This is a genomic window from Micromonospora sp. NPDC005707 (assembly GCF_040631005.1).
Classification (GTDB): domain Bacteria; phylum Actinomycetota; class Actinomycetes; order Mycobacteriales; family Micromonosporaceae; genus Micromonospora.
The window spans coordinates 392,043-441,108 of sequence record NZ_JBEXYR010000008.1 but is presented as its reverse complement, the minus strand read 5'-3'; the positions used below and the strand labels follow the sequence as shown (position 1 = coordinate 441,108).

Genomic DNA, 49,066 nt, shown 5'->3' with positions numbered 1-49,066 from the left:
CGTTCGTCCTGAGCCAGGATCAAACTCTCCAACAAAAATCTTTGTTGAACAATCATCCTGACAACAAAAGTGTTGCCAAAGGAATCCCAACCAGCAAACCCTCCCAAAGAAGAGCTGCCAGTCCGGGGTATAAATCAATTTGGCACTGGCTTATCAAGCACCCTGTTGAGTTCTCAAAGAACAACCACACACCATCCGGAAACCCCACACCGTGGAGCCCCCGTCCGGGGCATTTCGTTTACCACACCCGCCGCTCTCGCGCCGGGCACTTTTACTACGTTACCTCACCGTCTCTGCCGTGTCAAACCGTGTGTCCCGGTCTGTCACGCTTCGTACGGGTCGGCGCCGCTGAACACGCGCAGCGGCGGACCGCTGTGCTTGGTCATCGGATTTGGCAGGCCGGCCACTTGCGGTGTCCCGCCAGCTCGCCCGGTGCCCTGCCGGTCGTCAACCTTACCCGGTCGGTTCCGCTGCGCCAAATCCGCCCTGCGGCGTTTTCGGCGAGCCCCACCCGGGTCCAGCTCCGTGGAGGTAGAACCTCGTCGGTGCCGGCGCCAGTCCCGGTTCCGGGCCCCAGGACCTTCGTCCCGTTTGCCCCGTTCCGCGCTGGCAGAGAGAAAGTTACGCGGATTCGGGTTTGATCGTCAAATCCAGGGGTAGCGTCCCGCGTCACATCATCACCGCAGGGCTATCTTCCCTGCTCAACGGCGCTGCGGCGAGGGTTCCCCCGCTCCCGGCCAGGGCCGGGCGGCCCGCGTACAGGGGACACAGCGCTCCTGGGCGCCGCTCCATTCCCGAGGAGCCGCGGAAATCCCGCCCGGGACCGGCGGCGTCGGGAGGCGACGCTCAGGCGGTCGGCCGGCGGCGGGCCGCGAGCCAGCCCCGGATGCCGAGCACTCCGACGGTCGTACCGATGGCCAGCGACGCCGCGATGAGCAGCGCGTGCACCCAGAGGAAGCTGGTCGGGCTGCCCTCGCCGACCGTGCCGGCCGACCACGCCCGCGGGTCGTTCCAGATGGCGACCGCGAACCGCGGCCAGATCACCCAGGTCCAGACCCCGACCCCGACCAGGAACAGCGACCAGCCGCGCGACAGCACCATGGCTGGCCAGTATGCCAGCGGGAGGTCGCCGCAGGTCAGGTCAGGAGCCCGAGGACCGGAGCATGCGGAAGGTCAACGAGTACCGCAGCGCCGGCACCGGCGGGATGCTGTGCTGCCACGCGGTCCGGGCCGCCCCGGTGAGCGCGTACCCGGAGCGGGGCCCGAGCTCCAGCTCGTACACCCGGCGGTCCTCTCCGGTGCCGCGCTGGAACCGCAGCAGGCACGCGGAGCCCAGCGAGAGGCCGACGACGGTCGGCCCGAAGGCGGGTGCGTCGCGGTGCCAGCCGATGACGGAGCCCGGTGGATAGCGGGTGACGAGCGTCTGGGCGAGCGCCTCGGGCTCGACCCCGGCGAGCGCCGCGCACCGCTCGCGCACCCAGCGCAGCGCCACCGGAAGCGCCTCGGTGGCCGTGAGCTGGAAGGAGCCGTAGTCGTAGTCGTAGCCGAAGTGCCGGACGGTGCGCCGGGCGATCTGCCCGTGCATGCGGACCTCGCGGAAGTCGAGCGAGTCGAGTGTGGCGACCAACGAGCGTTCCTCGTCGTCGTCGACCAGGTCCGGCTGGTAGGTGAGCCCCGCCGGCCGCTCGTGGATTCCCCGCATCCTGCCCACCCGGCGACCGTAACGGCGGGCCGGCCCACGCGCCGCGCGAATCCGGCCCGCCCTCGGTGCTCAGAAGCAGGTGACCGCCCCGCCGATCGCCGGGTTCGCCCGGTCGTGGCGGTGGACGACACCCGCCGGGTCGGTCATCGAGCCGCCCCAGATCGCACAGCCGGCGCCGACGTAGAGGTGGACCGGGCCGGCGGCGTAGCGGCGGTTGCCCTCGTCCGCCCGGTGGGTCGTCCACTCCGGGTCCAGGTAGACGCTGGTCCCGGTGAGCGTGCCGACGTACGCGGATTTCAGGGTGACCGTGCAGCCGTACCCGGTGAGGGGATTGCGGAGGAGGTGGACGGTGCCGAGCCGCGCGCCGGTGGCGGTGTCGTGGATCGGGTCCTGGTCCACGGCGGTGAAGCCGAGCCCGCAGAGCGCCTGCGGGGTGTACGGGTTGACCACCGCGGCCGCCGCGCCGGTGCCCGCCACCGCCACCAGCACGGCCGCCCCGGCCGCCACCATCCCGATTCGTCCAATGGCTCGCTGCATGTGAATTCCCTTTCCTGGTGCCGACCGGATGCGGGATCAGAATGGTGTGGACGGCGGCCCCACCGAATGTGCGCGCTGGACACTCCGGTCCGCGCTCCGGTGTGCCGGACGACCGCAACACGGCCTCCCACCTGCGCGGGAGTGGTCTGGTTGATCGGTGGAAGTCGATTATGAGGTATCTCGCAGAACCGATCCCACATGAATTCGGAATTGCATTCGTGTTTCCCCGATTCGCCGGCCGGGCACTGTTCCGGGTGGCGACACGAACGACACCCGGAGGTGGCACCATGCAGCCGTTCAATCCGTGGCTCTGGCGGGACCCGTCGGCCCTAGCGGGCGGCTACGAGCAGAGCCGCCCGGACGACGTGCCGCGGCAGCGGCCCGAGGGCACCGCCGACGACGGCCCCGACGCGCCCGGCCCGGGCACTCCGATCGACCTCACGGGCTACCGGGTGGAGGCGACCGACGGCCGGATCGGCGCGGTCGACCGGGCGAGCGAGGACGCCGGCGCGGGCTATCTGGTGGTGGACACCGGGCCGTGGATCTTCGGCCGGAAGGTGTTGCTGCCGGTCGGCACGGTGGCCCGGGTCGACCACCTGGAGCGCGTCGTGCAGGTGGACCGGACCCGGGACCAGGTCAAGGAGTCACCGGCCTTCGACCCCGACGACTTCGGCCGCGCCGAGTATCGCGAGCAGGTCGGCGACTACTACGCCCAGAGCTACCGGCGGGACTGAGCAGGCCGTTCCGGTCTGCGCGGTGGGCCGGGGACCGGCTACCGTGTCAGGCATGGTCCGGCCGAGCACCTGCGCCCCGAAGACCCTCGACGGTCTCCCGGCGGCTGCCGCTCCGGTTCTCCCGGCCCGCGTCGACGACGGTCGGGAGCAGATCCTCGACGTCCTCCGTGCCGGTGGGCTGCGGTTCCGCGCCGGCGGGCGATGGCGGCGCTCGCACTGACGAGCCAACCCCACTGATCCGGGCACACCCCGGGTCTCTTCCGCGCGCCCGCGCGTCCTTCACCGCACAGCCACGAGAGGCGTACGACCATGTCCTCAGCACGGATGCTCACCGGTGACCGCCCGACCGGGCGGCTGCACCTGGGCCACTACGTCGGCAGCATCGCCAACCGGGTGAAGCTGCACCAGCGCTACGAGAGCTTCTTCATCATCGCCGACCTGCACATGCTCACCACGCGGAACAGCCGCGAGGACATCGAGCAGGTCTCCCGCAACGCCCGCGAGATGGTCACCGACATCCTCGCCGCCGGTGTCGAGCCGGACCGGGCCACCTTCTACCTCCAGTCGGCGATCCCCGAGGTCGGCGACCTGAACACCCTGTTCCAGAACCTGATCACCGTGCCCCGGCTGGAACGGGTCCCGTCGCTCAAGGAGATGAGCCGCGACGCCGGCAAGGAGGAGATGCCGTACGGGCTGCTCGGGTATCCGGTCCTCCAGGCCGCCGACATCCTCTGCGTGAAGGGGCAGGTCGTGCCGGTGGGCAAGGACAACGCCGCGCACGTGGAGGTGACCCGGGAGATCGCTCGGCGCTTCAACCACCTCTACGGCGAGGTCTTCCCCGTACCCGAAATGATCATGTCGGAGACGCCCAACCTGGTCGGCACCGACGGCGCCGGGAAGATGAGCAAGAGCAAGGGGAACGCCATCGCGCTCTCCGACGACCCGGCCACGGTGCGGCGCAAGGTGCTGGGCATGTACACCGACCCGAACCGGATCCGCGCCGACGTGCCGGGCACGGTCGAGGGGAACCCGGTCTTCGCGTACCTCGACGTGTTCCACCCGGACCGGGCGACCGTCGAGGAGTTGAAGACGCGCTACCGGGCCGGCCGGGTCGGTGACGTCGAGGTCAAGGAGGAACTGGCGGGCGCGCTCAACCGGTTCCTCGACCCGGTCCGCGAGCGGCGGGCCCGGTTCGAGGGGCAACCCGGCCTGGTCGATGAGCTGATCGTCGCGGGCACCGAGCGGACCCGCGCCGAGGTGCGCCGCACCCTTGTCGAGGTCCGCCGGGCGATGGGTCTGACCAGCGCGTACACCCAGGTGCGGCGGCGGGCCGAGCGCTACCGCAAGACCGCCGGCACGCCGGCCTGAGTTCCCGGGTACGCCGGCCGGCCGGCCCGGGAACGGCCTTGCGCCGCCCCCGGGCCGACCGGCTAGGCTGCCGGCATGACCAGCTCGCACGCGTACCCGACGGCGTCTTCCGACGTCCTGTTCGGCGCGCTGCGACGCCGGCGGTCCCGCGACCGCCTGCGCTGAGCATTCCTCACTGCGACCGGCGGATCGAGCCGCCGGTCATCGCCGATCGTCCTCGGTCCGCCCGCATCCCCGTCCGGTGATCCGCCTGGGGCGGATCCGAGCGAGATCGGCGTACCCATGGATCTGGAGAAACTGCTGACCGACCGGCTGGCGCCGGCGTTCGCGACGGTGGCCGGCGTGCCGGTCGACCCGGTCGTGCGGCGCTCCCAGCGGGCGGACTTCCAGTCCGACGCGGCGCTGGCGCTGGCCCGGCGGATCGGCCGGCCGCCGCGGGCCGTCGCCACCGAGGTGCTGGAGCGCGCGGAACTGGCCGACCTGTGCAGCGTGGCGGAGGTGTCCGGTCCGGGTTTCCTCAACCTGACCGTGGCCGACGAGGCCCTGGCCGGGCTGGTCTCCGCCCTGGCCACCGACCCGCGGCTCGGGGTGCCGGCGACCACCACCCCGGAGACCGTGGTGATCGACTACTCGGCGCCCAACGTGGCGAAGGAGATGCACGTCGGGCACCTGCGCTCGACCGTGATCGGCGACGCCGCGGCCCGGCTGCTGGAGTGGCTGGGGCACCGGGTGCTGCGGGCCAACCACCTGGGCGACTGGGGCACCCCCTTCGGCATGCTGATCGAGCACCTGGCCGACCTGGGCGAGACCGAGGCGGCGCGGGAGCTGTCGATGGGCGACCTGGACTCGTTCTACAAGGCGGCCCGGGCCAAGTTCGACGCGGACGAGGCGTTCCGCGAGCGGTCCCGGCTGCGCGTGGTGGCGTTGCAGGGCGGGGATCCGTCGACGCTGCGGCTGTGGCGGCTGCTCGTGGAGCAGTCCGAGCGCTACTTCCTCACCGTCTACGACCTGCTCGACGTCACCCTCACCGAGCGGGACTTCCACGGCGAGAGCAGCTACAACGACCTGCTCGGCCCGGTGGTCGATGAACTGGACCGGCTCGGGCTGCTGCGGTCCAGCGACGGCGCGGCCTGCGTGTTCCCGCCCGGCTCGGTGGGCCGGGACGGCGAGCCGCTGCCGCTCATCGTGCGCAAGTCCGACGGCGGGTACGGCTATCCGGCGACCGACCTCGCGGCGATCCGGCACCGGACCGGCACGCTGGGCGCGACCCGACTGCTCTATGTGGTCGGGCTGCCGCAGCGGCGGCACTTCGAGATGGTCTACGCCGCCGCCGCGCAGGCCGGTTGGGTGGCCCCGCCCGCCCGGGCCGAGCATGTCGGGTTCGGCTCGATCCTCGGGCCGGACGGGCGGATGCTGCGCAGCCGGGCCGGCGGGTCGGTGAAGCTGGTCGGGCTCCTGGAGGAGGCGGTGGCCCGCGCCACCGCGCTGGCCAGGGAGCGGAATCCGGAGCTGAGCGACGCGGAGTCGGCCGAGGTGGGCCGGGCGGTCGGCATCGGCGCGATCAAGTACGCCGACCTGTCCAGCGACCGGCACAAGGACTACGTGCTCGACTGGGAGCGGATGTTGTCGCTGGACGGCAACACGGCCCCCTACCTCCAGTACGCGTACTCCCGGATCCGGTCGATCTTCCGGCGGGCCGGGGTGGCGGCGCGGCCGGAGGCGGGGATCTCGCTGGCCGAGCCGGCCGAGCGGGCGCTCGCCTTCGAGCTGGTCGGCTTCGGCGCGGTGGTCGGCGAGGTGGCGGAGAACCTGGAGTTCCACCACCTGACCGGCTATCTGTCCCGGCTCGCCGCCGCCTTCAGCGCCTTCTACGAGCGTTGCCCCGTGCTGCGGGCCGACGAGCCGGTCCGGGAGAGCCGGCTCGTGCTCTGCGACCTGACCGCGCGGGTGCTCCGGCAGGGCCTCCACCTGCTCGGCATCCGCACCCCGGAGCGGCTGTAAGGGCGAGTGTCCGGGGCGGCGCCCGCGGGCCGTCAGGCCTCCTGCTCCAGCACCGTGAGCATGGAGCGCACCACCGAGGAACGCCAGCCGCTGCCCATGGTGCGGTGGGCGACCGCCTGGAACGGGCTGTCGAGGTCGAAGCCGGAGTGCTCCATCAGCATCCGGGTGCCCCGGCCCTCGGGCTCCAGGCGCCAGGTGACGACCGAGTCGAGGCCACTGCCGCCGCGGTCCGCCCAGGTGATCTGGAGCAGGCGTTCCGGCTCGACGGCGAGGACCTCGCAGTGGATGGTGCCGGCGAAGCGCAGCGCCGGCATGGGCCTGCCCTGGAAGGTGAACCGGTGGCCGACCACCGGCTTGAAGTCGTTGGGCATCAGCCAGCGGGCCATCAGATCGGGGTCGACCAGGATCCGCCACACCTGCGCCGGCGGATACGGCAGGAACTGGTCGACCTCGATCTTGTCCGGTGCGGTCACTCCGGCTCCCCCTCGGTTGCGGACTCCTCGGCCACCAGCGCGGCGAAGTCGCTCATCCGCTCGCGCCAGAACCGTTCGTAGGGGGTGAGCCAGTCGCGCAGGTCCATGAGGGGCTCCGGCTCCAGCCGGTAGAGCCGCTTGCGGCCACTGCGGCGCTCGGTCACCAGGCCGGCGTCGCGGAGCACCTTGAGGTGCTCGGAGACGCTGGGCCGGCGCATGTCGAACGAGGCGGCCAGATCCTGCACCGACTGCGGGCCGCCGTCGCGCAGCAGCCGGATGAGGTCGCGGCGGACCGGGCTGGCCAGCGCCGCGAAGACGTCCACTCCCGTGGCGGAGGACACCGCACCCCCTGGAGGTCACCTGGCCCGGAACCGGTGCGATCCGGCACCGGAACGATAGCCGCCGGTCAGCGGCTCCGGTAGCGAGCGATGGCCAGGCCCGCGAAGACCACGGTCAGCACGATGATCCAGATCAACGCCCGGGTGACGTAGTAGCCGGTGCCGTGGCCGAGCAGCGCCTCGGCGGGCGCGCCCTGGGTGAGGGTGCGGACCGCGTCGACCACCACCGTCACCGGCTGGTGCTCGGTGAACGCCTGGAGCCAGCCCGGCATGCTGGACGTGGGCACGAAGGCGCTGGACGCGAAGCTGATCGGCATCACGATGAACGAGATGCCCTGCGCCGCCTGGACGCTGCCGGCCAGCAGCCCGACCGCCACGAAGACCCAGACGAAGGCGAACCCGAACAGCACCAGGAGGCCCAGCGCGCCGAGCGCGGACGCCCAGCCGGTGTGCACCCGCATCCCCACCGCGAACGCGATCACGATGGTCGGGACGAGCACCGCGACGGTCATGGCGAGGTCCGCCAGCACGCGGCCGGTGAGCACCGCGCTGCGCGGCATGGGCAGCGACCGCAGCCGGTCGAAGAGGCCCCCGACGTGGTCCTCGGCCACCCCGAGCGCGGTGCCGATGGTGGCGAACATGATGCCCACCGTGAGCAGCCCGGGCGCCATGAAGTCGACGTAGCGCATCGTGCCGGTGCCGATCGCGCCGCCGAAGACGTACCGGAAGATCAGCAGGAACGCCACCGACTGCACGATCCGCAGGAACAGCAGCTGGGGCGTACGCCGGTAGATGCGCAGGGCGCGCCCGGTGAGGACACCGACGCTGGGCAGCATGCGGGCGCTGTTGGCCGGGTGCGGCGCGGTCACGGCGGTCATCGGGCACTCCTCGACACGGTCTCGGGCTCGGGCTCGGTGCCCGCGGAGGACCCGGGCGGCCCCGGCTCGCCGCCACGGGGCTCGACCGGCCCGGTCAGCGACAGGAACACCTCGTCGAGCGTGGGCCGGCGCAGGGCCACATCCTCGACGTGCACGCCCAGCTCACCGACCTCCCGCAACGCCTCGCGGAGCCGCTCCGGGCCGGCGTCGACCGCCACCGAGGCCATCAGCGAGCCGTGGTCGACCACCGGCGTCTCGGCGCCGATCCGGGCCAGCGCCCGCACGGCCGGATCGAGATCGGCACGGTCGCGGACGTGGATCTCCACGATGTCGCGGCCGGCCCGGCTCTTGAGCTCCTTGGCCGTGCCGGAGGCGACCACCTGCCCATGGTCGATGATCAGGATGGTGTCGGCGAGGCGGTCCGCCTCCTCCAGGTACTGCGTGGTGAGCAGGACGTCGGTGCCGTCGGTGGTGAGCGTGCGAATGGTGTCCCACAGCTCGATCCGGCTCCGCGGGTCGAGCCCGCTGGTGGGCTCGTCGAGCAGCAGGACCTGCGGACGGCCGACCAGGCTGGCGCCCAGGTCGAGGCGCCGCCGCATGCCGCCGGAGTAGGTGCGGACCAGCCGGTCGCCGGCCTCGCCGAGGCGCAGCCGCTCCAGCATCTCCTCGGCGTTGGCCCGGGCGCTGCGCCGGTCCTGCCCGAACAGCCGGGCGATCAGCTGAAGGTTCTCCCGCCCGGTCAGCGCGGGCTCGACCGTGGCGTGCTGCCCGGCGAGGCCGATCAGCTGGCGGACCCGGGCCGGCTCGGCGGTCACGTCGACGCCACAGACCCGCAGCGTGCCGGCGTCCGGCCGGACGAGCGTGGAGATCATGCGCAGGAAGGTGGTCTTGCCGGCGCCGTTGGGGCCGAGGATCGCGGCGACCTGGCCGGACTCCAGGCGCACGTCGAGCCCGTTGAGGGCGGCGACCTTTCCGAAGGACCTGCTGAGGCCCACGGCCTCGATCATCAGTGGCATCGGCGCTCTCCCATGGCGACGACAATAGGTAGGGAAATTCCTACCGGTCAAGTCCGGCGCTCAGCTCGGGCGGCGCTGGAGCCGCCAGAACCCGAAGCCGGCCAGCAGCCCCGCGAGCAGCAGGTAGAACGCCGACTCCAGCCACTGGAAGGACCAGTACCGGCTGTCCGGCTGGTACGCGATCGTCACGTGCAGGTCGTGCTCCGCCAGGCACACCGCGGTGTCCCCGTACGGGCCCTCGGCCGTGCCGGTCGCCGGCGCGTCGGTGAAGCACCCGTCGAAGATCCCCTCGTCCAGCGGCTCGCCGGTCCGCGTGAGCAGCTCGCTGACGTCGGTGACCCAGGCGTCCGGCACGGTCAGGCCCTTCACCACCGGAGCACCGGTGATGCTGCCCAGGCTGCGGGCCTGGTTGATGGCCTGCGCGGTCATCGGCACGGTGCGATGCTCCGCCGGCAGGAAGTGCGGCCGGACCACGTTGGGCACCAGGAACTGGACGACGACGAAGGTCAGGATGGTCAGCGCCATGGCCGGCACCGTCCGGCGCACCAGCAGCCCGATGATCGTCCCGAGCACGAGGGCGAAGGCCGCGTACGCGATCGGCGCGACGTTCCGGGAGCCGAACAGGATGGTGCTGAACCGGTTGTCGGCCACCTGGTCGACCGGGCCGGCCGCCCAGGTCAGCAGCAGACTGGCCGCGCCGGTCAGCACCATGCCGGCCAGCCCCACCACGGCCAGCTTGACCGCCAGCCAGTGCCGCCGGGTCACGCTCTGGCTCCAGACCAGCCGTTGGGTCCCGGCCTCCACCTCCCGGGCGACCAGCGGCGCGCCCCAGAACATGCCGACCAGCCCCGGGATGAGCCCGAGCACCGCGGCCAGGTAGAGCAGGGTGTTCTCGTGGTCGGCGCTGAACCGGCTCAGCTGCGGACCGCAGTCGGCCAGGCCGGCGCACTGTGCCCGGTGGTTGTCGTAGGACTCCCGGATGTCGAACCCGAGATGGAGAAGGCACGCGGTGAGCAGGGCCAGGGCGACGACGCCGGCCAGGGCCGGCCCGCGGAACTGCCGCCAGGTCAACCAGATCACCGCACGACCTCCCCCACCGGGGCGCCGGCCGGGCCGGCGGGAACCCCGGCCGCCCGGGTCATGTAGGCGAGGACCAGGTCCTCCAGCGAGACCGGCTCGACGCTCCAGGGCGTACGCGGCAGCGTCCCGGCCACCCCCACCACCGCCTCGCTGCGCTCGTCGGTGTGCCGCACCCGGATGACCTCCACCCCGGCCGGCAGCCGGTCCAGCTCGCCGCGCGGGGCGACCAGCCGGTGGTGCCGGGCCAGCAGGTCCGTCACCTCGCCGGCGACCTGCACCCGGGAGGCGCAGAGCACGATCAGGTAGTCGCAGACCCGCTCCACGTCACCGAGCAGATGCGAGGAGAGGATCGCGCTGGCGCCGAGTTCGGCGACGAACTCCATGAGGTTCTGCATGAACCCGTCCCGCGCCAGCGGGTCCAGCGCGGCGGCCGGCTCGTCGAGGATCAGCAGCTCGGGGCGCTTCGCGGCGGCGATGGTCAGCGCCAGCTGGGCGCGCTGGCCGCCGGAGAGCCGGCCCGCCTTCTGCTTGGGGTTGAGCCCGACCTGCGCGATGCGCCGGTCCGCCAGGGACCGGTCCCAGGACGGGTTCAGCTTCGCACCCATCCGCAGGTGGTCCGCCACGGTGAACGCGCCGTAGACCGGGGTGTCCTGGGCGACGAACCCGACCCTGGCCAGGTGTGCGGCGTCCGCCGCCGGGGGCGAACCGAGCACCCGCAGGGTCCCGGCGGTCGGCGTGATCAGGCCGCAGGCGAGGTTCAGCAACGTGGACTTGCCGGCGCCGTTCGGCCCGACCAGGCCGACGACCCGTCCGCGGGGGACGTCGAGGTCGCAGTCGGCCAGCGCCGGCCGCTTGCCGTACTGCTTCGTCAGGCCCTCGGCCTGGAGTGCGGGAAAGGGACTCTCCGGTGGCATGGCATCGATCCTGCGGATCGGGGTGTGCCGCTGCATCGGTCCAAAGTCGGGTCGGGCGCTTCCGGTCACCGTACTTTTGACCGGTTTTCCTGACGGCGCGCGGCGGCCGCGGTTCCCCGGCACCGCCCCGGCGGGCGGCGATCAGCAGACCTGCCGTTGGATCCGCCACAGGCCGAAGCCCGCCAGCAGCCCCGCGAGCGCGAGACAGCCCGCCGACTCGATCCACTGGAACGACCAGTAGCGGCTGTCGGGCTGGTAGACGACCGTGACGTGCAGGTTCAACGCGCCGAGGCAGTCCGCCGTGTCGCCGGCGCCCCGCGGCGGCCGGGTCAGGCAGGTGTCCATCGTCCTGGCGTCGACCGGCCGTCCGCCGGCCGTGAGCAGCTTGCTGGTGCCGGTGACCCAGGCGTCGGGGACGCTCAGACCCTTCACCGTGGCATCGGCGCCTACCCCGCGCAGCTCGCGGAGCGCGCCGGCGGTCATCGGCCTGGTCACGGTGACCGGCGCCAGCAGGTGCGGCCGCACCAGGTTCGGCATCAGGAGCTGGAGCAGCGTGAAGGCGAGGACGGTCAACGCCATGGCCGGCACCGTCCGCCGCACCAGCAGCCCGGCGACCGCGCCGAGCACGAAGGCCAACGCCGCGTACGCGACCGGCGTCAGGTTGCGGGCGCCGAACGCCAGCGCGCCGAACCGCTCCCCCGACACCTCGTCGTAAGGGCTCGCCGCCCAGGTCAGCAGCAGGCTGGCCAGGGCCGCGACCAGCACGCTGCCCAACCCGACGACGAGCAGCTTGACCGCCAGCCAGCGGCGCCGCGTGACGCTCTGGTTCCAGACCAGCCGCTGGGTGCCCGTCTCCAACTCCCGGGCGATCAGCGGCGCGCCCCAGAACACGCCCAGCACGGCCGGGAGGACCGCCAGCAGCAGGGCGAGAAGGAGCAGCCGGGTCCGGTAGTCGTCCTGGAACTGGCTCATCGCGTCCAGGCACCGGTCGGCGACCCCGCACCGCGACCGGTAACGGTCGTAGGCCCGCCGGATGTCCAGACCGGTGAACAGGAGAAGGGCCGCCAGCGGCGCGAGCGCGACGACGCCGACGAGGGCCTGGGTGCGGAACTGCCGCCAACTCAACCAGAGCATCGCGGCACCTCTTCGGTAGGCATGAGCCCATCCTGGGGAGGCGGTCCCCCGGCAACATCGGCCCAAAGCACGGCTCGACGCGCCCGGACCGTACTTTTGACCGGTTCGGCGACCCCGGCGACTACCTAGCGTCCGTCGCATGGACACTTCGGACCGGTCGGCCCGCGGGGCCGCAATGGCCTTCGACGTCGCCTTCGCCGTGGCGGCCCTACTCGGCACCGCCTTCACCGCGTACATGATCAGCGACAGCTGGGGCGGCGGCTACGCGGTCCCCGACACCGCCGTGGCCGCGGTGGTGTCCCTGCTCGCGCTGGGTCGCCGGACCAACCGGACCTGGACGGCCGTCGCCGGCCTGGCCGTGGTCGCGATGGCGGTCCTCGGCTCGCAGGTCGCCGACCTGCCGCAGGAGCCCAGCCCCATCGCCTCGTTGGCGCTGGCCGTGCTCATCGGCTCGGCGCTGCGACACCTGCCCGCCACACCGGGCCGGGGCATCGCGGCCGGCGGGCTCGCCGTCATCCTCGCCTGCTGGGTGACCGGCGGCTTCCGGGCCGTCGCGGTGCTGGGCACCCTTGCCTGGCTCGCCGCCGTGACGGTCGGCGCGTCGATGCGCGGACTCGACGCGGGCAGGCGTGTCGCCGCCGAGCGCCGACGGGCGGCGGAGGAGGCCAACCGGCAGTGGGACCCGAGCCGGGGTTTAGTGGACGGGCACTCGGGCAAGCGGCGTGGATCGCAGCAGGGCTGACATGCGAAGCATCCGTGGGAGGCAGCGATGCGCCACTCACCACCGCGCCGCGACCACCCGGCCGAGGCGAGAGTGACCATAGAGCGCCGGGTGGCGGACGTCTTCGACTTCTACCGCGACTTCCGGAACCTGCCCCGCTTCCTGGGCGACGTCATGGCCAGTGAACAGATCGGGCCGGCAACGTTCCGATGGGCAATTCGGGGACCCCTCGGCGTGAGACTCCGCTCCACGGTAAGGCTCACCGAGGAGCGCACGAACACATTGCTCCGGTACGAGACCACTGCCGCGCCCGGGATGAGAAGTCGCTGGACGGTGCGGTTCGCCCCCGGGTCCGACCCGGGCCGGACCGAGGTTCACGAGGTGCTGGAGACACCCTTCGGGAGACTGGGCCGCATCGCGCTGACCCTGGCCGGGAAGCCACCCGCCGCGGAGGTCGCGGCGAACCTGCGCCGGCTGAAGCAACTCCTGGAGACAGGGGAGGTCACCGACACCGCGCACGCGGTCGCCGGCAAGTTCGGGCGGAGATCCGTCGGCGATCACCACCACCCCGACTGACCAGGGCGGCGCGGACCCAAGATCGCTTCCGGGTACGCAGCTCCGCCGCTGACAACTCAGCTTTCGCCCAGGCGGTCAGCAAGGTCAGCGGCAAAGGCCTGGAGCTGCTCCTCCGTGCTGGCTTGCCGTGGGTGGACCACGATGCCCACCACGAGGTTGCTCACCCGCAGGGCCAGGCCCCCGCTCCAGCGGTACGCCTCGTCGCCCACGCCGGGCAGTGGCCTGGGCTCCCTCATCACCCGCCGTAGTTCCTGGCTGGCGGCATCCGGCGCATCCTTCCCGGGGGAGGTGATGATTTTGTAGTAGACCTCGATCTTGGGAGCCGCGACGTAGTCGGGATGATTTTGCGGAAGCATGAGCTGGCAATTGTTGGAGCCGGCCTGCTGCAAGGTGTAGGTGGTGCCGAGCAGATGCACACTCGGCTCGAGCGCCGCGCACGGCGGTGGCTCCGCGCGGAAACGACCGTCGTCGTTGAAGCCGCCCCGAACGTAGGTGAGCACGGCCGCGGCGGCTGCCAGGACCGCGAGGACAATGGCCGCCATCAGGAACGGGCGCCGCCACGGTCGACGGCGGGGTGCGGAGGGCGCTGACCCGGCCGCGTAGGCGGCCTGGGCGTCCCCCGGCTGGTTGTTCCGCGCCTGGACAGATCCGACCTGTGGCTGTTGCTCGGCCTGCATTGCGGAGAGCTTAGCCAGGGGACGTGATCCTGTCCGTCCGCAGTGGCCGACTGCGGTCAACTGGGTCTGTGGGCGAGGAAGTCCTTGATTCGCCGGGCGAGAGCGTCGGGCGCTTCGAGCATGGGTAGGTGTCCGCTGTCGAAAGATTCATTCCAGCTCGTGTCGAGGTTGCGCGCGAATCGCTGCTGCAGTCCGATCGGGAGTGCAGCGTCCCGGCTGGCGGAGAGGTAGCCCCGACGTTCGGGAAAGACGCCGCCTTCCGGCGCGTCCCGGTAGAGGCGCACGGACTCGGGGTTGAACTCCGCCACGATGCGATCGGCCGTCTCCGTGTCGACCCGGCTGGCCACGCCTCGCCGGATGGCGGCATCGGGCGGTCGGGTGCCAGCCAGCCGCATGGCCAGGCTCAGCACGACCCGGTTCGGCAACGGCATCGAGGCGAGGAAGCTGCGTCCCGGCTTCGGCACGACGGCCGTGACCGCCAGGAACGCGCCCACCCGGTCAGGTGCGCGGGTGACGAGTTCCGCTGCGACAGTCCCGCCACTGGAATGCGCCACGACCGCGAAACGCTCCCACGGTGCCGAATCCAGTGCCGCAGCGGCGTACTCCGTGAGCGAAGCGCGATCATGACGCGGTCGCTCAGCGACCACCGTCCGGTGCGACGGGGCCAGTTCTTCGCGCACCTGATCCCAGATCCAGGTGGGAAGACCGGCGCCGCTCAACAGCAGGATGGGTTCGTGCGACTGTGTCATGCGCCGGATTCTGGAGGCGCTGGATGTCACCGTTATGGCACCGTTCACGCATGAACCGCACCGACCGGCTCTACGCGATCCGGGAAGATCTCCGCCGTGCCGGTCCCCGAGGCCGCACCGCGGAACAGCTCGCCGCCACGTTCGAGATCAGTGTCCGCACCGTCAAGCGCGACATCTCCGCTCTGCAACAGGGCGGGTTCCCCGTCTGGGCGCGCACGGGCCGGATCGGCGGATACGTCGTCGACCATGCCGCCACCTTGCCGCCGGTGAACTTCACCGCCGCCGAAGCTTCCGCGCTCGCCGCGGCGATCGCAGCACACCGTGGACAACCATTCGACAGGCAGGCCCGAGCCGCCCTGGTGAAAGTGCTGGCGGTGATGGACCCGCAGGCGCGGCGGCACGCGGACGGCTTGACCGAGCGCGTCTGGATCGACCAGAGCCCCACCGAAGCAGCTGATCCGCGCCGACGCAGCGCGATCGAACATGCCCTTCAGGAGCGCAAGGTCCTGGTGCTGCACTACCGCGATCGCCACGGTGCCCCGACAACCCGCCTGGTTGACCCCCAACTACTCGCGTTCACGGCCGGCCACTGGTTCCTCGTGGCGCGCTGTCACCGCCGCGAGGCGATCCGGTGGTTCCGCCTCGATCGGATCGAGCGCGCAAGTCTCACCACTCAACCTGCCATCGACATGCCCGTCGAAGAGCTCGGCACACCTCCCTCGACGGCGGCCTCCGTCCGAGTACGACTTGCGATTTGATCCCGGCGAGGGAGGTTCCAGGCTCCCTCCGCTCCTCGCCCGGCTCGCCGACGACGCCGACGTACACCTCGGCGAGCTGCACCTTGTTATCGCAGGATTCGGCAGATTCGAGGTCCGGGAACCGGACGTACCGCACCTCCGCACGCATGGAGGCAAGCTACCGCCCGGCCCGCTCCGACGACATGTGCGTGGATGCGGACCGCCACCGCTAGGCGGACGGGGATGGGGCCTCGGGTGGGCGGCCGGCGGCGCGTCGAGCGTCCGCGGCGGCGACGCCGAGCAGCACGACGGCAGCGGCGATGGCGGCGAGCAACGGCGGGGCGAAGAACAGCGGCGGCGCCAGCAGAATCAGGACGGCGATGCCGACGAGCCGGCGCACGGCGAGCCGGTTGAAGACGACCCGTTCCAGCCGACTGCGGCCGAACAGGAAGATCGCCGGCCCGCCGAGGATGACGAAGAGCCAGGCCGGCACGGAGGACCCGGACGGGTGCGCCAGCACGACCTCCGCGCCAGCCGCGACGGCGGTGATGCCGAGCACCATGAGCAGATGGGCCACGCCGACGATCCCACCGGCAGCTGCCCGGTTCGACGACATCTCGACGGCCTCGGCCAGCACCTCGCCAGCACGATAGAAGTAGATCCGCCACATCAGCACGGATGACAGGAACGTGATCACCAGGGCCGCCGTTGCGGCGAACGTGGCGGGGTGCTTGGTGTAGGTGAGGCCGATGGACAACACCGTCTCGCCGAGCGCGATCAGCAACAGTTGCTGGTAGCGCTCGGGCAGGTGTCGGCTGCTGGCCATCGCCCACGCGCTGGTGGGCGCTCGGTGGATGCCGGGTATCGGCCATTTGAACCGCGCCGCGACCAGGTCCACAGTGATGGCGATCAACCACAGCACGACCCGGAAGTTTCCGCGCATCACCGCCCCGGCCAGCCAGATCACGCCCGAAACGCTGGCCCAGATGGCCAGGCGGGTGTAGAGCGCCCGTACCTCGTCGTGCTCCCGTAACAACGGCCGGAGCAGCAGAGGGCGTCCTACATGCAGCACCACGTACACCACGGCGAAGGTGGCGCCGCGCGGCTCGAACTCGTACGGCAGGGACGTCGCCATGATCAGCAGGCCGAACGCGCTGACCAGGACCAGCAGCTGAATCCAGCGGTTGCGGAAGTCGAACCGGCTGGTTATGTACGTGGTGGTCGTCCACAGCCAGAGCAACGGCAGGGCCAAGACGACCGTGTACAGCAGCGACCGCCAGCGCAGGCCCAGGTTGGGGGAGAGCAGGTCCGGCACCATCCGGCTGACGACCCCGACCAGGGCGAAGACCAACGCCAGGTCGAAGAACAGCTCCAGGAAGCTGACCTGCTGGGCGTCCTCCTCGCCACGCAGGATGCCCCCGGCCTGCGCCGGGTTCGATGGTCGCCCCATCCCACCATGCTCGCCAGAGCAATGCCTTGCGCGCACCGATTTGGCCGTCTCATCGACCTGGGCGGTGACGGCGGTAGAGGCTGGCCCGAGCCAGACACGGATTACACCTGCGCCGATCTGTCTGCGTTTGTGAGCGCCAAGCTGAGCTGAATGGGATCTCTGAGAAGGGCCGGGATCGGGTCGGAGTCCCGAGGTCTTCGGAGCCCTCGTCGTCCCTGAGTGTGGCCGGCCGGGCCGATGTCGGCCGGAGGTCGCCAGCGGGCGGGAGCCGGACCGGCGCGGGCCGCCTTGATGAGGACTCCAAGAAAATGACGTTGCTGTCACCGGTTGCACTCAGGGCCGGTCGCAAGCGACCGGCCCTGAGTGTTTACCTATGTGCGCCCGAAGGGACTCGAACCCCTAACCTTCTGATCCGTAGTCAGATGCTCTATCCATTGAGCTACGGGCGCTTGCTGCTCGGCCAGTCTACACACCGGCTTTCGCGCGGAGACTCCGGGATTCGAACCCGGGAGGGGCTTTAAAACCCCAACCGCATTAGCAGTGCGGCGCCATAGACCAGACTAGGCGAAGTCTCCCTGGTGGCCCGGAGACCACCGCGCCCGAGGATACAGGCCCACACCCACCCGGGGCAAAGCGACTACCGGGAAGCTCCCACCCCCCGCGTTTTCGTCGTGTGCCATGTCACGCTCGGGTCTACGCTCCATCGATATGCAGGAGCAGCCGCCGAGCGATCAGCCCCGTCGCGAGCCCGCCGCCCAGGGCCGGCGGAGCCGCTCCCCCCGCCCGACCTTCACCCCGCCACCCACGCCGGAGCCCGCCCCGGCCGAGGTGGCCGACGACACACCACCGCGGCCCCGGCGGGCAAAGGCCGCGCCGAGCGTCCTGTTCCAGCCACCCGACCCCGTGCAGGCCAGCACGCCCGCCGCCGGCGCTCCGGCGACCCCGGGCCCGCGCCCGCCTGCCGAGATCGCCACCACGACCGATCCGGGTACGCCGCCCGCCGCGCCGCCGCCGGCCGCGGCTCCCGCCGACGAGCCGGTGATCGAGGAGCCCCCGAAGCGGGCCCGCCGTGCTCCGGCCGCGAAGAAGGCCACCCCGCCGAAGAAGGCCACCCCGGCGGCACGGAAGCCCACGACCGCGCCCGAAGCTCCGGCAGCGCCGAAGCCCACGACCGCGACCCAAGCGCCGGCAGCGCCGAAGCCCACGACCGCGACCGCGAGCGCGACCGAGGCTCCGGCGGCGCTCGGAACCACCGCACCCGCGGGCACCGAGGCGGCCGGGACGGTCGGGCCCGAGCCGGCCGCGCCGGCGGCGGAGACCGTCACGGCGGCGCGGACCGGACGGACGCGGAAGAGCACCAGGGCCGCCCAGGCGGACAAGACCGCCCCGGCGAAGCGGGTTTCCGCCGCGCAGGTCGGCCCACCCGATCCGCAGGCCGAGGTCGAGGCGGCCGCGACCGGGTCCGCTGCCCGACCGGCCGTCGCCGGGGAGGTCGTTCCCGCGCCGGCCGCTCACCTCGGCCGGCCGGTGGAGGGGCAGGGCTGGCGGGCGGTCGGCGTACGCGTACTCGAACACCCGGGCTTCGCACCGGAGCTACTGGCCCTCGCGGCGGTGGACGCGCTCGGGCCGCGCGCCGCGGACTGGGTGCAGCGGACCCGTGACGCCTACCCGGACGCCGACGCCGACGGGCTGGCCCGGCTGGTGACCCGGCGGTTCGTCCGGCTGGCCGGCACGGGTGGCGCGCTCGCGGCCGGTGCCGGGCTGTTCGCGCCGGTGGCGGAGCTCACGGCGGTGCTGTGGACCCAGGCCAACCTGGTGCTGCACCTGGCCGCCGTCTACGGCCGGGATCCGGCTCATCCGGACCGGGTGGTCGAGCTGCTGGTGCTGACGCAGGTGCACCCGGACGCCGGGACGGCGCGCGCCGCGCTGGACGGGGTGCGCTCGGCCGGCGCTCCGGCGGAGGGTTCGTTGTCCCGGGCGGCCGAGGCGGCGTGGCGGCTGGCGACTCCGCTGGCCGCGCAGGCCGCCGGCTGGCTGGGCCTGCGGCTCGCCGCGCGGCTGCTCCCCGGCGCGGCGGCGCTCGCCGCGGCGACCGGCGACGCCACCGCTGCCGAGCGCCTGGCCGCCCGCGCGACAAGCCTCTACCGCCCGCCCCGCCGGTGATCCACCTACCCCCGGGCAGGCGGCGGTGGGGCGCCCGGTCAGAGCCAGCCGAACCAGGACTTCGGCAGGAGGGCGTAGCCGACGAAGGCGACCACGTCGAGCAGGGTGTGCGCTACGATCAGCGGCCCCACCCGCCGGGTACGCAGGTAGAACAGGCCGAAGATCACGCCCATCACGGCGTTGCCGAGGAACGCGCCGAAGCCCTGGTAGAGGTGGTAGGACCCGCGCAGCACGGCGCTCGCCGCGAGCACCGCGCCGAGCCGCCACTGGAGCTGCCGCAGCCGGGTGACCAGGTAGCCGACCACGATCACCTCCTCCAGCACGGCGTTCTGCACGGCGGCCAGGATCAGCACGGGCACCGCCCACCAGAGGTGCGGCAGGGCGGCCGGGACGAGGGTGGCGTTGATCCCGAGGTGGGCGGCCACCCAGAACAGGGCCAGCCCCGGCAGGCCGATCAGCGCGGCCAGACCGGCGCCCCGGGCCAGGTCCGACCCGGGTCGGGTGAGGTCGGCGCCGAGCGTCCGCGCCGGGTCGCCGGGGTCGCGCGCCAGCAGGTGTACGGCGAGCAGCACCGGCAGCAGCGCGAAGAGGATCCCGAGGAGCTGGTACGCCAGGTCGAGGTACGGCCGGGCCGACACGGAGGTGTTCAGCGCGGCGGTCTGCTTCGACAGCCCGCCCGTGGCGGTCAGCTTGGCGACCAGCGAGACCAGGGCGTACACGGCCGACTGGCCGAGGGAGAGGCCGAGCACGAGCAGCGTCTCGGTGCCCAGGGTCCGGCGGGAGACCGGGCGGGTGAGCTCGTCAACCGTCACCGGACCACTGTGCCCCACTCGGAGGGCGGTCGGCACGCGCCTGCGGCCAGGTGAGCCGATCGCACATTCTGTGCGACCGGCCGGCACGCTCCGTGGAGATTCTATGGGGGCCGATCCGCCCGTCCGGAGAAGGAGCGTGCCCCTGTGGAGAACTTCGCGCGGTTGCTGAAGGAGAGCTGGACCCTGGTCGAGGAGGACCGGGAGCGGCTCAGCGGTCACTTCTACGCCCGGCTGTTCCTTCTCGACCCGGCGCTGCGCATGCTCTTCCCGGTGCAGATGAACGGCCAGGGCGACCGGATCCTGGAGGCGATCGTCACGGCCACCCAGACTGTGGACGACCCGGAGAGCTTCGACGAGTACCTGCGCGCGCTGGGCCGGGACCACCGGAAGTTCCATGTCGAGGCGAGCCACTACGAGACCATGGGCGTCGCCCTGCTGGACGCGCTGCGCAGCACCGCCGGCGACGGCTGGAACCTGGAGTACGACCAGGCGTGGCGGGAGGCGTACGCCAGCATCAGCGAGCGGATGCTCGCCGGTGCGGCGGCCGACGACAACCCGCCGTTCTGGCATGCCGAGGTGCTCACCCACGAGCGGCACGGCCCGGACACCGCGGTGTTGACCGTGCGCGCCCTCCAGCACCCCATGACGTGGCGGGCCGGCCAGTACGTGAGCATCGAGACGCCCCGCTACCACCCACGGGTGTGGCGGACGTACTCGGTGGCGAACGCCCCGAACGAGGAGAACGTGCTGGAGTTCCACGTGCGGACGCCGGCCGGGGCGGCGGGCTGGGTGTCCGGGGCGCTGGTCCGCCGGACCAGGCCGGGGGATCTGCTGCGGGTGGCCGCGCCGATGGGTTCGATGACCCTGGACCGGGCCTCCACCCGGGACATCCTCTGCGTGGCCGGCGGCGTCGGCCTGGCGCCGATCAAGGCGCTGGTGGAGGAGCTGACCCGGGTCAACCGGACGCGCTGGGTGCACGTCTTCTACGGGGCCCGCCGGCCCGCGGAGCTGTACGCGCTGCCGGGCCTGGAGAAGCTGGTGGCCGCCCATCCGTGGCTGTCGGTGACCCCGGCGTGCAGCGACGACCCGGATTTCGACGGCGAGCTGGGCGACATCTCCGAGGTGGTCACCCGGTACGGCCCGTGGACCACGCACGACTGCTACGTCTCCGGCTCGGCGGCGATGGTCCGGGCGACCCTGCGCGCGCTGGCCGCCGACGACGTGCCGCCGGACAACATCCGCTACGACACCTTCGGCAACCTGTAGACCTTGCTCCCCCCGAGCCGGGTCGCGTGCCCCTGCCCCCTGGGGCACGCGACCCGGCCCCCGTTCACCGGTACGCGGGTCGGGCCGGCAACCGGCCCGCGTACCGGAGTCCCCGCGGGTCAGTAGCGCCAGGGGTTGCCGCTCTCCCGGTATTCCTCAACGGGCACCAGCGGCACGCCGGGGGCCATCCGGTCGGCGTAGAGGCGCCCCTCCAGGTGGTCGATCTCGTGGGCGACCAGCCGTGCCATCGCGTACTCGAAGGAGGTGATGACCCGGCTGCCGTCCCACTGGGCGTGCTCCACGTCGATCCGCAGCGGTCGGGGCACCAGGCCACGGTGGTCGAAGAAGGAGAGGCACCCCTCGTACTGCTCGTCGGTGTCGGGGGAGCTGTCCACCACCCGGGGGTTGAGCAGCACGACGGGTTCGGCCACCCGGTCGGCGGGGCGGACCAGGGCGGCGGCCCAGCCGAGCCCGAGCTGCGGCGCGGCGATGCCGACGCCCTTGCTGAACGGGTGCAGCTCGTCGAGGCGGGCCAGCAGGCCGGAGAGCCGGTCGACCACGTCCCGGGCGAGTTGTTCCTCGCGCGGCAGGTCGAACGGGCGGGCCTGCTGCCGGAGCAGGTCGTCGCCGCGCTGCACGATGCCGACGGCACGCATGCGGTCGCTGGCCCGGATCCGGGTGCCGGGTGCCGGGCCTTCGGGCTCGACGTCGGGCGGCTGGCTCCGGAACCGCCACTGCATCCGGTAGCGGGCGTTCAGTGGCGGGTCGTCGGTCGCCCATTCGAAGATGGCCCGGCCACCGTCGTCGCCGCGCTGGATGGGGGTACGCAGCGGCCCCTCCTCGGCGGAGAGTGAGGTCTCCGCCCCCCACACCTTGGGGTCGAGGTCGGCGGGGAGGTCGAGGCGTACGGCGAGGTGCCGGGTGGGCAGGCGTACGGCGCGCTGGAACCAGGGGCCCCACTTGTCCCGCCCGACCCGGTACGCGTACTCGATGGTGACCCGGTCGCCGGGGTAGAGCGGGAAGCGCCCCTCGTCGTTCTCGAAGAGCAGCCAGATCTCCTTGAACGCGTCCCGGTCGTGCTTGGCCCGCCAGTGCATCGGCTCCCGCGCGCCCCCGTCGTCCCGGTAGGCCGTGAGTTGCAGCTCGGCGAAGGTCAGCGGGTGCTCCCGGTGGTGCCGGTTGGAGCGGCCCGGGTCGTTGGGGTAGCGGTCGACGGCGACGCGGACCAGGTAGCGGGTGACCGGTTCGGTGCCCGCGTTGTACAGCTCGCGCCGGATCGCGCAGTGGTAGCCGTCCTCGCTGTGGGTGAGGGTGGCGATCTCGCGCTCGACCACCAGCCCGGTGCCGGGCGGCAGCCACTGGCCGGGCACGGGCGGGTCCCGGTGTGCGCCGCCGGAGCGGCCGTGCCGCAGCTCGTCGTACTCCCGGAAGCGCTGCCAGATCGCGCCGCTGGCCTCCAGGACGGCCTCGGCGCGGCGGGCGAAGTCCTCGGTGGGCCGGTGCCGGCGCCCCTCGACGTGGCTGACGTACGACGGGTCGAAGCCCATCAGCGTCGCCAACTGCTTCTTGGACAGCCCTCGGCCGGTGCGGTGCCGGGCGAGTTCGGCCGCGAACGAGTCGGCGGCGCGCTCGATGGGTGAGGTCGTCATCGGCTTCCTCGTACGCGGGAAGACCATTTTCACGTTCAGTGGCCGAACGTGTACGGAAACTGCCTCGTATTCGACACTCACCTTGACAATTCAGCGGCATCCGTCGATGCTTGCGCGGCCCGCCGCCCCGCTCGGCGGCGTTTTCCGCCCATCCCGCCGGGTAGTACGCGAGCGGCGTCGGAGTGAGCGGGACCTCTCCCCGGAGCCCACGGACCCACTTCCCCTCACCGGGGATCTGTGGTTAGGCTAGCCTTAGTTCGGATCGGCGGCGGACGGCGGCCGGTGGGGCGACCAGACAGGGGACGACCAGGTGACTGCGGTGCTGCCGGGGCGGGACGTCGCAACCCCGTTCGCCCCGGTCACGGCGACCCTGCGCGCCATGTTCGGCACCGACGACCTGCCCGGTCTCGCGCCGGGCCTGCTGGTCACCGACGGCGCGCCCCGCTGGATCCCGGCCACCCGGCTGGTCGACGGCACCCTGCTTCCCGAGTTCCTGCGGGCGGCGGGCCGGCGCTGGGGCGGCACTCCGCACGCCTGCGCGGCGCTGGCCTGGAAGTCCTACAGCTACTGGACGGCGCTGCCGGCCGTGCTCGGCTGGGCCTCGGCCCGGCGGGTGCCGCTGCTCGACCCGGCCGACGTGCTGGTCCACTTCGAGGATCACCACCAGCTGCTCACCCTCGGCCTGCGCAGCTCGACCAGGGTCGCGGTGCTCCCCGGCGACCCGCTGGCGCTGGCCGGCGACCCGGGCGTCCGCGTGGTCGACGACGAGGCCGCGCTGCTCGACGCGCTGCGCGCCACGCTGCTCGACGCCCACTTCGCCCCGCTGATCGCGGCCATCCAGGGCGAGGTCCGGATCGGCACCCGTACCCTGCTCGGTTCGGTCGCCTCCGGCATCGCGCACGGCATCCTGCGCGCCTCGGACGCGCTGCCGGGCTCCTCCACCGCGACCATCACCACGCTGCTCGACGCGCTCGACCTGAGCGACCTGGTCGAGCTGGTGCCGGGCCCGGCGGGCGAGCCGACCGTGCAGCGGCGCACCTGCTGCCTGGCCTTCACCCTGCCCCGGCCGAAGGTCTGCCAGGGCTGCTGCGTCCGCCAGGCCTGACCCGCCCCCGGTTCAGTCGACCAGGGGACGTACGTCCCAGAGCCAGACGCCGCCGGTGAAGGTCGGCGTGATCCCGGTCAGCTCGGTCATCCCCCGGTAGAGCGAGCCGGCCTGCGCCAGCCGGGGGTCGAGGATCACGGCGCCCGCCCGCCAGTACCGCAGGTCGTCGACGGCGGCCACCCGGTCCTGCGGGGTGATCGGCGGCACCCCGTCGGTCTTCCGGATGGTGGTGAAGAAGGTGCTGGTGGGGCGGGGTGGTGCGGTGAAGAGGGCGACCCGGCCGGCGCCGGGCCGGGTGTCCGGATAGAGGAAGTAGCCGCGGGCCAGTGGCATGTCCAGCCGGGTCTCGGCGGACCAGCGCAGCGGGACGGCGTACGTGGTGTCGGGCAGTGGGAGCGTGACGATGCTGCGCCCGCCGGCCACGTAGGGCCGCCAGGCGCCGGAGGTGACGAAGGTCGGGGTCGGGTCGAGGCGTACCGAGGGCAGCGGGGTGGGCAGGAGCGGCAGCAGCGCCATGGCGAGCACCGTGGCGGTGGCGAACCGGATCTGTCCCCGGGAGGCCGGGTGCCGCCCGGCCAGCCGCCGGACGTGCTCGGCGCCGAGCGCGAGCACGATGCCGACGATGGGGGTGAGCGCCAGCGACCACCGGGTGGGCACCACCGAGTGCAGGATCGGCAGGTGCTCCAGCGCCGCCCAGGGGCCGGGGATGCCGGTGTCCCGCCCGTCGAAGCGGATCTCCCGGCCGAGCGAGAACAGCACGAAGACCGCGCCGACGGCGGCCAGGCCGAGCACCACGACGTTGCGGCGCAGCCACCAGACCAGCGCGACCGCCAGGACGGCGAGCGGCCAGCCGAAGAAGGCGTTCTCCTCGGTGGCGTTCTTGGCCAGCCAGACGCTGCCGCGCGCGTCGCCGGCCAGGGACTCCCGGGACCAGGCGACGTAGGAGGCCAGGTCGGTGCGGTAGCCCCGGATCAGCGTGGAGAGCCCCTGGTAGGCGCCGGGCCCGAAGAACTGCACGGCGAGCGGGTACGCCAGCAGCACCCCGGAGAGCACGGCGGCCACCGCGAGCCCGGCGACGAAGGGTCGGGCCGCCGCACGCAGTTCGGGCCGGCCCAGGGCGAGCGCGAGCACCACGACGCCCAGGCCGATGGCGGTCATCAGCAGGATCTCCAGGTTGAGGAAGGCCTGCCAGACGATCAGCACGCCGAGCAGCAGGCCGTTGCGCAGCCAGCGGCCCGGCTCGGTGAGGCGCAGCGTCCGCCACACGATCAGCGGCACCACGAACTGGCTGACGATGTTGGGGTGGGCGTTGGCGTGGGACACCATGGCCGGCGCGAACGCGCAGAAGCCGGCCCCGAGCCAGGCCGGGCCGCGGGCGCGGATCAGCACCCGGGAGAGGACGAAATACCAGGCGGCGCCGGTGGCGGCCATTCCGAGGGTGAGAAAGAGCAGGAACGACCAGCGTGGCCCGAACAGGACGGTGACCGGCGTCATTGGCAGGGAAATGGATAATACGGACGTATTGGCCATCAAATTGACGCCGTCCGGAACATTCATCCGGTCCGAGGTGAACGGATAGGCGAAATCGGTCACGACCCGCGCACCGTGCGCCATCATCCACTCGAACTGCGCCTGATCGGTGCGGTTGTCCCGGACCCCGTTGGCCGGGTCCAGCCAGAGCCGGGCGGTGATCCAGAAGGCGAGCAGCACGAAACTGAGCACGGCGACGACGTCGACCCACCTGCCCAGCCCCGGCCGTCCGCCCTCGTCGGGCCCGTCCTCGGTGGCACCACCCGGGGCGGCGTCCGATTCAGGAGTAGTCATGACAATTCAGAGCGTAGTCAGGGTATGGCAGGGCCGTGACATGTTTCGGGGTACTGGCGTACTATGTGCCGGGTTCGCCGACCGCCGATCACGTGCCCACCCCCGACCGCAATTCGGCCACCCCCGGTGCCCCGATTCCCCCGCCGTCCATCCGGATGGTTGACTCTGTCGGTCCAGGCGCGGGTCAGTCATATCGTGAGGAATCGACGCATGGCAGATATCACTGGGGATCAGCGCGTCCAGTCGGAGGTGCTCGAGGGCCTCGCGACGGCCGTCAACCACCGTCGCTGGTTCGTCGAGCTCGCCGTGCCCTACCTCGGTGACAACCCCATCGAGATCGGCAGCGGGCTGGGCGACTACGCCCTCGAGTGGGCCGAGCATCTGCCCCGCATCACAGCCACGGAGGCGGACCCGGACCGGCTGGTCCGGCTCAAGGAGCGGCTCGCCGAGCACCCGGCCATCGAGGTCCGGCAGATGCTGCTGCCGCACTCCGAGCGCGGCGACTACAGCGCGGCCGTCTCGTACAACGTGTTGGAGCACATCGACGACCACGTGGGCGCGCTGCGCAGCATGCGCGACCTGGTCCGCCCCGGCGGTGCGGTGATCATCATCGTGCCCGCGTTCCAGTTCGCGATGAGCCCGGCGGACATCGCCACCGGCCACGTCCGGCGCTACACCAAGAAGAGCCTGGCCGCGGCGATGACCGAGGCCGGCCTCGCCGTGGAGAAGATCCACTATGCGAACGCGCTCGGCCTGATCGGCTACTTCATGGCCACCAAGGTCTTCCGGCTCATGCCGAAGGAGGGCCCCATGGTGAAGGTCTACGACACCCTTGTCCTCCCGGCCACCAAGGCCGCCGAGCAGCGGCTCCGGCCGCCGTTCGGCCAGTCGGTCTTCGCGGTCGCCCGCGTCCCGAACTGACCGGAACGGGGCCTCCGCGGGTGCGGAGGCCCCGTCACCTCACTCCTTGATCTGGTACGTCGGGCGGATGACCGCCCGGGCCAGCGTGTGGAAGGCCAGGTTGAACCCGACGTACGCGGGGCTGGCGCCCCTGCCCACGTCGAGCCGCTCCACGTCCACGGCGTGCACCGCGAAGACGTAGCGGTGCGGACGGTCGCCGGCCGGCGGGGCGGCGCCACCGTAGCCGGTGTCGCCGTAGTCGTTGCGGATGCTGAACGCACCCCCGAGGTCGCCCTCCGCGACCGCGGTCGGCAGCTCGGTGACCGAGGCGGGCACGTCCACCAGCACCCAGTGCCAGAAGCCGCTGCCGGTCGGCGCGTCCGGGTCGAAGCAGGTGACCACGAAGCTCTTGGTCTCGTCCGGGAAGCCCGACCAGGCCAGGTGCGGGGAGACGTTCTCGCCGCCGGCGCTGCCGTGCGCGTACCGGGCATCCATCGGCTCGCCGTTGTGCACGTCGTCACTGGTCAGGTTGAACGACGGCACCGTCGGCAGCAGCTCGTACGGGTCCGGGGCGATCGGTCGTTCCAGGCTCATCGAAACGGTCCTTCCGGGTGCGCGCGAATGTCCTGCACCTTCATACCCCTTCCGCGGCCCGGATCGAACCGGAAGCGCCCGGTGTCCGGTCCCACCGGCCCCCGCCGACCATGACTACGCTGTAGTCATGAGTAGTCCACGGAGTGTCCGCTTCGACGAGGGCGTCCTCGCTCGCCTGGACCGCTACGTGCGCGAGCATCCCGGCTCCTCGTCCTCGGCGGTGGCGAACATGTTCGTCGACGAGTCGCTCCGCACCTACGAACATCCCGGGGTGGTCTTCCGGGCGGGGCCGGCCGGCCGGCGCGCCGCCCTGAACGGCGGCCCCGACGTCTGGGAGGTGATCGGCGCCCTGCACGCGGTGCGCGCTGAATCCCCCGACGTGCAGGGCGAGGAGCTGGCCGCGGAGCTGATGGAGGTCACCGGGCTCGGCCGCGAGCAGATCGGGACGGCGCTTCGCTACTACGCCACCTACTCGGCGGAGATCGACCTGCTCGTCAGAGCGAACCACGAAGCCGCTGAGCGGGAGGAACGACTCTGGCAGGCGGAGCAGGGCCTGCTCGGGCGCCCGCCGGCATGACGCGACTGCCCGGGCCGGACGGGGTGACCTGGCTCGCCGAGGGGTGAGCGGCCGGTCAGGGGCGGAGGGTGTGGGATTCGAACCCACGAAGGACATCGCTGCCCTTACCGGTTTTCAAGACCAGCGCCATCGGCCACTAGGCGAACCCTCCCTGCCACGTCCCCGACGGGGTACGCGGCCGTGCCTAGTCTGCCACGGCCGGTGAAACCGGCGAGCCGCCGTCCCACCCCTGCTGTCAGGATGCTCCCGTGTGGGAAACCCCGGCGGTGGTGCTGATCAGTGGAATCATGGCGGCCGGCAAGTCCACTGTGGCCGAGCTGCTGGCCCGGCGGCTGCCCCGCGCGGTGCACCTGCGCGGCGACGTTTTCCGCCGCATGATCGTCAGCGGGCGGGCGCAGATGACCGCTGAACTCACCGACGAGGCGTGGCGGCAGCTCCGGCTCCGCTACGACCTCGCCGCGTCGGCCGCCGACCGCTACGCCGCCGCGGGTTTCACCGTGGTGCTCCAGGACGTGGTGCTCGGTCCGGAGCTGCCGGCGCTGGTCGAGCGGATCCGGCACCGGCCGCTGGCCGTGGTGGTGCTCGCGCCCCGCGCCGACGTGGTCGCCGCGCGGGAGCGGGACCGACCCAAGCAGGGGTACGGCGACTGGCCGGTGGCCGACCTGGACGCGGACTTCCGGGCGACCACGCCGCGGATCGGGCTCTGGCTGGACACCTCGGCGCAGACCCCGGAGGAGACGGTGGACGAGATCGTGGCCCGGGCGTGGACGGCCGGCCGGATCGGGTAAGACTGGTTCATGCACGCGATCACGATCCCGAAACCCGGTGGACCCGAGGCGCTCGTCTGGGCGGCGGTGCCCGACCCGGAGCCCGGCCCGGGCGAGGTGGTGGTCGAGGTGTGCTCCAGCGCGGTGAACCGGGCCGACCTGCTGCAACGGCAGGGGCACTACCCGCCGCCACCGGGCGCGCCGGCGTACCCCGGTTTGGAGTGCGCCGGGGTGGTCGCCGCGGTCGGGCCGGAGGTGACCGGCTGGGCGGTCGGCGACGAGGTCTGCGCGCTGCTGGCCGGCGGCGGGTACGCCGAGCGGGTCGCGGTGCCGGCCGGCCAGTTGCTGCCGGTGCCGGCGGGAGTGGACCTGGTCGACGCGGCGGCGCTGCCCGAGGTGGCCTGCACAGTCTGGTCGAACGTGGTGCAGCTCGCCCGGCTGGCCGAGGGCGAGACGCTGCTGGTGCACGGCGGCGGCAGCGGGATCGGCACGTTCGCCATCCAGCTCGGGGTGGCGCTCGGCGCGACGGTGGTGGTCACCGCGCGGGCGGCGAAGCACGAGCGGCTGCGCGAGCTGGGCGCCGCCCACACGATCGACTACGCGGAGCAGGACTTCGCCGAGGAGGTGCGCCGGTTCACCGACGGCCGGGGCGCCGACGTGATCCTGGACATCATCGGCGCGGCCTACCTGCCGGGGAACGTGACGGCGCTGGCCACGGGCGGCCGGCTCGTGGTGATCGGCATGCAGGGTGGCCGCAAGGGTGAGCTGGACCTGGGGATGCTGCTGGCGAAGCGCGCCTCGGTGCACGCGACCGCGCTGCGTTCCCGCCCGCTGGCGGAGAAGGCGGAGATCGTGCGGGGCGTCCGCGAGCAGGTGTGGCCGCTGGTCGAGTCGGGGAAGGTCCGGCCGATCGTCCACGCCCGGGCGAAGATGGCCGACGCCTCCGACGCGCATCGGCTGGTGGAGACCAGCGACCACGTGGGCAAGGTGCTGCTGGTCCGCTGACCGGTCAGGCGGTGCCCGTCCCGGGGCGGGGAAGCATGAGCCGGGCGCCGGAGCCCTCGGCGGCGAGCGCGTCCCCCGGGTTGTAGAGGGTGCAGCGCTGCAACGACAGGCAGCCGCAGCCGATGCAGCCGTCGAGGTCGTCGCGGAGCTTGCCGAGCAGCCGGATCTTCTCGTCCAGCCGGCTCCGCCAGGCGCGGGAGAGGGCGGCCCAGTCGTCCGGGGTGGGTGTCCGCCCCGAGGGCAGCGACTCCAGCGCCTCCCGGATCTCCTCCAGGGAGACGCCGACCTGCTGGGAGATCCGGATGAAGGCCACCCGGCGCAGCTCGGTGCGGGCGTAGCGGCGCTGGTTGCCGCCGGTCCGCTCGGCGCGGATCAGCCCGAGACGCTCGTAGTAGCGCAGCGCGGAGGGCGCCACGCCGCTGCGGTCGGCGAGCTGGCCGATGGTCAGGGTTGCTTCATGCATCACAGGGCCTTGAGTTGAAGTGCGCTTCAACTCCGAGGCTATCCGCATGACGACGACGACCGCCACCGACCCCGCCGTGCTGCGGGCACTGCTCGACCGGGTACGCGCCGGCCGCGAGTTCGGCCCCAACGTGTACTCGACGCTGGACGTGCTCCAGGTGCTCTACGACCGGGTGCTCCGGATCACCCCGGAGACCGTGGACGACCCGGACCGCGACCGCTTCCTGCTCTCCAAGGGGCACGCGGTCGCCGGCTACTACGCGCTGCTCGCCGCCCGGGGCTTCGTTCCGGTGGCCTGGCTGGACGGCCAGGGCGACCCGGAGAGCCGGCTCGGCGACCACCCGGACCGGCTGCTGGTGCCCGGGGTGGAGATCGGCTCGGGGTCGCTCGGCCACGGCCTCGGCCTGGGCGTGGGCACCGCGCTGGGGCTGCGGGCCCAGGGCCGCACCGGCCCCCGGGTGTACGTGCTGCTCGGTGACGCCGAGCTGGACGAGGGCTCGAACCACGAGGCGATCGCGTACGCGGGCGCCAGCGGCCTCGGCAACCTGACGGCGATCGTGCTGGACAACCGGTCGGCGAGCCACGGCTGGCCGGGCGGCGCGGCGAGCCGGTTCACCGTCAACGGGTGGACCGCCGCGACCGTCGACGGCCGGGACCACGAGGCGCTGCACACCGCCCTGACCGGGCACGACCACCACCGGCCGCACGTCGTCGTCGCGGTCGTCACCGACGGGGAGTGGGCATGACCATGCGCGAGACCTTCGTGACCGCGGCCGAGGAGGTGCTGGCCGACCCCCGTACCACGGTCGTGCTCGCCGACATCTCGGCCGCCGCGTTCGCCCCGGCCGCCGCGCGCTACCCGGGCCGGGTCGTCAACGTCGGCATCCGGGAGCAGTTGATGGTGGGCGTTGCCGGTGGGCTGGCGCTGGCCGGGCAGCGGCCGATCGTGCACAGCTACGCGCCGTTCCTCGTGGAGCGGGCGTACGAGCAGATCAAGCTGGATCTCGACCACCAGGGGGTCGGTGCGGTGCTGGTCAGCGTCGGCGCGTCGTACGACCGGGCGGCGGCGGGGCGGACCCATCTCGCCCCGGCCGACGTGACGTTGATCGACACCTTGAACGACTGGACGGTGCACGTGCCCGGCCACCCGGACGAGGTGCGGGGGCTGCTGCGCGACGCCGTGTGCGGGCGGGGCTCGGCCTACCTGCGGCTGTCCACGCAGACCAACGCCCGGGCGTACCCCGAGGCGGGTGACCTGCGGGTGATGCGGGACGCCGGGCCGGGCGCGCCGCTGCTGGTGGCGGTCGGGCCGGTGCTGGACGCGGCCCTCGCGGCGGTGGCCGACCGGCCGGTCACGGTGGCCTGGACCCACCGGCCGCGCCCGTTCGACACGGCCGGGCTGCGGGCGCTCGCCGGCACCGAGGTGATCCTGGTGGAGCCGTACCTGGCGGGCACCTCGGCCCGGGTGGTGGGCGCGGCGCTGGCGGACCGGCCGCACCGGCTGCTGACCCTCGGGGTGGGGCGGTCGGACCTGCGCCGCTACGGCACTCCCGAGGACCACGACCGCTGGCACGGCCTGGACGCGGCCGGCCTGCGCCGCTCGGTCGACGCGTTCCTCACCCCGGCCCGGGCCGCCGCCTGACCGAGGAAACGACGGGACCCCGCCTCACCGGCCTGGGCCGGGGGTGCGGGGTCCGTGTCGTGCGGGGGCGTCAGCGGGCGGCGGCGCCGACCGGGCGGCGCCGGGCGCGCTCGCGGGCCAGGATCCAGATCGCCTCGACGCCGTCCTTCCAGGTGATCTTCTTGCCCTCCTCGCGGCCCCGGGCGCGGTAGCTGATCGGGACCTCGTAGGGGCGGATGCGCTGGCGGAGCAGCTTGCCGGTGACCTCGGCCTCCATGCCGAAGCCGCGCGAGCGGACCTGCAGCGAGCGGTAGAGCTCCAGCGGCATCAGCTTGAAGCAGGTCTCCAGGTCGCCGATGTACGAGTTGTAGAGCACGTTGGCGGCGAGCGTCACGCCCTTGTTGCCCATCACGTACCAGAAGCTGTAGGAGCTGTGGCTGCCGAAGGTGCGGTTGCCGTAGACCACGGTGGCCCGCCCGTCGAGCACCGGCTCGAGCAACCGCGGGATGTCCTGCGGGTCGTACTCGAGGTCGGCGTCGAGGATGACCATGTACTCACCCTCAGCGTTGTCGACGGCGGTCTTGATGGCGGCGCCCTTGCCGGCGTTGCGCTGGTGGGTGATCACCCGTAGGCGGGCGTCGTCCACCCGGCCGAGCACCTCGCCCGTGCCGTCGCGGCTGCCGTCGTCCACGACGACGAGTTCGATCTCGCACGGGTAGTCCACCGCCAGTGCCTGCTTGAGGGCATCCGCGATGCGTTCTTCCTCGTTGTAGACCGGCATGAGGATCGAGAGCTTCACGGGGGTTCTCCACGGTGGCGACGGCAAGTCGGGCCTAGCCTAACCCGGCTGCTCGCCGAGGTCACCACAGCCTGCCCCCGGCCTGGCCGGACACCCCGGCGCCGCGCGCCCGATCTGCCGGACAAGTGCCCTTCCGCACCCGGCCGCAACGTTTCCGAGACGCATTCACATCCTGCGACGCGGCGGTTACCTTCTGGTAACTCAATCGACACCCCGCGATTGAGGCGAAAGGAGTGCGTCGATGTCTGGTACCCCCACCAGGCGCGCACGGACGACCCGACGCCGCAGCCTGGCTGTCCTGTCCGCCGCCGCCCTCGCCCTGCCGATGCTGGTCGGACCGGCCGCCACCGCGGCCGCCGCCGACCGGCCCGCCGTCCAGCCGCTCCCCGCCGCGCTGGAGACCGTCCGCGCCGCCGAGGCCACCGCCCTCTACGGCTCCCCCGACATCCGGCCGCTCGACCAGCGGCGCACCGCCCTGATCACGATGGGCGACAGCGAGATCTCCGGTGAGGGCGTCGGCAACTACGTGCCCGGCACCCACACCGACGGAAACTGGTGCGACCGCTCCTACGACCAGGCGGTCTTCCGCACCGGCATCCCGGCCGACCAGAAATACAACCTGGCCTGCTCGGGGGCGACCCCGTGGAACCTGATCGCCGGCGGCCCGACCCAGCACAACGAGCTGAACCAGGGCGACCAGTTGGCGATCAAGGCGCGCAACACGCACGTCCGGCTCATCTGGGTGGTGGTCGGCGCGAACGGCGACGGCACCATCCAGTTCGGGCCGGTGGCCACCGACTGCGCGATCCGCCGGGTCTTCTTCCAGGGCGCGTGCTGGCCCACCTACACCGACCAGTGGACCATCCGCACCGACGGCAGCCGCCTCGCGGTCGAGGCCGCCCTGAACTCGATCCGGCAGACCATGACCGCCGCCGGCTACCTGCGCTCCGACTACGAACTGGTCCTCATGTCGTACCCGAGCCCGGGTAGCCCGGACGTGGAGGACAACCCGAACTTCCCCGGCTGGTACTCGGGCGGCTGCCTGCTCTACCTGGCCGACATGGCGTTCGCGCGCAACAAGGCGGTGCCGATGTTCGAGTCGGCGCTGCGGGCCGCCGCCGCCAACACCGGCACCCGCTACCTGGACGCCAGCCGGCTCTTCCACGGCCACGAGGTGTGCACCGACAACACCTCGGTCCGCGGCCTCTACATCGAGGTCGGGATCTGGGACGAGAACGCGGCCCGGCAGTCGTTCCACCCCAACTACCGCGGGCACGGCATGTTCGCCCAGTGCGTCACCCAGTTCTGGAACGCGGGCGCCCAGCGGGCCACCTGCGTCGACCCGGCCAGCACCGGGCAGGGCGTGCTGGTCGACGGGCTGCTGGAGTTCCGGCACCTGCGCAACGCGGCCACCGGGACCTGTGTGGACGGTAAGGGCTACGACTCCCGCAACGGCACGGTCCAGCAGTCGTACGCCTGTCACGGCGGCCGCAACCAGGGCTTCTGGTACGACCCGGCCCGGCAGTCGCTGCACTCCGAGCTGTCCCACGACCGCTGCCTGGACGTGAGCGGCGGCAGCCTCACCGCCAACACCGCGGTCAACATCTACGACTGCCACGGCGGGGCCAACCAGAAGTTCGTCTTCGCCGGCAACCAGCTCAAGCCGGCCGGCGCGACCAACCTCTGCGTCGCCTTCGACAACCCCTGGCTCACCACTCCGCGGCTGCGGCTGGCGACCTGCTCGTCGAGCACCCGCCAGCAGTGGTCCTTCGAGTCCCGGTCCTTCGCGAACCCGGTCGGCTACGGCCACGACGACTTCATCGGGTCGCGGGTCTACTGAGGAACGGCACCGGGGCCGGCGCGTGGCGCCGGCCCCGGTGCTCCCGCCTCACTTCTGCTTGAGCGGGACCACGATCAGCCGGGCCACCCCGTTGTCGCCGTCCTTCGCGCCGGCCACGCCGACCGTCGTGCCGACCTTGATGTCGCTGGACTGTACGGTGGTGCGCCGCTCGACCACCCGGAGCTTCTCGTCGAAGGTCCACGTCATCGAGAAGCCGTCGGTCGACTTCACGGTCATCGACTTCGCGTCGATCGCGGTCACCTGGCCGCGCTGCACCGCGACGGTCTTCGTCCCGCCGTCCTTGGTCTGCACCACGACCTCGCCGTGCAGGGTGTTCTTCCGCAGCAGCACCCGGGCGCGGTGCCGCTTGCGCCACTCCTGCGCCCGCTCGCCCCGCTTGCCCTGCGGGCCGGCCTGCTCGCCGGGCGCGCCGGAGGCCGAGGGCGCCGGGGCGGCGACCGGGTCGACGTCCAGGTCGCCGGCGTCGACGCCGAGCGCGGCCAGCGCCTGGCCGTCCGCGCCGAGGGCGGCGGCCACCTCGACGGCGGTCTCCTTGGCCGAGTCCTGGGCGACCTGGGCCGGGCCGCATCCGGCGAGCCCGAGCGCGGCCGCCGCGAGCAGCGCGGTGACGCCGGTGACGATTCCCTGACGTGCCATCAGTGTTCCTCTCGTCCGTGGTGCCGTCAGCCTCCCCCGCGTGCGCGAGCGGATGGTCAGGCCGATGTTCGGGTCAGGTAAGGATCGCCGGGCAGCCGGACCGAGAAGGCCGCGCCGCCCTCCGGGGCGTGCCCGGCCGTGATGTCGCCGCCGAGCCGCCGGACCAGCCCGGCGGCGAGCGCCAGTCCCAGGCCGCTGCCCACCTTGCGGACCCCCCGGTACCGCTGGTGCAGCGCCCCGCGCTCGAACGCCACCGCCAGGTCGTCGTCGGTGAAGCCGGGTCCGCCGTCCCGGACCTCGACGAGGCCGCCCGCCGCCGGGTCCGCGCCGGCCGGCCGGACCGCGAGCACCACGGGCGCCCCCGGGGGTACGACCCGCAGCGCGTTCTCCAGCAGCCCGTCCACCACCTGCCGGATCCGCCCCGGATCCGTGTACGCGGGCACCGGCCCGTCCGGCGCCTCCACCCGGAACGGCACGCCGACCGCCGCGCACCGGTCGGACCAGGTGCGGGCCGCGTCGGCGGCGAGCCGGGTCAGGTCGACCGGCCCGGGTTCCAGGGGGAAGTCGGCGGCCTCCAGCCGGGCCAGCGCCAGCAGGTCGCTGACCAGCCGGTCCAGGTGCTCGGCCTCGGCGAGCACGGTCCGGCCGGTGGCCGGCACCCCGTCGGCGTCGATCACCCCGTCGGCCAGCGCCTCGGCGTAGCCGCGGATGGCGGTGAGCGGGGTGCGCAGCTCGTGCGAGACGGAGAGCAGGAACTCGCGCTGCCGTCCCTCGCTGGTGGCCAGCGCGGCGGCCAGCCCGTTCAGCGCGTACGCCAGGTCGGCGACCTCGTCGGGCGGTTCGACCGGCACCCGGACCGCCCGGTCCCCGGCGCGCAGCCGCGCGGCGGCGGTGGCCGCGCTCCGGATCGGCCGGGCCAGCCGGCGGGCCAGCAGCAGGCCGGCGGCCACCCCGGCGGCGAGCCCGGCGAGCATCGGCAGCCAGAGGCTGAGCAGCACCTGCCGCCATGGCCCGTTCCGGGTCGGCCGGGCCAGCACGACACCGTCCCCGCCGGGCAGCGCGCGCCCCTCGACCAGGGCCCGTTCGCCGCCGACCAGCCGGCGGCCGGAGACGTCCCGGCCGGCCGCCACCCGCTTCACCACCTGCGGGGGCAGGCCGGCGTGGTCGGCCTGACCGGCCCGGATCAGGTACACCTGGATCTGCTGCTGGCGGAGCTGGCGGATGAGCCGGTCCCCGGCATTGTCTCGCTGGCGCACCGCGCGGACCCGGAGCACGTCGGCGGCGAGCCGGGCCTGGGCGGCCAGGGCCTCCTGGTCGCGCCGCTCCGCCCCGCGCACCGCGAGGGGCACCGCGACCAGCGCGGTGACCAGCACCGACACCAGCGCCACCGCGCAGGTGACCAGCACCGCGCGGGCGGTCAGGGTGTGCGCGAACCGCCGCCGGGGCGGTGCCGGCGGCCCGGACCCGATGACCGGCAGCGCGACCGTGGGCTGTTCAGGCATCGGCCGCGTACCCGACGCCGCGGTGGGTGCGGATGACGCTGGCCGGGCCGAGCTTGGCCCGGACCTGCGCCACGTGCACGTCGACGGTCCGGGTGCCGGCGTGTGCCGCGTACCCCCAGACGCCGGCCAGCAGCTCCTCCCGGGTGAAGACCCGGCCGGGCCGGGCCATCAGGTGGGCGAGCAGGTCGAACTCGGTGGAGGTGAGCTGCACCGGGGCGCCGGCGGCGATGACCGTGCGGCGGGCCGGGTCGAGGGTGACGGCGCCGATCACCCGGGGCTGCTCGGCCGTGGCGGGCGCGCCGGCGGTGCGGCGCAGCACGGCCCGGACCCGGGCGACCAGCTCGCGCGGGCTGAACGGCTTGGTCACGTAGTCGTCGGCGCCCAGCTCCAGGCCGACGATCCGGTCCACCTCGTCGTCGCGGGCGGTGAGGAAGATGACCGGCGTCCAGTCGCCGGCCTCGCGCAGCCGCCGGCACACCTCGGTGCCGGCCAGGCCGGGCAGCGCGATGTCGAGCACGCAGGCCACCGGGCGCAGCCGCCGCGCGGCGGCCAGCCCGGCCGTCCCGTCCCGTTCCAGGTGTACGCCGAACCCGTCCCGGGTCAGGTAGAGCCGGACCAGGTCGGCGATGGCCGGCTCGTCCTCCACCACGAGGACGAGCCCGCGCGGCGCGGCGTCGGCGGTCACCGGCCCATGATTACCGACCGGGGGCCGGTCGGGCGGCCGGCGGAATGTTCGGGTTCGGTAAGGAGCCGGTCAGCGGACCGTCGCGGGACGCAGCACGGCCGTGCGGGTGGCGGCCGGCGGCTGGCCGATGGTGGCGACCAGCCGCTCCGCGGGCGTCCGGAGCCGGGTCCGGAAGGCGTGGTTGAGCAGGGTGTCGAGCTGCCACACCTGCTTCGGGTGGTGGGTCCGGATGAGGAACCGCTCCCGGACCCCGTCGATGGCGGTAGCCGCCAGCTCCACGCTGTGCGACCGCGGGTCGGGGCTCCAGGTGACGTTGCTCAGCTCGCGCAGCTCGGTGTTGAGGTGCAGGCGCAGTCGGTGCAGCACCCGGGTCTGCTGGGTGACCACCAGGCGGCGGTGGGTGAGCAGCATGAGGTAGTCGCCGCCGATCGGGTGGTCCGGACGGCTGCAGCGGGTGACCAGGATGGTCGCGTCGCCCGAGCCGACGCACCGGCGGAAGACCGGCATGTGCCGGCTGACGGTCTGGGTCGCCAGGCCGGTCTCGGCGGCGGCCGGAAGGAACGTTCGCGAGAACACGTCCATGCAAGATGCAACGAGCAGGCGAGCAGGGGTGATATGGGTCACTCCCGATTTCTGGAACTTCCACCCGTGCAAATCGCACCGCCGGTGCGACATCCGCTCCGGCCCCCGCGGCTCCCGTCAGGCCGGCGGGGCGGCGAACACCTCGCCGAGCCAGCCGGGAACCGCGGCCGCGTACTCGGCCCGGGCCGGGTCGGGCGTGGCCAGCGCCCGCCGCCAGGACAGCGACCGGCTCACCGTGGCGACCGTCATGGCCAGGCCGGCGGCCTCCCGCAGGGCGGCCCGGTCGTGCCGGTCGGTCCACGCCTCCAGGTAGGCGTCCCGCAACCGGCCCAGCATCGGGTCGCCCGGCGGCAGCCCGGCGCCGTGCGCTACCGAGTTGAGCGTCACCAGCAGGGTGGCGAACGGGTGGGCCACCGAGGCGTCCCCCCAGTCGAAGAAGCGGTAGCCGGCGTCGGTGACGAAGACGTTCCCGTCGTGCAGGTCGTCGTGCTGGACGCTGGCCGGGACGCCGAACTCCGCCAGCCGCCGGCAGGTCGCCGCGAACTCCGGCCGGTACGCGCGCAGCCGCGCGTGCAGCTCCGGGGTCAGCCCGTTCGGCTCGCCGAGCAGCAGGGCGTCGGAGTCATCGAGCAGCCCGTCGAGGAGCTCCGGCATCAGCTCCGGCCGGTGATCGGGCACCCCGGCGGCGAGCAGCCGGTCGACCCGCGGCGCGACCGCGATCTGCACCGCCGCGTACGCGGGCAGCACCCGCTCCCAGCGCGTCAGGTCTCCGGCGAGCACGTCGCGCAGGCTCGGGCCACCGTCGGGCAGCAGCGACCAGCCGCGCGCGGCGTCCACGGCGAGCGGGTCGAGCACCGCCCCCGGGGCGAGCCGGGCCAGCTCGGCCAGGAGCGCCGCCTCGAAGCGGGTGCCCGGGTTGTTGGCCTTGAACCAGACCGGGCCGGCGTCGGTGGGCACCCGCCAGACCAGCGACCACGGGCGCACCCGGGGCTCCACCGGGCCGGCCGCCCGGCGGCCGTGCCGGCCCAGCGCGTCAGCGATCCAGGCCAGCGCAGCGTCCCGCCACAGCGGATCGGACCAGTCGGGTGTCGTCACGGTCGGAACGCTAGGCGCTGCCCCCGACAGCGGCCAGCGATTTCAGAGCAGCTCGACGATGGTGGCGTTGGCCATGCCGCCGCCCTCGCACATGGTCTGCAGGCCGTAACGGATCCCGTTGTCCCGCATGTGCTGGAGCATCGTGGTCATGATCCGGGCGCCGGACCCGCCGAGCGGGTGGCCGAGCGCGATCGCCCCGCCGCGCGGGTTCAGCCGCTCCGGGTCCGCCTCGGTCTCCGCCAGCCAGGCCAGCGGCACCGGGGCGAACGCCTCGTTCACCTCGTACACCCCGATCTCCTCGATGCCCAGCCCCGCGCGACGCAGCGCCTTCGCGGTGGCCGGGATGGGGGCGGTGAGCATGGTGACCGGGTCGTCGGCGGCGACCACGGCGGTGTGCACCCGGGCCAGCGGCCGCAGGCCGTGCCGGCTGGCCCACTCGCTCGTGGTGACCGCGAGCGCCGCGGCCCCGTCGGAGATCTGCGACGCGGACCCGGCGGTGACGACGCCGTCGGCCCTGAACGGGGTGGGCAGCTCACCGAGCTTGGCGAGCGACGTGTCCCGCCGGATGCCCTCGTCGGCGGTGAACTTGCCGCCGTCGGCCAGCGCCACCGGGGCCAGCTCCGGGTCGAATGCCCCGGCGTCCTGCGCGGCGGCCGCCTTCTCGTGGCTGGCGAGGGCGAACTCGTCGAGCTGGGTGCGCGAGAAGCGCCACCGCTGGGCGATCAGCTCGGCCCCGACGCCCTGGTTGAACGGGAGGGGGCTGTCCTCGGCGACGCCCTCGACGCCGCGGTAGCGCTCCAGGATCGCGGCGCTGAACGGCATCCCGCCCGCCACGCTGGAGCCCATCGGCACCCGGGTCATCGACTCGACGCCACCGGCGACCACCAGGTCGGCCTGGCCGGACAGGACGGTGGCGGCGGCGAAGTGCAGCGCCTGCTGGCTGGACCCGCACTGCCGGTCGAGCGTGGTGCCGGGGACCGACTCGGGCCAGCCGGCGGCCAGGACGGCGTTGCGCGCCACGTTCCACGACTGCTCGCCGACCTGCGACACGCAGCCCCAGACCACGTCGTCGACCTGCTCGGGGTCGATGCCGGTCCGCTCGGCGAGGGCCCGCAGCACGTGCGCCGAGAGGTCGACCGGGTGGACGCCGGCGAGGCTGCCCTTGCGCCGCCCGACCGGGGTCCGTACCGCACCGACGATGACCGCGTCACTCATGTCTACTCCCCGGTAACCTGGCTTGCCCCGATCCTACGTGCTGACCCGGCCGGTCGTCCTCCCCCCGGTTCCGGGCCCGCCCGGCTGGCATGCTGGGGCGGTGACTCCCCAGTCGTCCCCGGCCCGCCAGTGGCGGGTGTCGCCCGTGCTGCCGGCGGTCAAGGCGCTCGGCGCGCTCGTCCTGGTCGCTCTCGGCCTGCTCTTCGCCGCCGAGGACCGGGTCCAGCTGGTGCTCGCCGCGCTGGCCGCCGCCGCGCTGCTCGGCTGGGCGCTGCGCGACCTGGTCGCGCCGGTCCGGCTGGCCGCCGACGGGGAGGGGATCACCGTGATCCACGGCTACGCCGGCCGGCGGCGGCTGCCCTGGGCGGCCGTGGAGGCGGTCCGGGTGGAACGGCGTACCCGGCGCGGGCTCACCGCCGAGACGCTGGAGATCGACGCGGGCGAGTCGCTGCACCTGTTCGGCCGCTACGACCTGGACGCGCCGCCCGAGGAGGTCGCCGCCGCCCTGGAGGCCGCCCGCGCCGCCGCGCGCTGAGCCCGCCGCCGGCTGAGCCCGCCGCGCCCGGTCAGCCGGTCAGCGCGGCCGTGCGGACGAGGACCATTCCGAGCAGCGCCACCAGCAGGATCGCCCCGCCGGCCACCTGGAAGGCGGTGCGCCGCATCCGCGGGGCGTACGCCAGGACCAGGGCCATCAGCGCGCCGACCACCAGGCCGCCGAGGTGCCCGGCCACCGAGATGCCCGGCACGGTGAACGTGAAGATCAGGTTGATCACCAGGATCGGCACGATGGCCGAGGTGTCCCGGCCCAGCCGGCGCATGATCACGAAGATCGCGGCGAAGAGGCCGAAGATGGCCGTCGACGCCCCGACCGCGGGCTGGTTGGGGGCGCTGAACAGGTAGACCGCGACGTTGCCGCCGAGCCCGGCGATCAGGTAGAGCGCCAGGAACCGCAGCGGGCCGAGCACCGCCTCCAGGGTCCGGCCGAGCACCCAGAGCGCCCACATGTTGAGCAGCAGGTGCACCACGCCGTAGTGCAGGAACATCGCGGTGACCAGCCGGTACCACTCACCGGCGGCGACGCCGTGCGGCTCGCCGAAGGCGGCATACGGGGCGTAGCCCAGCACCGCGCCCCAGTTGGTCAGCGGCGTCGAGCCGCCCATGAGGCCGCCGAAGCCGGACCCGCCGGCGGCGGCGTCCCCACCCCGGTCGGAGGCGATGGAAAGGACCATCACCAACACGTTCAGCGCGATCAGGGTCTTGGTGACGTAGCCCTGGCGGCCGGCGGCACCGCCCCCGAAGGCGGTACGCGCCGGCCGCACACTGCGGCGTCCCTCGCTGACGCACTCCGGGCACTGGTGGCCCACGGAGGCGTCCCGCATGCACTCCGGGCAGATCGGCCGGTCACAGCGGGTGCACCGGACGTACGTCTCCCGATCGGGGTGCCGGTAGCAGACCGGAGTGGTCGGCGCCGGCCCGCCGGTGGCGTCGCCTGCCTGCCCGGAGCGCTCAGTCATGCGAGCAAAGGTACCCGCGTCGCGCTCAGGCCGGCTTGCGCTCGATCTCGACGCGCTCGATGACCACGTCCTGGAGCGGCCGGTCGCTCGGGCCGGTCGGGGTGTTCGCGATCGAGTCGACGACCTTCGCCGACTGCTCGTCCGCGACCTGGCCGAAGATGGTGTGCCGGTTGTTCAGGTGCGGCGTCGGGCCCACCGTGATGAAGAACTGGGAGCCGTTGGTGCCCGGCCCCGCGTTCGCCATCGCCAGCAGGTACGGCCGGTCGAAGCGCAGCTCCGGGTGGAACTCGTCGCCGAACTTGTAGCCCGGGCCACCGCGACCGGTGCCGGTCGGGTCACCCATCTGGACCATGAAGCCGCTGATCACGCGGTGCGAGATGGTGCCGTCGTAGTACGGCCCGCTGCCCGGCTGGCCGGTGCGCGGGTCGATGTACTCCCGGGTGCCCTCGGCCAGCTCCACGAAGTTGCGGACGGTCTTCGGCGCGTGGTTCGGGAAGAGCTCCAACCGGATCGGGCCAGCGTTGGTGTGCAAGGTGGCGTAGACAGCCTCGGCCACGGGTACTCCTCACTCGTTGGTCAGTTCCATGCGGATCCTCCCATGTGCCCGATCTGGTCATGCGGAGGCATCCGAAGGTGGAGGATGACGGAGGAACAACTCCCAGGAGGTGGGACCGTGTTTGGAATCGGGCGGCGCAAGACCCAGGGGCAGCTCGCGAAGGTCGAGCTGAACCAGGGCATCGGTCACCTGAGGCAGGCCGCCGCGCACGCGGCGAAGGGTGCCGGCGCCACGGTCGGCCCGCGCGTCCAGGCAGCCCGGGGCGCCGTCGCGCCCACCGCGATCGTCGTCCGGGACCGGGCGTCGAGCGGCGTCGCGTCGACGGTCGCCGCACTCGCGCCGCTGCTCATGGCGATGCGCAACGCCCAGGCCGAGGCCGCCGGCAAGGCCCTGACCGGCCGGAAGGCCGCCGCCGCCAAGCAGGCCGCGACGAGCAAGAAGGTGAAGGCGAAGAACATGAAGGCCGCGAAGAAGAAGCAGAAGAGGTCCCGCGGCATGACGACCGGCCTGCTGGTCGCCGGGACCGTCGCCGGCCTGGCCGGCGCGATGGCCATGCGCCGCCGCCGCGAGCAGCAGGAATGGGCCGAGTACGACCCGACCGGCAAGCTGGAGCCGATGCGGGAGGACGTGGACACGATCGTGGTGGAGACCCCCGACGCGACCGCGAAGGTCACCCAGGCCGGGCCGACCGGCGCCGGCAGCTCGGCGGTGGCCGGCAGCGGCAGCGCCTCGACCGCCACGTCGAGCAGCCAGCCGGTGATCCAGCCGACCGACAAGGTCCCCTCGGTCGCCGAGGGCGCCAAGGACGTCTCCGGCCGCCCGGCGGACGACGTCACCAAGGCCACGCAGAACGGCCGGAGCACCGCCAAGTCCAGCGGTCGCCGCTGACCCGACGGTCACGGACAGCGCCGGCGTGCGGGGATGACCCCGCGCGGCCGGCGCTTCCGTCTGCCGGTCAGAGCCAGCCGTTGCGGCGGAACAGCCGGTAGAGCGTGAACGACGAGATCAGCATCAGCGCCCACACGCCCGGGTAGCCGTAGGTCCAGCCCAGCTCCGGCATGTTCTTGAAGTTCATGCCGTAGATGCCCGCGATGGCGGTCCACACCGCACCGATGGCGGCCCAGGCCGCGATCTTGCGCATGTCGTTGTTCTGGTCGACGGTGACCTGGGCCAGCCGCGCCTGGAGGATCGAGTTGAGCAGGTCGTCGTAGGAGTTCACCTGCTCGACGGTGCGGCTCAGGTGGTCCTGCACGTCCCGGAAGTAACGCCGCACCTCCTGTGGCACCTCCCGGTTGACCTGCGAGGTGAGGGTGAGCAGCGGCCGCTGCAACGGCACCACGGCCCGCTTGAACTCCACCAGCTCCCGCTTCATCTGGTAGATCCGCTGGATCCGGCCGCTGCTCTGCCGGTCGAAGACGTCCGCCTCCAGCACGTCGAGGTCGTCCTCCAGCCGGTCGGCCACCTCCAGGTAGAGGTCCACCACCCGGTCGGTGACCGCGTACGCGACGGCCCACGGGCCGTGCAGCAGCAGGTCCCGCTTCGCCTCCAGGTCGGCCCGGACCGGCGACAGCCGGCAGGCGTCCCCGTGCCGGACGCTGATCAGGAAGTTCGGCCCGATGAAGAGCATCACCTGGCCGGTCTCCACCACCTCGGAGTTCTCGGTCAGCTCGGTGTGCTCGCAGTAGCGTGCGGTGCGCAGCACCAGGAAGGCCACGTCGCCGAAGCGCTCCAGCTTCGGGCGTTGCTGGGCCTTGACCGCGTCCTCGACGGCCAGCTCGTGCAGGCCGAAGGTGGCCGCGATCGCGGTCATCTCGTCCAGCTCCGGTTCGTGCAGGCCGAGCCAGACGAACCCGTTCCGCTCCTGGCGGGCGGCGGTCAGGGCGTCGGCGTAGGTCCACTCGCCGGGCCGGCGCTCGCCGTCGACGTAGAGACCGCAGTCGACGATCCCGCTCCGGTCCCGGTCGGCCGGCAGCGTCGTACGCGGGGAGCCGTCGGCGTTGAGGATGCGGGACATGGCACGTACCGGCGCCGCCCAGGCCCGTGGTCTGGGCGCCCGGTCGCTGTTCTGCGCGGCGTCGCGGTCGCGTGCCACCCGGTCCGTCATCTCGCCCCCTCTCCACGAAGCTGCGGCTTGCAGGTTACGCCGGTCGGGACGAGGCGCAGCGCGGCCGAGCACGGGGCGGGCGGCCGGACTGCGATCCGCGTCACGCCCGGTCGAGAGAGCGGTGACGGCGCCGGGCGGGCCGGCCGCGTCAGGGGGGTGAGGGGCGACACGGCCCACCCGGCACCCATTGGGGGCGGGAGTTGTGCTGTGCGCGCCGACGGCCCGGACGGGGCAGCCCGTGGCTCCCCGGTCGGCGGACCGGTCACCGAGGAAAGGTGAGCGGCGCTCGCAGCATTGTGGGTCGCCGACCGGCCCAGCGGGAGAGCCGGACCGGTCGGTATCGCCTTTCTGTCGGAAACCCGACAGACAGCTAGCCTCGGACGGCCGCCATCGCCTCGGCGAGCCGCCGGACGCCCTCGTCGATCCGGTCGGCCGTCACCGCGGAGAAGGCCAGCCGCAGCGCGTGCCGGCCACCGTCGATCATGAAGTCGCTGCCCTTGACCACCGCGACGCCGCGCTCCGCCGCCGCCGGGGCGAGCCGGTCGACCTCCACGTCCTCGGGGAGCTCGATCCAGAGGAAGTAACCGCCGTCCGGCTCCACGAACCGGGCCTCGGGGATGTGCCGGCGCAGCGACTCGGCCAGCACCTCGGCGCGCTCGCCGAGCGCCGTCCGCACCGTCTGGATCGACCGGTCGATCTCGCCGGAGACGCAGAACTGGTGCACGATGGCCTCGGAGACCATGCCCGGCGAGATGTAGAGGTTCGTGGCCCGCTTGGCGATCTTCGCGATCACGTCGGCCGGACCCACCAGGTAGCCGACCCGGACGCCCGGGCAGACCGTCTTGGTGAAGCTGGAGGCGTGCACCACCACGCCCCGCGTGTCCATCGACAGCATCGAGGGCAGCGGCTCACCCCGGAACCGGATGTCCGCGTACGGGTCGTCCTCGAAGATCGTGAAGTCGTACTCGGCCGCCAGGTCGAGCAGCTCGCGACGCTTCTCCAGGGAGAGGGTCACACCGGCCGGGTTCTGGTAGTTCGGGATGACGTGGGCCAGCCGCGGCCGGACCCCCGACTCCAGCAGCTTGCGCAGCTCGGCGGTGTCCAGGCCGTCCGGCTGGATCGTCACGCCGTGGATCTCGCTGCCCATCTGCTGGAGGTTGAGCAGCGTCCGGTCGTACGTCGGGCGCTCGACCACCACCGCGTCGCCCCGGCGGACCAGGTGGTCGAAGAGGAACGCGTCGGCCTGGAGCGAGCCGTTGGTGATCAGTACCTGGTCGGCCTCGACGCCGTGCTTCTCCGCGATCCACTTCCGCAGGGGCGGGTAACCGACGGAGGTGCCGTACGCCGTGATCCCGGCGGGGTCGGCGTCGAAGGCGCGGACGGCGGCGGCCTTGAGCCCCTCGACATCGATGATGTCCAGCGAGGGAGCCCCACGGGCGAAGGAGATCAGCTGCTCGGCGGTCATGCGCACGAGCCTAGGGCCTGGCCCGCCGGGTCCGACCGCCATACACGCGAAGTTCAACATGCGGGCGGCCGCTCCGTCCACCAGGGCCGACGCGGATTCGAAACGATTTCACGGCTGTCTACCATCCGACCGGAAGCTGGCGCCGGGACCACCGGCCGCCGAAGGATTGCGGGTCGCGGCAGGCCCGGGGAGACAGGTGGTGAGGCTCGTGACCGAGGACGACGCCGGACGGCTCGACGACCAGCAGTTCGCGCAGTGGCTGGCCGGCCGGGCGGGCGAGGCGCTCACCGCCCTGCGGGACCGGCAGGGCTTCGCCGACCCGAAGGCGCTCAAGGACGCCGGCGACCGCGCGTCGCACGAGCTCATGACCGCCGCGCTGGCCCGCTGGCGGCCCGCCGACGCGGTGCTCTCCGAGGAGGAGGCCGACTCGCGCCGGGCCTGGGCGGACGGCGAGCGGGCGCCCCGGCACGACGCCGACCGGGTCTGGATCATCGACCCGCTGGACGGCACCCGGGAGTTCTCCGAGGCCGGGCGGGACGACTGGGCGGTGCACGTGGCGCTCTGGCAGCGCTCGGCCGCGCCCGACGGCGCCCTGGTCGCCGGTGCCGTGGGCATGCCGGCCCGGACCACGGTGGACGGTGACCAGCTGATCCTCGGCACCGCCTGCCCGACCCCGAAGGCGGTCGACGGGCCGATCCGGATCGCGGTGAGCCGCAGCCGCCCACCGGCGTTCGTCGGCGAGCTGGTCGAGCTGCTCGGCGCGCAGGCCGTGCCGATGGGTTCCGCCGGGGTCAAGGTTTGCGCCGTGGTGACCGGCGAGGTCGACGCGTACGTCCACGCGGGCGGCCAGTACGAGTGGGACAGCGCCGCCCCGGTGGCGGTGGCCCTGGGCGCCGGGATGCACGCGTCCCGGGTCGACGGGTCGCCGCTGCGCTACAACCGGGCCGACCCGCGCCTGCCGGATCTGCTGGTCTGCCGCCCCGAGCTGGCCGACCGGCTGCTCGACGCGATCGCCCGCACCGGGGTCGAGATGCCCGCTTCAACCGTCACCGACACCCCGGGTGGGGCGTTCGGCTGAGTGTTGCGGTACGCACGGCTCAGGTGACCGGAGGATATCGTCGGTCGGAATGCACGTCCGACCTGAGCCCCGAGAGACGGGCCACCGCCAGCCAGGGAGGGTCATGCCGGCCGAGCGAGACCAGCACAACGCCTTCGGACAGCCGACCGGCCTCTGGCCGGGGCAGGACGTCCCGCGCCAGCAGGGCGCGCCGGGCCTGCCCTGGCCAGAGGCCGCGCCGCCGGTGCCACCGGCCGAGGCCCGATCCGGCCTGCCCTGGCCGGAGACCGGGCCGGACGCCGGCCACGCCGACCCCCGGTGGGCCGGCGCCGACCGGGGACCCGCCTGGCCGGCGCGGCAGGCCGCCCCGGCTGGACATCCCGACGCCGACCCGGCACCTCAGGCGGCGGACGCCGACTGGCCGCCACACGGCGGGGAGCACGACTGGCCCCCGCGCGGCGGGGAGCACGACTGGCCGCCACCGGGCGGGGAGCACGACTGGCCGCCACAGGGTGTGGACACCGATCGGGCCGGGCACGGCGGCTGGGGGCCGCCGCCCGCCGGGACCGGCCTGGAGGCCGGGTGGGCCGAGGGCGCGCCGGCCACCACGGCCACCCCGCCCGGGCCGCCCCCGGAGGGCGCCTGGACCGGGCCGGGCGCCGGTGGCGCCGACCAGCCGCCACCGCCGCCGGTCGCGCCGACCCCGACGCCGCCCGGGGGTTCCCGCCGGCGCTGGCGGGTCGCCCTCGCCGCGGCCCTCGTGCTCGCCGTCGCGGGCGGCGGCGTCGCCGTGGCGACCCTCCGCCCCGACGAGACCCGGCAGGCCGGCGAGGCGCCGCGGACCGGCGGGCCGGCGCAGTCGGCCGGCCCGAGCGGCGCGGCAACGCCCGGCGCCGCCACCCCGAGCGCCGAACAGGGCCTCGGCGGCAAGCCAGCCGTGTCGCCGTCGACCTCCGCCGGCACCACACCGGGCTTCGCCGGCACCCGGCTGACCCTCCCGGGCGCGTCGATCGGCGTGCAGAACGGGGAGAGCTTCGGCCAGGCGCTCAGCCGCTCCGACCGCACCTTCGGCAAGCTGCGGATGGCCCGCGTGTTCTTCCCCGGGCTGCCGCCGGCCTGGAACGGCAGCCGGGCCGACGTCGTGGACCGGACCGTGGTCGTCTCCTTCAAGGCCTCGCCGCAGGACATCAACTCCGGCAAGTACGACTCGCGGCTCGCCTCCTGGTTCGCCTCGATCCCGCGCGAGCACAACGTGTACTGGTCCTACTTCCACGAGCCCGAGGACGACGTCGAGCGCGGCGCGTTCACCACGGCGGCGTACCGGACGGCGTGGAAGCGGGTCGCCGGGCTGGCGAACCGGGCCGGCAACCCCAAGCTGATCAACACGCTGATCCTGATGTGCTGGACGCTCGACCCGAAGTCCGGGCGCAGCTTCGACGCCTTCTACCCCGGCGGCGACGTGATCGAGACCCTCGGTTGGGACTGCTACAACTGGGGCGCCAAGTGGAAGCGGTACGCCTCGCCGCAGGAGATCTACGGCGAGATGATCAGCAAGTCCAAGGCGCTGGGCAAGCCCTGGGGCGTCGCCGAGACCGGCAGTGACCTGGTGCCGGGCGACTCGGGCAGCGGGCGGGCGACCTGGATCCGCTCGATGACCGGCTTCCTCAACGGCCAGCGGCCGGAGTTCGTGGCCTACTACAACCAGGTGGTCAGCCAGGGCGACTTCCGGCTGCTCGACCAGCCGAGCATCCAGGCGTGGAAGTCCTTCTGCGTGGCCTGACCCCGTGCGGGGAAACGGGCGGGCGACCGGCTGGTCGCCCGCCCGTTCCGCGTACGGCTCAGATGCCCCGGCCGCGCTTGTGCAGGGTGCGCAGCACCCGGTCGGCCTGCACGGCCCGGCTCGCCACCGCCAGCGCCAGGTAGGCGCGCGGCTCCCGGGGGTTGCGGGCGAGGGTGCGCCGGGCCCAGCGCACAGCGTCCCGCCGGTTGCCCATGGCCGCCTGGGCGAAGGCGATCTGGCCGGCCACCCGCGCCTCGCCGTGCGGCACCGTGGCGAACTCCGGGTAGCGGCGCAGCAGCCACTGCAACGCGGTCGAGATGGTCTCCCAGCGCTGCGCGAAGTACGAGCGCTTGTGCCAGCGAACCAGCACGTAGGGGCTCTCGAC

At 73.0% G+C, this 49,066-nt stretch carries 51 protein-coding genes and 3 tRNA genes (1 of these 54 running past the window's edge); 21 read left to right on the top strand and 33 right to left on the bottom strand.

Going from position 1 to position 49,066, the window contains the following annotated elements; translation table 11 throughout:
* Nucleotides 1–846: 846 nt before the first annotated feature.
* The 3 genes from ABZ452_RS19535 to ABZ452_RS19525 all read right to left on the bottom strand — a co-directional run bounded on the left by ABZ452_RS19535 (nt 847) and on the right by ABZ452_RS19525 (nt 2,239).
* Nucleotides 847–1,101, bottom strand: a complete 255-nt coding sequence (locus ABZ452_RS19535; RefSeq protein ID WP_355643363.1) for a hypothetical protein — start codon at nt 1,099–1,101, stop codon at nt 847–849.
* A gap of 40 nt (nt 1,102–1,141) precedes the next feature.
* Nucleotides 1,142–1,702 (bottom strand): alpha-ketoglutarate-dependent dioxygenase AlkB, encoded by a 561-nt coding sequence (locus tag ABZ452_RS19530; protein ID WP_357944620.1) that lies wholly within the window; start codon nt 1,700–1,702, stop codon nt 1,142–1,144.
* 69 nt (nt 1,703–1,771) lie between these two features.
* Nucleotides 1,772–2,239 carry a hypothetical protein gene (locus ABZ452_RS19525; RefSeq protein WP_357944559.1) on the bottom strand — a complete coding sequence of 156 codons (468 nt, stop codon included), beginning with the start codon at nt 2,237–2,239 and terminating at the stop codon, nt 1,772–1,774.
* A 287-nt stretch (nt 2,240–2,526) separates the two neighbouring features.
* On the opposite strand from ABZ452_RS19525, the gene ABZ452_RS19520 reads away from it, so the two are divergent.
* The 4 genes from ABZ452_RS19520 (at nt 2,527) to argS (ending at nt 6,342) form a co-directional block, all read left to right on the top strand.
* The gene (locus tag ABZ452_RS19520) at nt 2,527–2,973 is read left to right on the top strand and encodes a PRC-barrel domain-containing protein (RefSeq protein WP_357944557.1); all 447 of its coding nucleotides are present in this window, start codon (nt 2,527–2,529) and stop codon (nt 2,971–2,973) included.
* A gap of 52 nt (nt 2,974–3,025) precedes the next feature.
* Nucleotides 3,026–3,193 carry a hypothetical protein gene (locus ABZ452_RS19515; protein WP_357944554.1) on the top strand — a complete coding sequence of 56 codons (168 nt, stop codon included), beginning with the start codon at nt 3,026–3,028 and terminating at the stop codon, nt 3,191–3,193.
* Between the two features lie 89 nt (nt 3,194–3,282).
* Nucleotides 3,283–4,341 (top strand): tryptophan--tRNA ligase, encoded by a 1,059-nt coding sequence (gene trpS, locus ABZ452_RS19510; RefSeq protein WP_357944551.1) that lies wholly within the window; start codon nt 3,283–3,285, stop codon nt 4,339–4,341.
* Nucleotides 4,342–4,623: 282 nt separating this feature from the next.
* Nucleotides 4,624–6,342: an arginine--tRNA ligase gene (gene argS, locus ABZ452_RS19505; protein ID WP_357944548.1), complete on the top strand. Its 1,719-nt coding sequence runs from the start codon at nt 4,624–4,626 to the stop codon at nt 6,340–6,342.
* A gap of 32 nt (nt 6,343–6,374) precedes the next feature.
* Here argS and ABZ452_RS19500 read toward each other — a convergent pair whose 3' ends face one another.
* From ABZ452_RS19500 to ABZ452_RS19470, 7 genes are all read right to left on the bottom strand, one after another.
* The gene (locus ABZ452_RS19500; protein ID WP_357944546.1) at nt 6,375–6,815 is read right to left on the bottom strand and encodes an SRPBCC domain-containing protein; all 441 of its coding nucleotides are present in this window, start codon (nt 6,813–6,815) and stop codon (nt 6,375–6,377) included.
* Nucleotides 6,812–7,156: a metalloregulator ArsR/SmtB family transcription factor gene (locus tag ABZ452_RS19495; RefSeq protein ID WP_357944543.1), complete on the bottom strand. Its 345-nt coding sequence runs from the start codon at nt 7,154–7,156 to the stop codon at nt 6,812–6,814. Before ABZ452_RS19495 ends, ABZ452_RS19500 begins: the two co-directional genes overlap by 4 nt.
* 65 nt (nt 7,157–7,221) lie before the next feature.
* Complete coding sequence (locus tag ABZ452_RS19490) at nt 7,222–8,031, bottom strand: ABC transporter permease (protein WP_357944540.1); 810 nt, start codon at nt 8,029–8,031, stop codon at nt 7,222–7,224.
* Nucleotides 8,028–9,047: an ATP-binding cassette domain-containing protein gene (locus ABZ452_RS19485; protein ID WP_357944536.1), complete on the bottom strand. Its 1,020-nt coding sequence runs from the start codon at nt 9,045–9,047 to the stop codon at nt 8,028–8,030. The genes ABZ452_RS19490 and ABZ452_RS19485 overlap by 4 nt, the downstream gene beginning before the upstream one ends.
* Before the next feature lie 60 nt (nt 9,048–9,107).
* Nucleotides 9,108–10,127 carry an ABC transporter permease subunit gene (locus ABZ452_RS19480; protein WP_357944533.1) on the bottom strand — a complete coding sequence of 340 codons (1,020 nt, stop codon included), beginning with the start codon at nt 10,125–10,127 and terminating at the stop codon, nt 9,108–9,110.
* On the bottom strand, nt 10,124–11,041 hold the full coding sequence (locus tag ABZ452_RS19475) for an ABC transporter ATP-binding protein (RefSeq protein ID WP_357944530.1): 918 nt from the start codon (nt 11,039–11,041) through the stop codon (nt 10,124–10,126). Before ABZ452_RS19475 ends, ABZ452_RS19480 begins: the two co-directional genes overlap by 4 nt.
* A 141-nt stretch (nt 11,042–11,182) precedes the next feature.
* On the bottom strand, nt 11,183–12,175 hold the full coding sequence (locus ABZ452_RS19470) for an ABC transporter permease subunit (RefSeq protein WP_357944527.1): 993 nt from the start codon (nt 12,173–12,175) through the stop codon (nt 11,183–11,185).
* Nucleotides 12,176–12,314: 139 nt separating this feature from the next.
* Here ABZ452_RS19470 and ABZ452_RS19465 point away from each other — a divergent pair, with 139 nt between their 5' ends.
* Together ABZ452_RS19465 and ABZ452_RS19460 are read left to right on the top strand one after the other, a co-directional pair.
* Entirely contained in the window at nt 12,315–12,917 is a 603-nt protein-coding gene (locus ABZ452_RS19465; protein WP_357944525.1) for a hypothetical protein, read from the top strand.
* 27 nt (nt 12,918–12,944) lie between these two features.
* Complete coding sequence (locus ABZ452_RS19460) at nt 12,945–13,472, top strand: SRPBCC family protein (RefSeq protein WP_357944522.1); 528 nt, start codon at nt 12,945–12,947, stop codon at nt 13,470–13,472.
* Between the two features lie 56 nt (nt 13,473–13,528).
* Here the strand turns inward: ABZ452_RS19460 and ABZ452_RS19455 are convergent, their stop codons facing one another.
* The gene (locus ABZ452_RS19455) at nt 13,529–14,149 is read right to left on the bottom strand and encodes a hypothetical protein (RefSeq protein WP_357944520.1); all 621 of its coding nucleotides are present in this window, start codon (nt 14,147–14,149) and stop codon (nt 13,529–13,531) included.
* Nucleotides 14,150–14,205: 56 nt separating this feature from the next.
* A complete protein-coding gene (locus ABZ452_RS19450) occupies nt 14,206–14,898 on the bottom strand; it encodes an alpha/beta hydrolase (RefSeq protein ID WP_357944517.1) in 693 nt (230 codons plus the stop codon).
* A 50-nt stretch (nt 14,899–14,948) separates the two neighbouring features.
* On the opposite strand from ABZ452_RS19450, the gene ABZ452_RS19445 reads away from it, so the two are divergent.
* Nucleotides 14,949–15,656 (top strand): WYL domain-containing protein, encoded by a 708-nt coding sequence (locus ABZ452_RS19445; protein WP_357944514.1) that lies wholly within the window; start codon nt 14,949–14,951, stop codon nt 15,654–15,656.
* Nucleotides 15,657–15,864: 208 nt separating this feature from the next.
* Here the strand turns inward: ABZ452_RS19445 and ABZ452_RS19440 are convergent, their stop codons facing one another.
* The 3 genes from ABZ452_RS19440 to ABZ452_RS19430 all read right to left on the bottom strand — a co-directional run bounded on the left by ABZ452_RS19440 (nt 15,865) and on the right by ABZ452_RS19430 (nt 17,660).
* A complete protein-coding gene (locus ABZ452_RS19440) occupies nt 15,865–17,085 on the bottom strand; it encodes a low temperature requirement protein A (RefSeq protein ID WP_357944511.1) in 1,221 nt (406 codons plus the stop codon).
* Between the two features lie 376 nt (nt 17,086–17,461).
* Nucleotides 17,462–17,534, bottom strand: a tRNA-Arg gene (locus tag ABZ452_RS19435).
* Between the two features lie 35 nt (nt 17,535–17,569).
* Nucleotides 17,570–17,660: transfer RNA gene (locus ABZ452_RS19430), tRNA-Ser, on the bottom strand.
* A 133-nt stretch (nt 17,661–17,793) separates the two neighbouring features.
* Between ABZ452_RS19430 and ABZ452_RS19425 the strand changes: the two genes are divergently transcribed.
* A complete protein-coding gene (locus tag ABZ452_RS19425) occupies nt 17,794–19,248 on the top strand; it encodes a hypothetical protein (RefSeq protein WP_357944509.1) in 1,455 nt (484 codons plus the stop codon).
* Between the two features lie 38 nt (nt 19,249–19,286).
* Here the strand turns inward: ABZ452_RS19425 and ABZ452_RS19420 are convergent, their stop codons facing one another.
* The gene (locus tag ABZ452_RS19420; RefSeq protein ID WP_357944506.1) at nt 19,287–20,060 is read right to left on the bottom strand and encodes a CPBP family intramembrane glutamic endopeptidase; all 774 of its coding nucleotides are present in this window, start codon (nt 20,058–20,060) and stop codon (nt 19,287–19,289) included.
* Between the two features lie 144 nt (nt 20,061–20,204).
* Here ABZ452_RS19420 and ABZ452_RS19415 point away from each other — a divergent pair, with 144 nt between their 5' ends.
* Nucleotides 20,205–21,326: a globin domain-containing protein gene (locus tag ABZ452_RS19415; protein ID WP_357944504.1), complete on the top strand. Its 1,122-nt coding sequence runs from the start codon at nt 20,205–20,207 to the stop codon at nt 21,324–21,326.
* Between the two features lie 119 nt (nt 21,327–21,445).
* Here the strand turns inward: ABZ452_RS19415 and ABZ452_RS19410 are convergent, their stop codons facing one another.
* Nucleotides 21,446–22,975 (bottom strand): peptide deformylase, encoded by a 1,530-nt coding sequence (locus ABZ452_RS19410; protein ID WP_357944502.1) that lies wholly within the window; start codon nt 22,973–22,975, stop codon nt 21,446–21,448.
* Between the two features lie 322 nt (nt 22,976–23,297).
* Here ABZ452_RS19410 and ABZ452_RS19405 point away from each other — a divergent pair, with 322 nt between their 5' ends.
* Nucleotides 23,298–24,080: a hypothetical protein gene (locus ABZ452_RS19405; protein ID WP_357944618.1), complete on the top strand. Its 783-nt coding sequence runs from the start codon at nt 23,298–23,300 to the stop codon at nt 24,078–24,080.
* Nucleotides 24,081–24,092: 12 nt separating this feature from the next.
* On the opposite strand, the gene ABZ452_RS19400 is transcribed toward ABZ452_RS19405, so the two are convergent.
* Complete coding sequence (locus ABZ452_RS19400; protein WP_357944499.1) at nt 24,093–25,904, bottom strand: hypothetical protein; 1,812 nt, start codon at nt 25,902–25,904, stop codon at nt 24,093–24,095.
* 210 nt (nt 25,905–26,114) lie between these two features.
* Here ABZ452_RS19400 and ABZ452_RS19395 point away from each other — a divergent pair, with 210 nt between their 5' ends.
* Nucleotides 26,115–26,825 carry a class I SAM-dependent methyltransferase gene (locus tag ABZ452_RS19395; protein WP_357944497.1) on the top strand — a complete coding sequence of 237 codons (711 nt, stop codon included), beginning with the start codon at nt 26,115–26,117 and terminating at the stop codon, nt 26,823–26,825.
* Between the two features lie 39 nt (nt 26,826–26,864).
* Here ABZ452_RS19395 and ABZ452_RS19390 read toward each other — a convergent pair whose 3' ends face one another.
* Nucleotides 26,865–27,398, bottom strand: a complete 534-nt coding sequence (locus ABZ452_RS19390; protein ID WP_357944494.1) for a YbhB/YbcL family Raf kinase inhibitor-like protein — start codon at nt 27,396–27,398, stop codon at nt 26,865–26,867.
* 127 nt (nt 27,399–27,525) lie between these two features.
* Here ABZ452_RS19390 and ABZ452_RS19385 point away from each other — a divergent pair, with 127 nt between their 5' ends.
* Nucleotides 27,526–27,975 (top strand): hypothetical protein, encoded by a 450-nt coding sequence (locus tag ABZ452_RS19385; protein ID WP_357944491.1) that lies wholly within the window; start codon nt 27,526–27,528, stop codon nt 27,973–27,975.
* Nucleotides 27,976–28,037: 62 nt separating this feature from the next.
* On the opposite strand, the gene ABZ452_RS19380 is transcribed toward ABZ452_RS19385, so the two are convergent.
* Nucleotides 28,038–28,126: transfer RNA gene (locus tag ABZ452_RS19380), tRNA-Ser, on the bottom strand.
* A gap of 97 nt (nt 28,127–28,223) precedes the next feature.
* Between ABZ452_RS19380 and ABZ452_RS19375 the strand changes: the two genes are divergently transcribed.
* Nucleotides 28,224–28,763: an AAA family ATPase gene (locus ABZ452_RS19375; RefSeq protein ID WP_357944489.1), complete on the top strand. Its 540-nt coding sequence runs from the start codon at nt 28,224–28,226 to the stop codon at nt 28,761–28,763.
* A 9-nt stretch (nt 28,764–28,772) separates the two neighbouring features.
* Nucleotides 28,773–29,747 (top strand): NAD(P)H-quinone oxidoreductase, encoded by a 975-nt coding sequence (locus ABZ452_RS19370; RefSeq protein WP_357944487.1) that lies wholly within the window; start codon nt 28,773–28,775, stop codon nt 29,745–29,747.
* A gap of 4 nt (nt 29,748–29,751) precedes the next feature.
* On the opposite strand, the gene soxR is transcribed toward ABZ452_RS19370, so the two are convergent.
* A complete protein-coding gene (gene soxR, locus ABZ452_RS19365) occupies nt 29,752–30,210 on the bottom strand; it encodes a redox-sensitive transcriptional activator SoxR (protein ID WP_357944485.1) in 459 nt (152 codons plus the stop codon).
* A gap of 46 nt (nt 30,211–30,256) precedes the next feature.
* On the opposite strand from soxR, the gene ABZ452_RS19360 reads away from it, so the two are divergent.
* A complete protein-coding gene (locus ABZ452_RS19360; RefSeq protein ID WP_357944482.1) occupies nt 30,257–30,955 on the top strand; it encodes a transketolase in 699 nt (232 codons plus the stop codon).
* 2 nt (nt 30,956–30,957) lie between these two features.
* Complete coding sequence (locus tag ABZ452_RS19355; protein WP_357944615.1) at nt 30,958–31,851, top strand: transketolase; 894 nt, start codon at nt 30,958–30,960, stop codon at nt 31,849–31,851.
* A gap of 70 nt (nt 31,852–31,921) precedes the next feature.
* Here ABZ452_RS19355 and ABZ452_RS19350 read toward each other — a convergent pair whose 3' ends face one another.
* Nucleotides 31,922–32,629, bottom strand: coding sequence for a glycosyltransferase family 2 protein (locus ABZ452_RS19350; RefSeq protein ID WP_357944479.1), 708 nt, complete (start codon nt 32,627–32,629; stop codon nt 31,922–31,924).
* Nucleotides 32,630–32,870: 241 nt separating this feature from the next.
* On the opposite strand from ABZ452_RS19350, the gene ABZ452_RS19345 reads away from it, so the two are divergent.
* Nucleotides 32,871–34,469, top strand: a complete 1,599-nt coding sequence (locus ABZ452_RS19345; RefSeq protein ID WP_357944477.1) for a ricin-type beta-trefoil lectin domain protein — start codon at nt 32,871–32,873, stop codon at nt 34,467–34,469.
* A 48-nt stretch (nt 34,470–34,517) separates the two neighbouring features.
* Here ABZ452_RS19345 and ABZ452_RS19340 read toward each other — a convergent pair whose 3' ends face one another.
* The 6 genes from ABZ452_RS19340 to ABZ452_RS19315 all read right to left on the bottom strand — a co-directional run bounded on the left by ABZ452_RS19340 (nt 34,518) and on the right by ABZ452_RS19315 (nt 40,205).
* Nucleotides 34,518–35,126, bottom strand: coding sequence for a hypothetical protein (locus ABZ452_RS19340; protein WP_357944474.1), 609 nt, complete (start codon nt 35,124–35,126; stop codon nt 34,518–34,520).
* Nucleotides 35,127–35,182: 56 nt separating this feature from the next.
* Nucleotides 35,183–36,628 carry a HAMP domain-containing sensor histidine kinase gene (locus tag ABZ452_RS19335; protein ID WP_357944471.1) on the bottom strand — a complete coding sequence of 482 codons (1,446 nt, stop codon included), beginning with the start codon at nt 36,626–36,628 and terminating at the stop codon, nt 35,183–35,185.
* Nucleotides 36,621–37,313 carry a response regulator transcription factor gene (locus tag ABZ452_RS19330; protein ID WP_357944468.1) on the bottom strand — a complete coding sequence of 231 codons (693 nt, stop codon included), beginning with the start codon at nt 37,311–37,313 and terminating at the stop codon, nt 36,621–36,623. Before ABZ452_RS19330 ends, ABZ452_RS19335 begins: the two co-directional genes overlap by 8 nt.
* Nucleotides 37,314–37,382: 69 nt before the next feature.
* Nucleotides 37,383–37,895 carry a hypothetical protein gene (locus tag ABZ452_RS19325; protein WP_357944466.1) on the bottom strand — a complete coding sequence of 171 codons (513 nt, stop codon included), beginning with the start codon at nt 37,893–37,895 and terminating at the stop codon, nt 37,383–37,385.
* Between the two features lie 117 nt (nt 37,896–38,012).
* The gene (locus ABZ452_RS19320; protein WP_357944463.1) at nt 38,013–38,990 is read right to left on the bottom strand and encodes a phosphotransferase; all 978 of its coding nucleotides are present in this window, start codon (nt 38,988–38,990) and stop codon (nt 38,013–38,015) included.
* Nucleotides 38,991–39,032: 42 nt separating this feature from the next.
* Nucleotides 39,033–40,205 (bottom strand): acetyl-CoA C-acyltransferase, encoded by a 1,173-nt coding sequence (locus tag ABZ452_RS19315; RefSeq protein WP_357944460.1) that lies wholly within the window; start codon nt 40,203–40,205, stop codon nt 39,033–39,035.
* Nucleotides 40,206–40,305: 100 nt separating this feature from the next.
* On the opposite strand from ABZ452_RS19315, the gene ABZ452_RS19310 reads away from it, so the two are divergent.
* Nucleotides 40,306–40,740, top strand: a complete 435-nt coding sequence (locus tag ABZ452_RS19310) for a PH domain-containing protein (RefSeq protein WP_357944458.1) — start codon at nt 40,306–40,308, stop codon at nt 40,738–40,740.
* Nucleotides 40,741–40,771: 31 nt separating this feature from the next.
* On the opposite strand, the gene ABZ452_RS19305 is transcribed toward ABZ452_RS19310, so the two are convergent.
* A complete protein-coding gene (locus ABZ452_RS19305) occupies nt 40,772–41,719 on the bottom strand; it encodes a rhomboid family intramembrane serine protease (protein WP_357944456.1) in 948 nt (315 codons plus the stop codon).
* A 25-nt stretch (nt 41,720–41,744) separates the two neighbouring features.
* Nucleotides 41,745–42,275 (bottom strand): peptidylprolyl isomerase, encoded by a 531-nt coding sequence (locus ABZ452_RS19300; protein WP_151465136.1) that lies wholly within the window; start codon nt 42,273–42,275, stop codon nt 41,745–41,747.
* A gap of 84 nt (nt 42,276–42,359) precedes the next feature.
* Here ABZ452_RS19300 and ABZ452_RS19295 point away from each other — a divergent pair, with 84 nt between their 5' ends.
* On the top strand, nt 42,360–43,163 hold the full coding sequence (locus ABZ452_RS19295) for a hypothetical protein (RefSeq protein WP_357944453.1): 804 nt from the start codon (nt 42,360–42,362) through the stop codon (nt 43,161–43,163).
* 67 nt (nt 43,164–43,230) lie between these two features.
* Here ABZ452_RS19295 and corA read toward each other — a convergent pair whose 3' ends face one another.
* Together corA and ABZ452_RS19285 are read right to left on the bottom strand one after the other, a co-directional pair.
* The gene (gene corA, locus ABZ452_RS19290; RefSeq protein WP_357944450.1) at nt 43,231–44,379 is read right to left on the bottom strand and encodes a magnesium/cobalt transporter CorA; all 1,149 of its coding nucleotides are present in this window, start codon (nt 44,377–44,379) and stop codon (nt 43,231–43,233) included.
* A gap of 370 nt (nt 44,380–44,749) precedes the next feature.
* Nucleotides 44,750–45,844, bottom strand: coding sequence for a PLP-dependent aminotransferase family protein (locus ABZ452_RS19285; RefSeq protein WP_357944448.1), 1,095 nt, complete (start codon nt 45,842–45,844; stop codon nt 44,750–44,752).
* Between the two features lie 199 nt (nt 45,845–46,043).
* Between ABZ452_RS19285 and ABZ452_RS19280 the strand changes: the two genes are divergently transcribed.
* Both ABZ452_RS19280 and ABZ452_RS19275 read left to right on the top strand, forming a co-directional pair.
* Nucleotides 46,044–46,922 carry a 3'(2'),5'-bisphosphate nucleotidase CysQ gene (locus ABZ452_RS19280; protein WP_357944445.1) on the top strand — a complete coding sequence of 293 codons (879 nt, stop codon included), beginning with the start codon at nt 46,044–46,046 and terminating at the stop codon, nt 46,920–46,922.
* A gap of 103 nt (nt 46,923–47,025) precedes the next feature.
* On the top strand, nt 47,026–48,681 hold the full coding sequence (locus ABZ452_RS19275; RefSeq protein WP_357944442.1) for a hypothetical protein: 1,656 nt from the start codon (nt 47,026–47,028) through the stop codon (nt 48,679–48,681).
* A 58-nt stretch (nt 48,682–48,739) separates the two neighbouring features.
* On the opposite strand, the gene ABZ452_RS19270 is transcribed toward ABZ452_RS19275, so the two are convergent.
* Nucleotides 48,740–49,066: the 3' portion of a glycosyltransferase family 2 protein gene (locus ABZ452_RS19270; RefSeq protein ID WP_355636656.1), read on the bottom strand. Its footprint extends 588 nt past the window's final position; the window shows 327 of its 915 coding nt (coding positions 589–915); its start codon lies off the right edge, out of view; its stop codon occupies nt 48,740–48,742.

What these genes read in the sequence shown, in the direction of transcription:
- ABZ452_RS19535 (WP_355643363.1), bottom strand. Translation starts at nt 1,101, where the DNA reads ATGGTGCTGTCGCGCGGCTGGTCGCTGTTCCTGGTCGGGGTCGGGGTC.
- ABZ452_RS19530 (WP_357944620.1), bottom strand. Translation starts at nt 1,702, where the DNA reads ATGCGGGGAATCCACGAGCGGCCGGCGGGGCTCACCTACCAGCCGGAC.
- ABZ452_RS19525 (WP_357944559.1), bottom strand. Translation starts at nt 2,239, where the DNA reads ATGCAGCGAGCCATTGGACGAATCGGGATGGTGGCGGCCGGGGCGGCC.
- ABZ452_RS19520 (WP_357944557.1), top strand. Translation starts at nt 2,527, where the DNA reads ATGCAGCCGTTCAATCCGTGGCTCTGGCGGGACCCGTCGGCCCTAGCG.
- ABZ452_RS19515 (WP_357944554.1), top strand. Translation starts at nt 3,026, where the DNA reads ATGGTCCGGCCGAGCACCTGCGCCCCGAAGACCCTCGACGGTCTCCCG.
- trpS (WP_357944551.1), top strand. Translation starts at nt 3,283, where the DNA reads ATGTCCTCAGCACGGATGCTCACCGGTGACCGCCCGACCGGGCGGCTG.
- argS (WP_357944548.1), top strand. Translation starts at nt 4,624, where the DNA reads ATGGATCTGGAGAAACTGCTGACCGACCGGCTGGCGCCGGCGTTCGCG.
- ABZ452_RS19490 (WP_357944540.1), bottom strand. Translation starts at nt 8,031, where the DNA reads ATGACCGCCGTGACCGCGCCGCACCCGGCCAACAGCGCCCGCATGCTG.
- ABZ452_RS19485 (WP_357944536.1), bottom strand. Translation starts at nt 9,047, where the DNA reads ATGCCACTGATGATCGAGGCCGTGGGCCTCAGCAGGTCCTTCGGAAAG.
- ABZ452_RS19475 (WP_357944530.1), bottom strand. Translation starts at nt 11,041, where the DNA reads ATGCCACCGGAGAGTCCCTTTCCCGCACTCCAGGCCGAGGGCCTGACG.
- ABZ452_RS19470 (WP_357944527.1), bottom strand. Translation starts at nt 12,175, where the DNA reads ATGCTCTGGTTGAGTTGGCGGCAGTTCCGCACCCAGGCCCTCGTCGGC.
- ABZ452_RS19465 (WP_357944525.1), top strand. Translation starts at nt 12,315, where the DNA reads ATGGACACTTCGGACCGGTCGGCCCGCGGGGCCGCAATGGCCTTCGAC.
- ABZ452_RS19460 (WP_357944522.1), top strand. Translation starts at nt 12,945, where the DNA reads ATGCGCCACTCACCACCGCGCCGCGACCACCCGGCCGAGGCGAGAGTG.
- ABZ452_RS19455 (WP_357944520.1), bottom strand. Translation starts at nt 14,149, where the DNA reads ATGCAGGCCGAGCAACAGCCACAGGTCGGATCTGTCCAGGCGCGGAAC.
- ABZ452_RS19450 (WP_357944517.1), bottom strand. Translation starts at nt 14,898, where the DNA reads ATGACACAGTCGCACGAACCCATCCTGCTGTTGAGCGGCGCCGGTCTT.
- ABZ452_RS19445 (WP_357944514.1), top strand. Translation starts at nt 14,949, where the DNA reads ATGAACCGCACCGACCGGCTCTACGCGATCCGGGAAGATCTCCGCCGT.
- ABZ452_RS19440 (WP_357944511.1), bottom strand. Translation starts at nt 17,085, where the DNA reads ATGGGGCGACCATCGAACCCGGCGCAGGCCGGGGGCATCCTGCGTGGC.
- ABZ452_RS19425 (WP_357944509.1), top strand. Translation starts at nt 17,794, where the DNA reads ATGCAGGAGCAGCCGCCGAGCGATCAGCCCCGTCGCGAGCCCGCCGCC.
- ABZ452_RS19410 (WP_357944502.1), bottom strand. Translation starts at nt 22,975, where the DNA reads ATGACGACCTCACCCATCGAGCGCGCCGCCGACTCGTTCGCGGCCGAA.
- ABZ452_RS19400 (WP_357944499.1), bottom strand. Translation starts at nt 25,904, where the DNA reads ATGACTACTCCTGAATCGGACGCCGCCCCGGGTGGTGCCACCGAGGAC.
- ABZ452_RS19395 (WP_357944497.1), top strand. Translation starts at nt 26,115, where the DNA reads ATGGCAGATATCACTGGGGATCAGCGCGTCCAGTCGGAGGTGCTCGAG.
- ABZ452_RS19390 (WP_357944494.1), bottom strand. Translation starts at nt 27,398, where the DNA reads ATGAGCCTGGAACGACCGATCGCCCCGGACCCGTACGAGCTGCTGCCG.
- ABZ452_RS19385 (WP_357944491.1), top strand. Translation starts at nt 27,526, where the DNA reads ATGAGTAGTCCACGGAGTGTCCGCTTCGACGAGGGCGTCCTCGCTCGC.
- ABZ452_RS19370 (WP_357944487.1), top strand. Translation starts at nt 28,773, where the DNA reads ATGCACGCGATCACGATCCCGAAACCCGGTGGACCCGAGGCGCTCGTC.
- soxR (WP_357944485.1), bottom strand. Translation starts at nt 30,210, where the DNA reads ATGCATGAAGCAACCCTGACCATCGGCCAGCTCGCCGACCGCAGCGGC.
- ABZ452_RS19360 (WP_357944482.1), top strand. Translation starts at nt 30,257, where the DNA reads ATGACGACGACGACCGCCACCGACCCCGCCGTGCTGCGGGCACTGCTC.
- ABZ452_RS19355 (WP_357944615.1), top strand. Translation starts at nt 30,958, where the DNA reads ATGCGCGAGACCTTCGTGACCGCGGCCGAGGAGGTGCTGGCCGACCCC.
- ABZ452_RS19345 (WP_357944477.1), top strand. Translation starts at nt 32,871, where the DNA reads ATGTCTGGTACCCCCACCAGGCGCGCACGGACGACCCGACGCCGCAGC.
- ABZ452_RS19340 (WP_357944474.1), bottom strand. Translation starts at nt 35,126, where the DNA reads ATGGCACGTCAGGGAATCGTCACCGGCGTCACCGCGCTGCTCGCGGCG.
- ABZ452_RS19335 (WP_357944471.1), bottom strand. Translation starts at nt 36,628, where the DNA reads ATGCCTGAACAGCCCACGGTCGCGCTGCCGGTCATCGGGTCCGGGCCG.
- ABZ452_RS19325 (WP_357944466.1), bottom strand. Translation starts at nt 37,895, where the DNA reads ATGGACGTGTTCTCGCGAACGTTCCTTCCGGCCGCCGCCGAGACCGGC.
- ABZ452_RS19315 (WP_357944460.1), bottom strand. Translation starts at nt 40,205, where the DNA reads ATGAGTGACGCGGTCATCGTCGGTGCGGTACGGACCCCGGTCGGGCGG.
- ABZ452_RS19305 (WP_357944456.1), bottom strand. Translation starts at nt 41,719, where the DNA reads ATGACTGAGCGCTCCGGGCAGGCAGGCGACGCCACCGGCGGGCCGGCG.
- ABZ452_RS19295 (WP_357944453.1), top strand. Translation starts at nt 42,360, where the DNA reads ATGACGGAGGAACAACTCCCAGGAGGTGGGACCGTGTTTGGAATCGGG.
- corA (WP_357944450.1), bottom strand. Translation starts at nt 44,379, where the DNA reads ATGACGGACCGGGTGGCACGCGACCGCGACGCCGCGCAGAACAGCGAC.
- ABZ452_RS19285 (WP_357944448.1), bottom strand. Translation starts at nt 45,844, where the DNA reads ATGACCGCCGAGCAGCTGATCTCCTTCGCCCGTGGGGCTCCCTCGCTG.
- ABZ452_RS19275 (WP_357944442.1), top strand. Translation starts at nt 47,026, where the DNA reads ATGCCGGCCGAGCGAGACCAGCACAACGCCTTCGGACAGCCGACCGGC.